The 41451-nt window shown below is 64.7% G+C and carries 43 protein-coding genes (2 of these 43 cut by a window edge); 17 read left to right on the forward strand and 26 right to left on the reverse strand.

All coding sequences use genetic code 11. From position 1 onward, the window contains the following. Positions 1–524, reverse strand: partial view of a permease gene (locus tag RPS27_RS16935; RefSeq protein ID WP_212065940.1) — the 5' portion only. The gene continues 88 nt to the left of window position 1, outside the view; the window shows 524 of its 612 coding nt (coding positions 1–524); it begins with the start codon at positions 522–524; the stop codon falls past the left edge of the window. Between the two features lie 187 nt (positions 525–711). Further along, positions 712–1308 (reverse strand): superoxide dismutase, encoded by a 597-nt coding sequence (locus tag RPS27_RS16940; protein WP_014491764.1) that lies wholly within the window; start codon positions 1306–1308, stop codon positions 712–714. A 243-nt stretch (positions 1309–1551) separates the two neighbouring features. Between RPS27_RS16940 and RPS27_RS16945 the strand changes: the two genes are divergently transcribed. The 3 genes from RPS27_RS16945 (at position 1552) to RPS27_RS16955 (ending at position 4088) form a co-directional block, all read left to right on the forward strand. Next, positions 1552–2079, forward strand: coding sequence for a GNAT family N-acetyltransferase (locus RPS27_RS16945; RefSeq protein ID WP_194405906.1), 528 nt, complete (start codon positions 1552–1554; stop codon positions 2077–2079). A gap of 80 nt (positions 2080–2159) precedes the next feature. After that, the gene (locus RPS27_RS16950) at positions 2160–3545 is read left to right on the forward strand and encodes an MATE family efflux transporter (RefSeq protein WP_212065939.1); all 1386 of its coding nucleotides are present in this window, start codon (positions 2160–2162) and stop codon (positions 3543–3545) included. A 108-nt stretch (positions 3546–3653) separates the two neighbouring features. After that, complete coding sequence (locus RPS27_RS16955; protein WP_212065938.1) at positions 3654–4088, forward strand: DUF2147 domain-containing protein; 435 nt, start codon at positions 3654–3656, stop codon at positions 4086–4088. Between the two features lie 137 nt (positions 4089–4225). On the opposite strand, the gene RPS27_RS16960 is transcribed toward RPS27_RS16955, so the two are convergent. After that, the gene (locus RPS27_RS16960) at positions 4226–5371 is read right to left on the reverse strand and encodes a DUF3095 domain-containing protein (RefSeq protein WP_212065937.1); all 1146 of its coding nucleotides are present in this window, start codon (positions 5369–5371) and stop codon (positions 4226–4228) included. Positions 5372–5581: 210 nt separating this feature from the next. Between RPS27_RS16960 and RPS27_RS16965 the strand changes: the two genes are divergently transcribed. Then, positions 5582–5980 carry a hypothetical protein gene (locus RPS27_RS16965; protein ID WP_212065995.1) on the forward strand — a complete coding sequence of 133 codons (399 nt, stop codon included), beginning with the start codon at positions 5582–5584 and terminating at the stop codon, positions 5978–5980. 3 nt (positions 5981–5983) lie between these two features. Here the strand turns inward: RPS27_RS16965 and RPS27_RS16970 are convergent, their stop codons facing one another. The 5 genes from RPS27_RS16970 to RPS27_RS16990 all read right to left on the reverse strand — a co-directional run bounded on the left by RPS27_RS16970 (position 5984) and on the right by RPS27_RS16990 (position 10611). After that, a complete protein-coding gene (locus RPS27_RS16970) occupies positions 5984–6199 on the reverse strand; it encodes a hypothetical protein (protein ID WP_212065936.1) in 216 nt (71 codons plus the stop codon). A gap of 126 nt (positions 6200–6325) precedes the next feature. Then, complete coding sequence (locus RPS27_RS16975) at positions 6326–7048, reverse strand: SDR family NAD(P)-dependent oxidoreductase (protein WP_212065935.1); 723 nt, start codon at positions 7046–7048, stop codon at positions 6326–6328. Beyond that, positions 7041–8423, reverse strand: coding sequence for a class I adenylate-forming enzyme family protein (locus RPS27_RS16980; RefSeq protein WP_212065934.1), 1383 nt, complete (start codon positions 8421–8423; stop codon positions 7041–7043). The genes RPS27_RS16975 and RPS27_RS16980 overlap by 8 nt, the downstream gene beginning before the upstream one ends. Then, positions 8410–8655 carry an acyl carrier protein gene (locus RPS27_RS16985; protein ID WP_194405899.1) on the reverse strand — a complete coding sequence of 82 codons (246 nt, stop codon included), beginning with the start codon at positions 8653–8655 and terminating at the stop codon, positions 8410–8412. The genes RPS27_RS16980 and RPS27_RS16985 overlap by 14 nt, the downstream gene beginning before the upstream one ends. Positions 8656–8796: 141 nt before the next feature. Further along, the gene (locus RPS27_RS16990; protein ID WP_212065933.1) at positions 8797–10611 is read right to left on the reverse strand and encodes a long-chain-acyl-CoA synthetase; all 1815 of its coding nucleotides are present in this window, start codon (positions 10609–10611) and stop codon (positions 8797–8799) included. Positions 10612–10837: 226 nt separating this feature from the next. Here RPS27_RS16990 and RPS27_RS16995 point away from each other — a divergent pair, with 226 nt between their 5' ends. Continuing rightward, entirely contained in the window at positions 10838–11818 is a 981-nt protein-coding gene (locus RPS27_RS16995) for a tripartite tricarboxylate transporter substrate binding protein (RefSeq protein WP_212065932.1), read from the forward strand. A gap of 48 nt (positions 11819–11866) precedes the next feature. Here the strand turns inward: RPS27_RS16995 and RPS27_RS17000 are convergent, their stop codons facing one another. The 7 genes from RPS27_RS17000 to RPS27_RS17030 form a co-directional block, all read right to left on the reverse strand. Next, the gene (locus RPS27_RS17000) at positions 11867–12355 is read right to left on the reverse strand and encodes a hypothetical protein (RefSeq protein WP_194405897.1); all 489 of its coding nucleotides are present in this window, start codon (positions 12353–12355) and stop codon (positions 11867–11869) included. Positions 12356–12499: 144 nt separating this feature from the next. Then, positions 12500–12772: a DUF3551 domain-containing protein gene (locus tag RPS27_RS17005; RefSeq protein ID WP_212065931.1), complete on the reverse strand. Its 273-nt coding sequence runs from the start codon at positions 12770–12772 to the stop codon at positions 12500–12502. 32 nt (positions 12773–12804) lie between these two features. Continuing rightward, positions 12805–13083 (reverse strand): DUF3551 domain-containing protein, encoded by a 279-nt coding sequence (locus RPS27_RS17010; RefSeq protein ID WP_194405895.1) that lies wholly within the window; start codon positions 13081–13083, stop codon positions 12805–12807. A gap of 128 nt (positions 13084–13211) precedes the next feature. Beyond that, a complete protein-coding gene (gene htpG, locus RPS27_RS17015; RefSeq protein WP_212065930.1) occupies positions 13212–15089 on the reverse strand; it encodes a molecular chaperone HtpG in 1878 nt (625 codons plus the stop codon). A 122-nt stretch (positions 15090–15211) separates the two neighbouring features. Then, a complete protein-coding gene (locus RPS27_RS17020; RefSeq protein ID WP_212065929.1) occupies positions 15212–15664 on the reverse strand; it encodes a hypothetical protein in 453 nt (150 codons plus the stop codon). 264 nt (positions 15665–15928) lie between these two features. Continuing rightward, positions 15929–16537 carry a nuclear transport factor 2 family protein gene (locus tag RPS27_RS17025; protein ID WP_212065928.1) on the reverse strand — a complete coding sequence of 203 codons (609 nt, stop codon included), beginning with the start codon at positions 16535–16537 and terminating at the stop codon, positions 15929–15931. A gap of 136 nt (positions 16538–16673) precedes the next feature. After that, complete coding sequence (locus RPS27_RS17030; RefSeq protein WP_211418652.1) at positions 16674–17480, reverse strand: response regulator; 807 nt, start codon at positions 17478–17480, stop codon at positions 16674–16676. 207 nt (positions 17481–17687) lie between these two features. On the opposite strand from RPS27_RS17030, the gene RPS27_RS17035 reads away from it, so the two are divergent. Further along, the gene (locus tag RPS27_RS17035; RefSeq protein WP_164718820.1) at positions 17688–17921 is read left to right on the forward strand and encodes a NepR family anti-sigma factor; all 234 of its coding nucleotides are present in this window, start codon (positions 17688–17690) and stop codon (positions 17919–17921) included. After that, positions 17921–18469 carry a sigma-70 family RNA polymerase sigma factor gene (locus RPS27_RS17040; protein WP_011090521.1) on the forward strand — a complete coding sequence of 183 codons (549 nt, stop codon included), beginning with the start codon at positions 17921–17923 and terminating at the stop codon, positions 18467–18469. The genes RPS27_RS17035 and RPS27_RS17040 overlap by 1 nt, the downstream gene beginning before the upstream one ends. 90 nt (positions 18470–18559) lie before the next feature. On the opposite strand, the gene RPS27_RS17045 is transcribed toward RPS27_RS17040, so the two are convergent. The 8 genes from RPS27_RS17045 to RPS27_RS17080 form a co-directional block, all read right to left on the reverse strand. Further along, a complete protein-coding gene (locus tag RPS27_RS17045) occupies positions 18560–19261 on the reverse strand; it encodes a nitroreductase (protein WP_212065927.1) in 702 nt (233 codons plus the stop codon). Positions 19262–19330: 69 nt separating this feature from the next. Continuing rightward, positions 19331–20575: an acyl-CoA dehydrogenase gene (locus tag RPS27_RS17050; protein WP_211418654.1), complete on the reverse strand. Its 1245-nt coding sequence runs from the start codon at positions 20573–20575 to the stop codon at positions 19331–19333. A gap of 136 nt (positions 20576–20711) precedes the next feature. Then, positions 20712–21956, reverse strand: a complete 1245-nt coding sequence (locus tag RPS27_RS17055; RefSeq protein ID WP_212065926.1) for an acyl-CoA dehydrogenase — start codon at positions 21954–21956, stop codon at positions 20712–20714. Positions 21957–22096: 140 nt separating this feature from the next. Continuing rightward, complete coding sequence (locus RPS27_RS17060) at positions 22097–23224, reverse strand: acyl-CoA dehydrogenase family protein (RefSeq protein WP_212065925.1); 1128 nt, start codon at positions 23222–23224, stop codon at positions 22097–22099. Positions 23225–23325: 101 nt separating this feature from the next. Continuing rightward, complete coding sequence (locus RPS27_RS17065; RefSeq protein WP_212065924.1) at positions 23326–25197, reverse strand: AMP-binding protein; 1872 nt, start codon at positions 25195–25197, stop codon at positions 23326–23328. Between the two features lie 43 nt (positions 25198–25240). Further along, positions 25241–26047, reverse strand: coding sequence for an enoyl-CoA hydratase/isomerase family protein (locus tag RPS27_RS17070; RefSeq protein WP_212065923.1), 807 nt, complete (start codon positions 26045–26047; stop codon positions 25241–25243). Positions 26048–26233: 186 nt separating this feature from the next. Continuing rightward, positions 26234–26992 carry an SDR family NAD(P)-dependent oxidoreductase gene (locus tag RPS27_RS17075; protein ID WP_128954145.1) on the reverse strand — a complete coding sequence of 253 codons (759 nt, stop codon included), beginning with the start codon at positions 26990–26992 and terminating at the stop codon, positions 26234–26236. A gap of 54 nt (positions 26993–27046) precedes the next feature. Continuing rightward, on the reverse strand, positions 27047–27649 hold the full coding sequence (locus RPS27_RS17080; protein WP_249131628.1) for a TetR family transcriptional regulator: 603 nt from the start codon (positions 27647–27649) through the stop codon (positions 27047–27049). Between the two features lie 210 nt (positions 27650–27859). Here RPS27_RS17080 and RPS27_RS17085 point away from each other — a divergent pair, with 210 nt between their 5' ends. After that, positions 27860–29032: an acetyl-CoA C-acetyltransferase gene (locus RPS27_RS17085; RefSeq protein ID WP_212065921.1), complete on the forward strand. Its 1173-nt coding sequence runs from the start codon at positions 27860–27862 to the stop codon at positions 29030–29032. Between the two features lie 116 nt (positions 29033–29148). Beyond that, positions 29149–30693 carry an acyl-CoA synthetase gene (locus tag RPS27_RS17090; RefSeq protein WP_212065920.1) on the forward strand — a complete coding sequence of 515 codons (1545 nt, stop codon included), beginning with the start codon at positions 29149–29151 and terminating at the stop codon, positions 30691–30693. Between the two features lie 141 nt (positions 30694–30834). On the opposite strand, the gene RPS27_RS17095 is transcribed toward RPS27_RS17090, so the two are convergent. Further along, positions 30835–31377: a methylated-DNA--[protein]-cysteine S-methyltransferase gene (locus RPS27_RS17095; RefSeq protein WP_194405882.1), complete on the reverse strand. Its 543-nt coding sequence runs from the start codon at positions 31375–31377 to the stop codon at positions 30835–30837. A gap of 137 nt (positions 31378–31514) precedes the next feature. Here RPS27_RS17095 and RPS27_RS17100 point away from each other — a divergent pair, with 137 nt between their 5' ends. Beyond that, positions 31515–32333, forward strand: coding sequence for an alpha/beta fold hydrolase (locus RPS27_RS17100; protein WP_212065919.1), 819 nt, complete (start codon positions 31515–31517; stop codon positions 32331–32333). Between the two features lie 2 nt (positions 32334–32335). Then, entirely contained in the window at positions 32336–33148 is an 813-nt protein-coding gene (locus RPS27_RS17105; RefSeq protein ID WP_212065918.1) for an alpha/beta fold hydrolase, read from the forward strand. A 67-nt stretch (positions 33149–33215) separates the two neighbouring features. Here the strand turns inward: RPS27_RS17105 and RPS27_RS17110 are convergent, their stop codons facing one another. Further along, positions 33216–33671 carry a carboxymuconolactone decarboxylase family protein gene (locus RPS27_RS17110; RefSeq protein WP_194405879.1) on the reverse strand — a complete coding sequence of 152 codons (456 nt, stop codon included), beginning with the start codon at positions 33669–33671 and terminating at the stop codon, positions 33216–33218. 99 nt (positions 33672–33770) lie between these two features. Between RPS27_RS17110 and RPS27_RS17115 the strand changes: the two genes are divergently transcribed. From RPS27_RS17115 to RPS27_RS17130, 4 genes are all read left to right on the forward strand, one after another. Then, positions 33771–34628: a sigma-70 family RNA polymerase sigma factor gene (locus RPS27_RS17115; protein ID WP_211418665.1), complete on the forward strand. Its 858-nt coding sequence runs from the start codon at positions 33771–33773 to the stop codon at positions 34626–34628. Between the two features lie 184 nt (positions 34629–34812). Then, complete coding sequence (locus RPS27_RS17120; protein WP_212065917.1) at positions 34813–35487, forward strand: GntR family transcriptional regulator; 675 nt, start codon at positions 34813–34815, stop codon at positions 35485–35487. A 135-nt stretch (positions 35488–35622) separates the two neighbouring features. Next, complete coding sequence (locus RPS27_RS17125; protein ID WP_063197681.1) at positions 35623–36423, forward strand: phytanoyl-CoA dioxygenase family protein; 801 nt, start codon at positions 35623–35625, stop codon at positions 36421–36423. Between the two features lie 163 nt (positions 36424–36586). Continuing rightward, positions 36587–37900 (forward strand): NAD(P)H-dependent oxidoreductase, encoded by a 1314-nt coding sequence (locus RPS27_RS17130; RefSeq protein WP_212065915.1) that lies wholly within the window; start codon positions 36587–36589, stop codon positions 37898–37900. Between the two features lie 126 nt (positions 37901–38026). Here the strand turns inward: RPS27_RS17130 and RPS27_RS17135 are convergent, their stop codons facing one another. Further along, on the reverse strand, positions 38027–39112 hold the full coding sequence (locus RPS27_RS17135; protein WP_212065914.1) for an SDR family oxidoreductase: 1086 nt from the start codon (positions 39110–39112) through the stop codon (positions 38027–38029). Positions 39113–39396: 284 nt separating this feature from the next. Between RPS27_RS17135 and RPS27_RS17140 the strand changes: the two genes are divergently transcribed. Beyond that, positions 39397–40488 carry a TRAP transporter substrate-binding protein gene (locus RPS27_RS17140; RefSeq protein WP_212065913.1) on the forward strand — a complete coding sequence of 364 codons (1092 nt, stop codon included), beginning with the start codon at positions 39397–39399 and terminating at the stop codon, positions 40486–40488. A gap of 313 nt (positions 40489–40801) precedes the next feature. Next, a protein-coding gene (locus tag RPS27_RS17145) for a TRAP transporter substrate-binding protein (protein WP_212065912.1) crosses the window boundary here: on the forward strand, positions 40802–41451 show its 5' portion. 442 nt of this gene lie beyond the right edge of the window; the window shows 650 of its 1092 coding nt (coding positions 1–650); it begins with the start codon at positions 40802–40804; its stop codon lies off the right edge, out of view.

Consider the following 41451-nt stretch of genomic DNA (forward strand, 5'->3'; position numbering starts at 1 on the left):
AGCGAGATCAGGATGCGCCACAGCGTGAAATCGGTGCCCATGATCGGGATTTCCCAGGCCACCGCGCGGCCATAGCCGATCAGGGTCCAGCTCACGACCATGGCGATGGTGGCGCCGAAATCCGCGCCGACCGCGAGCAGCGCGCTCGCCACGGGATAGGCGGTGAAGGGCCCGCCCGGCAGGATCGCACCGAAGGCGGTGCCGATCAGAAGCCCCATCAAGCCGGATTTCGGCCCGAGCGAGCGCGAGACTTTTTCGTGCGGCAGGATTTCCGAGATGAAGGCGCCGAGCAGGCAGCCGGCGAGCACGCGCGGCAGGATGCCCGAGAACAGCGACAGATCGTGGGTCAGGATGTCGAGAACGCCGTCGGTGCCGTCACGCCGCCAGACCAGCGCCGCGCTCACCGCGACCAGTGCCGCGATGATGATGGTCGACCAGCCGATCGGCTTGCGGACCCGCCCGGGCCGCGGCTCGGACTCCGCGTCCTCGGCCGGCGCAGGGGTTTTCGGGAAAGGTTCTGACAACGGGCTCGGTGGCTCGAGGGTGATGCCGGTCCTGATTAAGCGCGCCACCGAAGCGATGCAAACGGTGTGATGACAGACCCGTGCGCGCACCGCGCAGGGCAATTCCGCACAGCAAAAAGGCGGCCGCGCGAGCGACCGCCTCTTTCTGTCGTTCCGGGGCGCACGAAGTGCGAACCCGGAATGACGCTTACGCCTTGTCGAACAGGGACTCGACGTATTCCCAGTTCACGAGGTTCTCGACGAACGCCTTGAGATAATCCGGGCGGCGGTTGCGGTAGTCGATGTAGTAGGAGTGCTCCCAGACGTCGCAGCCGAGGATGGGCGTGGCGCCGTGCACCAGCGGATTCTCGCCGTTCGGGGTCTTGGAGATTTCGAGCTTGCCGTTCTTGACCTGGAGCCAGCACCAGCCGGAGCCGAACTGGCCGACGCCGGCCGCCTGGAAGTCGGTCTTGAACTTCTCGAAGCCGCCGAGGTCCTCGTTGATCTTCTTCTCGAGCTTGCCGGGCAGCTTGGTGCCGCCGCCATTGGGCTTCATCCAGCTCCAGAAGTGGATGTGATTGTAGTGCTGGCCGGCATTGTTGAACACCGCGGGGTTCTTGCCGAACGAGCCCTTGACGATCTCCTCAAGGGACTTGCCTTCCCATTCGGTCCCCTTGAGCGCGTTGTTGCCGTTGGTGACGTAGGCCTGATGATGCTTGTCGTGGTGGAATTCCAGCGTCTCCTTCGACATGAACTGGCCAAGGGCGTCATAGGCGTAAGGGAGTGGGGGCAGCGTAAAGGTCATGGTTCTTGTCCGCGACTGATGGGGAACTGGCTTAACGGGGAGTCTTATAGAAGGTTCCGCGGCCGTTAAATACCGCCAATTTGCGAAAACACGTGATGGGGCCATCCGGCCGGATTGCACCAAATCGACGCAAGCGCAGACGTTCTGCCGCAGGCGAGACGGACGGCGTAAAAATATCATTGCCTTTGAACCGCTTATGACAGAACGAATGCGCCACGAAGCGGAGCTCCGAAGAACCAGGCCATGAGCATCGAGATCGATATTTTGAACGGCGACGCCTCTTGGCCGATTGCGGAGCCGCTGCATCAGGCGGTCTGGGGACCAGAGCTCGTCGCTGAGAAGCCCTGGGCCCACGTCAAATGGGCCAATGCCGATCTGCGCGTGCTGATCGAGACGCCCGAGGACGGCCTCGTCTGCCATGTCGGCATCTACTTCCGCACCGTCACCTGGAATGGGCAGAAGGTCCATATCGGCGGTATCGGCGGGGTCTGCACGCGCCAGGACCAGCGCGGCCGCGGCTATGCGACCGTGGCGATCGACGCGGCGGTTCACACCATCAGAGCCAACGAGGCCGCGCGCTTCGCACTGCTGTTCTGCGAACCCCACAATTTCTCGTTCTACGAGACCCGGAGCTGGCTGCCCTTCAAGGGCGAGGTCTATTGCGAACAGCCGGAGGGGCGGATCCGCTTCGACCATATGGCGCCCTACGTGTTCCACATCGTCCGCGCGCCGACGCTGGGCACCATCGACCTATGCGGCCTGCCCTGGTGAGCCCTGCGTGAGCGAGGGCTGGCCGGGCGCCTTGCGCCCTATAATATGTCGATCATCATTTGATATTCCGCGCGGTGAACATGACGATCGACGCCCCCGTAGACGCCGTCCCGCCGCTCGCGCCGGTCGCCTACCCCATCGCCAGCCTGCTGACCGCGCCCATCCTGCCGACGCTGCTGCGGCTCGCGATTCCCAACATGATCGCGATGGTCGGCAGCACGCTGGTCGCGATCGCCGAGACCTCCTATATCGGCCGGCTCGGCACCATCCCGCTCGCCGCGATCGCGCTGGTGTTTCCATTCGCGATGCTGACGCAGATGATGAGCGCGGGTGCGATGGGCGGCGGCGTATCGTCCGCGGTCAGCCGCGCGCTCGGCGCCGGGGATCGGGACCGCGCCGCGACGCTGGCGCTGCATGCCGCCATCATCGGCCTCTGCGGCGGGCTGTTCTTCACGGTGATGATGCTGGTCTTCGGCCGCTCGTTCTTCACCCTGCTCGGCGGCCGTGACCGGGTGCTGGAGGAAGCCTGCGGCTATTCGCAAATGCTGTTCTCCGGCGCGGTCGCGATCTGGCTCGTCAATACGCTTGCCTCGGTGATCCGCGGCACCGGCGACATGCGCCTGCCCTCGATGACGCTGATCGGAGCGAGCGTGCTGCAGATCGCGCTCGGCGGCACGCTGGGGCTCGGCCTGTTCGGCGTGCCGCAATTCGGTATGCCGGGCGTCGCAAGCGGCCAGTTGATCGCGTTCAGCTGCGCCGCGATCTTCTTCCTCTGGTATCTCTTGTCCGGCCGCAGCCGGCTGCAGATCGACGTCCGCGCCTTCCATTTCGAACGCGCGATGTTCCTGGACATCCTCAAGGTCGGCGCGGTGGCCTGCCTGTCACCGCTCCAGACCGTGCTCACGATCTTGATCTTCACCAAGATCCTGGCGACCTTCGGCACCGAGATGCTGGCCGGCTATGGCATCGGCTCGCGGCTGGAATTCCTGCTGATCCCAATCACCTTCGCCTTCGGCATCGCCTCGGTGCCGATGGTCGGCATGGCGATGGGCGCCGGGCATGTGAAGCGGGCGCGGCGTGTCGCCTGGACCGCAGCTGCGGCCTCGGGACTCACGGTCGGCCTGATCGGGCTCGTCATCGCGCTCGATCCCGCGCTGTGGGTTGCGCTCTTCACCCGGGATCCCGGCGTCACCGCCGCGGCGCACAGCTATTTCCATTGGGCCGGCCCGGCCTTCGTGTTCTTCGGCATCGGCGTGTCGCTCTATTTCTCATCCCAAGGCGCGGCGCGCGTCGGCGGACCCGTGCTGGCGTCCACCGCGCGACTTTTGATCGTCGCGATCGGCGGCATCGGCCTCATGATGGCGCAGGCGCCGGCCTGGACCTTGTTCGCGCTGGTCGGCGGCGCCATGGTCGTGTTCGGTCTGGCGACTGCGGGCTCGGTCGCATTTGTGCGCTGGGGCAAATGAGCGCAGGTGTGTAAACGCACATCGATAAACGCAGGAATGTGATTCCGGCCAGCGTTGCACTATCGCGCCGGCCTGCTATGGAGGCGCTCCATTTTCGGGGCCTCTTCCATGACTTCCAGATTCGCCGCTCTCACCGTCCTCCTCGCCGCGCTGCTTGGCGCGTCCGCCGCTCATGCGCAGAACGTCGACGGGACATGGCTGACCCAGGCGGGCGATGCGCGCGTCAAGATCACCAAATGCGGCGGCGGCATCTGCGGCGTCGTCGCCTGGCTGCGCGAGCCCTACGACACCGCGACCGGCCAGCCCGCCACCGACAGCAAGAATCCCAATCCCGCGCTCGCCAAGCGCCCGATGATCGGTCTGCCGCTGTTCAGCAGCATGCCGCCCTCCGGTCCGAACAAATGGTCGGGCCGGATCTACAATGCCGACGACGGCAGCACCTATGCCAGCAGCGTCACCGTGACGGGAGCGGATTCGCTGCGGGTCGAAGGCTGCGTCGGCGCGCTCTGCGGCGGCGAGACCTGGACGCGCGCGGGGCGGTAGCGGGTCTACGAGCTCTCGTGCCCCGGAGGCAGCGCCGCACGTAGTGATGCGCTGCAGAGCCGGGGCCTATCGCGCTCTGGGTCCCGGCTCTGCGCAGCGTCACTGCGTGCCGCAGCGCGTCCGGGACACGAGATCCCTCACGCCGGCATCGCCTTTAGCGCCGTCGCGGCCGAGGCATAGCCGCCCCGCGCGCCGTCGATGAAGTGCACATGGTCGCTGCGCAGCGCGGACGGTGTGAAGCAGGTCATCATGGCGGCGTCCTGCTGATGGAGGCCGTAGCGCACGACGCCTTCGCGCGCGGCGGCCGCGAGGCGATCGCTCAGCGCGCGCTCGAGCTGCGGGGTGCAGTCGAGGATCATGCGCAGGCCGTCGTCATACTTCCTGAAGTCCGAGTTCTCGACGACCTGACGCCGGTAGAGGTTGGGCACGAAGCCGCCGACCTTAAGGTCGAAGCGCATGATCAGATAGACAAACAGCGTGTAGGCCAGCACGCTCGCCCTGCGCGCAAGCAGCGGGCCACCGCGCCTGGTGCGGGCTTCGTATTCCAGGCCCTGCGGCGGCCATTTCAGCGGCGGTCCCTGCGGCGGCACCGGACGGGCGCCGTCCGGGCTGCGCTCGACGAGATGGATGATGTCCTCGATCACCTTGCGGAAGGCATGCGGCTCGGCGCCGCGCGCCGGCATCACCAGGACCGACAGGATCAGCCCGCGCGAGGCCGGCATCATCTCGAAGCGGCAGGACAGGCCGGACAGGTCAGGCTGCGTGCCCGCCGGCGCCTCGGCGACCGCGAACTCGCCGCGCTTCATCGCGGCGTCGGCAAAGGCGAGCCCGCCGCCGGAGAACATCGCATAGGACAGGTTCGCCGACGGACCGAAGCGCGCGACGCGCACGTCGAGGCCGTGCGCGCGAATGGCGCTTACCGGCACCAGCGCGACGCGCATCCTCAGGTCGAGGTCTTCCCGCACCCAGGTGGCGGTCGCGGCGAGCGCGTCGCGTGCCGCATCGAGATCGCCGGGCGCGACCGCAAAGCTCGCGCCATCGCCGCCGAACACGAAGGGGAATTCGCGCCCCGCCAAGGCATTCGTCACGGCCGCGATCACGGCCGCACCGGCCATGTTGACCGCCTTGTAGCGCTGCGCCGCGATCGCCTTGGTGGAATCGACGATATCGGCAACGCCGATGCTCCATTCGTCCGGCAGGGGCGCATAGAGCGCAGGGTCCATCAGGCTGGTGAAGCCGCGGAAAACGGGAATGCCGCCGTAGAAGGATTCGCCTGAGGTCATCGGGGACGCCGGATGGTTGGAATGCAAAACAAGTACGGGGCAGGATCGATCCGGGTTCGCCGGCCGGCGGCCCCTTCAATCATTGGCCGAAACGGCTCCGGACAACAAGATGCCGCCGCGTTGCATTGCCGCAGCGGGTCGTTTGATCGGCATCAAACGGCAGTCCGGGAGTTGCGGCTATCGTCCCTCAGCTCCACGGCCTTACATGGGATGATCGAGGTGTCCGACTTCGGCAACAAGGACTCCACCTCTCCGGTCCGCCGGCGCACGGGTGTCGACCCGATCAGCGCGGTGAAAATGCCCGAACGATTGACGGAGGCCGTCGATGCCTGGGCTGAAGCCTATCGCCTGACCCGTGCGGAGGCGATCTGCAAGCTGATCGAGCTGGGCCTGAAGATCGCGCCGCCGGTGCCCGGTTCGGCGCATCCGATCGCCTCGGAGGCCACCAGGATCGAAGAGATCGCAGTCCACGAGATCGAGACGCTGCTCGATCCCGCATTGCCGGCGGACGAGCGCGAACGCCGCATCCGCCGCCTCACCGAAGGGCCGCCGGAATTTTCCCACGAACGGATTGACCTACCGAAGGACTCGCCGAAGCACCGGTCGTGACGGCTAGTGCAGCTTCTCGTTCTGACGCTTGCGCAAGGTATCGAGCGACGCGTCATGGCAGCCGACCAGGCGCACGAATTGCTGCGGGTACATTTCATAGCCGTGACTGCCGGAATTCTGATGCGTCATCGGCGGGCAGTGGGCTTCATCCAAATCCGGCTTCGCGCGGGATGGCTCCGTCCGGCCCTGATTTGAAGCGGTCATGTTGGGCATGGCCATGGACTGCTCCCTGTCGATTAGGGCAGATCGATTGACGTAACCCAATCGATTGCGGGGCATCTTACGACCAAATCCGGCTGAATGTCATTGTGCCGGATCAACACAATGATGCCGGCCGAGTTCCGCCTATGCCGTATTCCCCGCGTCGATGGTGAACACGGTGCCGGTGACATTGCGGCCGCCCTCCCCGAGCAGATATTCCACCATGCGCGCGACGTCGTCCGTCTCCGGCAGGCGGCGCAGCGCGCTGCGGCCGGCAATGCGCTTGCGCGCCTCATCGGACAGATTATGCGTCAGCTCGGTGTCGATGAAGCCCGGCGCGATCGCATTGACGGTGATGCCGACCTTGCCGACCTCGCGGGCCAGCGAGCGGGTGAAGCCGGTGGCAGCCGCCTTGGTCGCACCATAGACGGACAGGCCGTTATAGCCGGTCGTCGCAATGATCGAGGAGATGTTGATGATGCGCCCGGTGCCGTCCGCCATCATCTGCCGCGCCACATATTTGGTGAGGATGATCGGCGACAGCACGTTGAGCTGCACCAGCGCCTCGATCGCGGAATTATGCATGGTGGCGAGCAGGCCTTCGGTGCCGAGGCCGGCATTGTTGACGAGGCCGTAGACCGGGCCGAACTCGTCGCGCACGAGCTTTGCGAAAGCCGGGATCGCGTCGATCACCGCGAGGTCGCAGGCGCGGAAATGCAGCCGTCCGCCGGATTCGGCGATCGCCGCCTTGAGCTCGTCGCTTTCGCGCCGCGCCGCCGCGATCACGTTGTAGCCGGCATCAACGAGGCGCTTGCCGATCGCAAGACCGATGCCGCGGCTGCCGCCGGTGACGAGGACATTATGCATCGGTTCGCGCCAGTTTTCCGGCCGGAGTGACGTCGAGCGCCTCGACGAAGCGGATCACCGCCGGCACCTTGTGCGACGCGAGCTGTGTGCGGCACTGCGCCAGGATCTGGTCTCGGATCTCTTTCGCGCGCGCCGGATCAGTGCCCTCGGTGAGGATCACGTCGGCAACCACGATGCCGCCGGTGATCGGGCTCTTGCGCGACTTGGCGCGCGACATCCGCACGTCGGGATGGCGGTTGATCACCGCCTCGATCTCTTCGGGGTGGACTTTCAATCCGCCGATATTGATGATGCCGCCGCGGCGGCCGACGAAATAGTAGCGGGCACCGCGCAGCTCGACAATGTCGCCGCTGTCGACGAAACCGTCGTCATCGGTGAGCGCCGCGGCGCTGCGGCCGACATAGGCATGCGCGGTACGCGTCGAACGGATCCGGAGCGAGCCGTCGACCACCTTCATCTCGACGCCGTTGCGATTGCCGAGATAGTCGGCCGGAAAGCCCTCCAGCCCGTCATTGACGGCGAAACCGACGCCGGCTTCGGTCGAGGCATAGGCATGACCGACGGAGGAATTGGGGAATGCCGCCTTCAATCCGTCGAGCACCGCCTGGTCGGCGATTTCACCGGAGAGGCGGACGTAAGCCGGGGTAAATTGCGCGGCCGAACCGCTCATCAAGAGCTTGCGCCAGTGCGACGGCGTGCCGGAGATGTGCGAAACACCTCGCGCCTTCAGCCGCGCGACGTGATCGCCGAGCACCTCATGCGGGTCCGACAACACCATCGAGCCGCCGGAGAGGATTGCGCGAAGGAAGATCTGCAGGCCGCCATAGCGGCGGATGTCGTAGAACGTCGCCCAGACCGGCGCAGGTCCGCGCGCGGGGCCTTCGGCGACGATGGCACCGGTCAGCGCTTCCAGCGTATGGCCGACGATTTTCGGCACGCCCGAGGTGCCCGAGGTCAGCATCAGCCATTCCGTGGCGCGTTCGGTCTTGGCCGGCGCGGTGGTTTCGAGCGGCAATTGCGCGGTCACGACGAGCGCAACGCCCGAATTGGCCCAGCGATCGGGCCCGTCGGTGACGACGGCATCGATCCCGGCATCCGCGATCAGCGCGTCGAGATGATCAGGGTTGAGATCGGGCGGGCACAGCAGCATGCGGCGCGCGATGCCGTCGAGCTCGATCATGGCGAGGCCCGACCGGAGCTGGTCGGACAATTTGAGCAGCACGGAGCGGCCCGACAATTCATGCAGGCGGCCACCGAGGACCGTCTGCGACAGGATGTCGGTCAGCGACACGACATGATGCGCGTCGGAGATCGAGCGGCCTTTCAGCTCCGCGCCGAGATGGTCGCGGAGTGCAAATATCTCACGCGGGGACATTTTCGTAGGCCCGCACGAAATCGCCCACGGTGGCGGGGAATGCTGCGTCCTCGGAGATGGTGAAGGGGTCGACGCCGGTGTCGTCCTCGAGACGCGCGACCAGAATGGCGAAGGCGAGCGAGTCGAAGCCCGTCTCGTGCAGCGACAGATCGTCCGAAAGTGCGGGAAGCGTGACGTTCTGCTCCTTGGCGATCTGCTGGATCGCCTCGATGACCTTAGACCTTACCGACATGGCTGGCTCGCTTTGTTATTCGTTGGTGTTGCGGCGGCTCTTGCTGGCCGCCTCCCCATGACGGCTTGTTTACCCGAGAGAAGTAAATGGCTTCTTGGACAATTCAGATAAAATTGGACCTATCTGCGGATTTTGCCGGGTTTAGAGCCTGATGGAGCCGTCCAGGATTCGTGCATAAGCCTCGGCGTCCAGCGGGACGTAGGCTCCGGATCTCGGGTCGACCATGAACAGCGGATCGGAGATCGCGGCGGGATCGAAGGCTTCCCGCGACAGGTCGCCCTTCCTCTGCTTGAACGTCTCGGTCGCATCGAGCTCGCGCGAAATGCGGATGAAGACCGGATGTGCATAGGCCGGCAGGCGCTGCGCGAGATGCGCGGGCAATGCCGCAATGTCAAAACCCTCGTTGACGACGATCGCGCTCATGCCGGCACGGCCGTCGGCACCTGGGATGCCGACGCCATAGGTGGTGGCGTCGACCACGCCGGTGAAATCGCGCATCGCGTCGTTCACCTCGGAGGTCGCGACGTTCTCGCCCTTCCAGCGGAACGTGTCGCCGATACGATCGACGAAATGGAAGAACCCCTTGTCGTCGATCCGCATCAGATCGCCGGTGCGAAACCAGGCATCGCCCTTGGCAAAGACATTTCGAAGGATCTTCTTCTCGGTTTCGCCAGCATCGGTATAGCCCTCGAAGCGGCCGCCGCCTTCATCGGCGGTGCCGATGCGGCCTATGGCTTCGCCGGCCTCGCCGCGGGCGCAGGCGAGGCAAAATCCCTCGTCGTTGCGCAGCGGCACGCCGCTATCAGGATCGAGCTTGACGAGATTGGCCGGGAAGCGATGTGCGAGCAGCGGCGGAATGCGGCCAATCGCGCCCGGCTGTCCCTCGACGTTGAACAGCGAGAAATTGCCTTCCGTCGCCGCATAGAATTCGAGGATACGGGGGATGGCGAAACGATCCTGGAAGTCTTCCCAGATGTCGCCGCGCAGGCCGTTGCCGCAGACGAGCCGGAGACGATGGCGGTTCTCGTATTCCGACGGCGCAGCCTTCAGCAGGTAGCGGCAGAGCTCGCCGATATATTGAAACAGCGTGCAGTCGTGCCGGACGATGTCGGACCAGAAATGGGAGGCCGAGAATTTCTCGGCGATCGCCACCGAGCCGCCGGCCGCGAGCATGCTGCAGGGCGCGACGATGCCGCCGACCGAATGGAACAAGGGCAGGCAATCATAGAGCCGGTCCTGCGGTCCCGCGCCGGTGAGACCGGCGAACCAAAAGCCCCAATTGAGGATACGGCGGTGGCTGATGCTGGCGGCCTTCGGCAGGCCCGTGGTGCCGGAGGTGTAGATCAGCAGCGCACGGTCGTTGATGGTGACCTCGCCATGCTCCTCCGGCGAAAGGGGAGCATCGTCCAGCGCTGCCAGCGCGACATCGATGGCACGCTCGCCGCGGGCATCGCCATGCGTCCAGACCTTGGCCTGCGTTTTCAGATGCGGCGCTGCGCCATCCAACATCTCCGTCAGTTGATGGGCCACGATGATATGCGAAGGCTTGGCGACGTCGATGCAATGCGCGAGCGAGAGCCCGACCAGCCTGGTGTTGAGGAGCGCGACCACACCGCCGACCCGACTGATGCCGAGCCATGCGGCGACGTAGTCGATGCCGTTCGGCATGATCAGCGCGACGGTGTCGCCCTTGGCCACACCGGCCGAGCGCGCCCAGCGCGCATAGCGGTTGATGCGCTTCGACAGGCCTGAATAGTCGAGACTTGCGTCATCCATCAGCAGCGCGACGCGGTCGGGCTGGCGCTGCGCCCAATGGTCGACGACGTCGGCGAACAGACGGCCTGGCAGGGTCTCGATCCGCGCGGTGAGCTCGATGGCCTTCAACCAGATCTTTGAAGCCGACGGCGCGCGCGCGACTTTCGGCTGCTCGATGACACCGGTGGTCATATTGTTCACTCTTCGGGCCGTCCGCTGATGTCCGGCAATCTAACCCGCGCGCTTTGCCCAGGTGTTAAGGGACAAGGTAAAACTCCGTTAGCGCGCGATTAACTCTAGTGATCCTTTACCAAGCCATGGGATCGGCGTGCGCCGCAGCGCAATTCTTGCGATAGCAATTCCAATTGTCAGGCGCGCTGCGCGTGCCCCCGCCCCGCAAGCGGGACGAGGTGAAGCGGAGACCGCCATGATCACCCGACGACATTTCATTCGGGCCGCGGCCTGCGCCGCGGCTGCGCTCGCTGCGCCGCGCGCTTTTGCACTCGGCAATCCCTCCTATCCCTCGCGCAGCGTGAAATGGGTGGTGCCTTATGCGCCGGGCGGCGCAACCGACCTGCTGTCGCGGCTGCTCTGCCAGCGGCTGTCCGACCGGCTCGGCCAGACCTTCGTCGTCGAGAACAAGCCGGGCGCCGGCAGCAATATCGGGACGCAGGCGGTCATCACCTCCGCCCCCGACGGCTACACGCTGCTGCTGACCTCGACCGCGAATGCGATCAATGCCTCGTTCGATCCGGCTCTGCCATATGATTTCGCCAAGGGCATCGCACCGGTCGCCGGCGTCGCACGAATTCCGCTGGTTCTGGTCGTCAACAACGACCTGCCGGTGAAAACCGTCGCCGACTTCATCGCCTACGCCAAGGCCAATCCCGGCAAGATATCGGTCGCCTCCTCGGGCATCGGCACCTCGCTGCACCTCTCGGGCGAATTGTTCAAGTCGATGGCCGGCGTTGAGTTCACCCACGTCCCCTATCGTGGCTCGGCACCGGGCTTGACCGACGTGATGAGCGGGCAGATCCAGGGCATGTTCGACAACGTCACCTCGTCCTTCGAGCTGGTGCGCGCCGGCAAGCTGCGCGCGCTCGGCGTCACCACGCGCGAGCGCTCGGAGATCCTGCCCGACATTCCTTCGATCGCCGACACCCTGCCCGGCTTTGAGACGAGCTCGTTCTACGGCGTCGGCGCCCCGCGCGACACGCCGCGCGAGATCGTCGACCTGCTCAATCGCGAGATCGACGCTGCGCTGTCCGATCCCGGTATCAAGGCCCGCATCGCCGAGCTCGGCGCCATCCCGCTCCACGGCAACGCCAGTGAATTCGGCGGCATGCTGACGGCCGAAACCGACCGCTGGCGCAAGGTGGTGGAGTTGTCGGGGATCAGGAAGGAGTAGCCGTTCCCCGAGCACCGACCAGCTGCGATGGCAGAGTTTCGCGCCGCCTCAATCCGCCGTGAATTCGAGATCGAACCGGATCGGATTGATGGGCTTCGTGACGAACTGAACCGTCTTACCGTTCAGCCCGGCAAATGGACCGGATGCGAACTTGACGAGTCCCTTGCCCGAGGATGCGACCCCGACGGGCTTGCCGTCCTTCATCACGGCCTGGGCGGAACCTTCGGTGAGCTGCGTGATGAGGCGTCCGCCGGGAATGCGGTGGACCCCGCTACCGATCAGCATCGTTGCCTTGGGACCGTCCCACTCGACGACATTCGACGCGGAATAAACTGCGCCTTTGAAGATTCCCTCGACGCCGACGCAGACATAGTCCTGCGCCACCAGATTGTGATCGGCCCGGTCGCCAATCGGCTCCTGGGTGAAGAAGCCGGCTATGCTGCATTCGTAGCGCGCGAGCACGTCCGCGCGGGCCGGCTGGAAGGCGATCATGACAAGGGTCGAGCCGATGAGCGCCTTGAGGGTGCACCAGTTCATGGAAATCTCCTCGCTTCATGCGCCCGATCCGACAGGGCCGGCATGATGCCGGACTCCTGACGTCGGGCTACGCGATGAGGATGCCCAGAAACGCATTGCGCGCGTTGACTTGGTGCAACGTTGCAGGCGACGAGAGCGGGGAGGCTAGCGGCCGCGCGGCTTGCGGGAAAGATGTGATGCCGGCGCCTCGACCGGATAATACGGATTGAGATCGCAGATCGCGGAGCGGCCGAAAGCGGTGGCGCGGCACTGTGGAATTGAGGTGAAGGAGCAATCGTACCATTCCCCACCTCCTCCGTTCGCACCTGAATAGACGTGCATGCAAACGGGGTAACGTGGATCAAAGGTCTGCGCATGAGACGGCGCGGCCGCGAGCAGCGCGCCGGCGGTCACGATCAAGCCGAACGAGAGACGCATGAACGATATTCCTGGACGCTGCATCGGGATTGTTACTGGACCTTCTTGTGGCGCTTGCGCGGCGGCGGCTGGTCGAAGGCATAATAGGGGTTGAGGTCGCAGCTGGCCGAGCGGCCCGAGGCGGTCGCACGGCACTGCGGCAGCGAGGTGAAGGAGCAGTCGAAATAGTCGCCGCCGCCACCGCCGAAGCCGCCGCCCGGCGTGTAGACGTGCATGCACACGGGATAGCGCGGATCATAGGTCTGGGCGCTGGCATCGGCCGCGACGAACAGCGCGGCAATCGCAGTGAGCGTCAAGATCGACAGGCGCATGGACTTGATCCTCGAATCGACGGCGTCGGCGGGTCTGATGCCGACGGCCTGCTATGGCATAACACGAGGCCGGCGGCGACTGTTCCTAGGGGCAGATTACGGCAAGGTGAGCGCTGGCACCTGCGGTGCTATGCGCCGAGCCCCTGCAACACCAGCCGGTTCAGCCGCGCGGCAAACGCCGCCGGGTCTTCCGGCAATTCACCGTCGAGGATCTGCGCCTGTTCGAGCAGGAGCAGGCTGAGATCGTCGACCACATTCGAGCCGGCTTGCGCCTTGGTGAGCGCTGTCACCAGCGGATGGCGCAGATTGATCTCGAGGATCGGCTTGGTGCGCATGCCCCGGTTCTGCTGCGACAGGATGCGCTCGAGCTCGCGGCTCGGGCCCTGGCTGTCGGCGACGAGGCAGGAGGCCGAGCTGGTGAGGCGCGTCGAGGCCTTGACGTCGCCGACGCGCTCGCCGAGCGCGGCCTTGATCACGGCGATGGTGGCGGCCTCGTCCGCGGCCGGCTCCTCCTTCTTCGCCTCGTCCGCCTCATCGACGCGCGGGATCAGGTCGAGGTTGAGATCGCCCTGGCTCAGCGACTTCAGCGGCTTGCCCTCGAACTCCGACGGCATGGAGGTCCAGAAGGCGTCGACGGGATCGGACAGCAGCAGCACCTCGATGCCGCGCGCGGTTGCCGCCTCGAGCCGCGGATTGGACTTCAGCCGCTCGATGCTGTCGCCGACGAGATAGTAGATCTCGGTCTGGTTCGGCTTGAAATCGGCGATGACCTGCTTCAGCGACCGCTTCTCGCCCGACGTCGTGGTGAAGCGGGACAGCGCCAGCAGCTTTTCGCGCCGTTCGAAATCCTCGTAAATGCCTTCCTTGAGCACCGCGCCGAACGCGTCCCAGATCTTGGCAAAATTGTCCGGATCCTTCTCGGCGAGGCTTTCGAGCTCCGACACGACGCGGGTCGCCACCGCCTTGCGGATCTGCGCGAGCTGCGGATTGTTCTGGAGCATCTCCCGGGAGATGTTGAGCGGGAGATCCTCGCTGTCGACGACGCCGCGGATGAAGCGCAGATAGCCCGGCAGCAGATCCGCATCATCGGTGATAAAGACCCGGCGGACGTAAAGCTTCACCCGGCCCTTGCGGTTCGGCTCGAACAGGTCGAACGGCTTGGTCGAGGGCGCAAACAGCAGCACGGCGTAGGAGTAGCGGCCCTCGGCACGGTAATGCAGCGTCATCGCGGGATCGTCGAAGGCGGACGCGATCTGCTGATAGGCCTTCTTGTAGTCCTCCGCCGTCAGCTCGGATTTCGAGCGTTGCCACAACGCGCTCGCCGAATTGATCTGGCGCGGATCGCCTTCTTCCGGCACGAGTTCGATGGGAAACAGGATGTTGTCGGAATAGGCGTGGACGATGCGCTCGATCTCGTAGGGCTCAAGATATTTCTTGGCATCATCCTTCAGGTGCAGGACGATCTCGGTACCGCGGGTCACGCGTGCCGCCTCTTCATCACTGGCACGGGCGATCTCGAAGCCGGAGCCGCCGGAGGACGTCCAGGTCCAGACGTCGCTCTCGCCGGCGCGCCGGCTGACCACGACGATCTTCTCGGCGACCATGAAGGCCGAATAGAAGCCGACGCCGAACTGGCCGATCAGGCCGAGGCCGTCCTTGGCCTCCTTCAGCTTCGACACGAACGCCTTGGTGCCGGAGCGGGCGATGGTGCCGAGATGATCGATCAGCTCCTGCCGCTCCATGCCGATGCCATTGTCGGCGATCGTGAGCGTCACGGCTTGCTTGTTGGGAATGATGCGGATCTTGAGCGCGTCGCCCTCGCCCAGCAGCGCCGGGCCGGCGATTGCCTCGTAGCGCAGCTTGTCGCAGGCGTCGGAGGCGTTGGAGACGAGCTCGCGCAGGAAGATATCGGTCTCGGAATAGACGGAGTGCACCATGAGGTGCAGAAGCTCGGAAACCTCGGCCTGGAAGGGCTGCGTATGCACAGCCGTATCGGACGTCGTCATGCGTTTACCCGGTCAAATGAAAGGGAAGAAACCCGGGATATAACGCGAGGCGACAGGGGATCAAGTGGACGCGGAGAAACGCCCTGCCGGCGGAAGGGCGATCTGTCCGATGGCGCGGCGGATCAGGTTACACAGCGACCGGGCTGAAGCAGCTTTGCGACCTCGGTCAGCGAGCTGACCATCGGCTCGCAGGCGATCGTCGGCCTGCTGCGCGCCTTCTTTTGGTTCTGCAGCAGCGTCGGCGGCTTGGCGTTGCCGGTCTCGATCACCGCGGGGACCCGCAGCAGCACCGAGGTGTCGGCGAGATCGTTCAGCCGCATCGAGACGGTGCGGGTGGGAACCGCGGCCGCCTTGAGCCCGGCGAGGCGGTCGGCCTTGCCGGCGCGATTGACGTTATGGCTTGGGACGTTTTGACCTGAGACGTTTTGGCTCGGGGCGTATTTCGAGCCCTGGGTGGGCACATCGGCGACCGCCTGCCAGCGGTCGGCCAGATCGTGGCCGGAGGCCAGTTGCGCCGCGCAAAGGGTTGCGGCAACCGCGACGGCGCCCAAAAATACCTTGTGAATCTGTGACATGACTGTCTGTCCCTCGCCCCATGGCGATCGCGGGAACAACGCGAGCAACGGATCGGGAGTTCTCAGTGATTACGATCACTTAACCGTGTGCGAATAATGCAGCAGGGTGCGCAAAATATTTCGCAAGGCCTGGAACGACTCCCGCGGACAGGAGTCGTCTCTGCAGCCGGCTATTCCCCCCTGCCCCATAAGCCGGCGACGTAGGGCGCGACTGTGGTGATGCCAGTCGCGCCTTACTTTTGTCTGGGGTTCACTTGGGTCACGCTATTTGCCCGCCAGCCAGTCCCGCCCCTCGCCATAGAGCTTCTCGACCTCGGGCCCGGTCAGGCCCGGCATGTCGCGCTTGACCTTATAGCCGATCAGCTCCTGCATGTAGGCGAGGTGGCGATAGCCTTCGGGCAGCGCGGCGAGCGCCGTCTGGTCGAGACGAAGGGATGCTGCGGGATCGACCGGGTCGATCCGATCCTTCTCATAAATAGGCTGGCGGCGGACGATGCCCCATTTCCCAACTCCTGATGGGTCCTGCCGCTTCTCCAGGAAATCGTAGAACCGCCCGGTGCAGACGACGTCGCAGAGCACGTCGTGCACAGGAGCGCGCTGCGAGATCGTCATCTTGGTCTGTGCGATGGCCCGCTCGCCGGCAAGGTCGATGCTGGTGCCGCCAAGGAAATGCAGGATGCGCACCCCCTTGGCGAACCCCTCCTGGCTGACGCGCATGAAATCCCGCGCCGGTCCCTGAAACCAGGTGGCGGACATCCAGCCCTCCTCGTGCCAGACCGTGGCAAACCGCTCCCAGTCACCGGCATCGCGCCAGACCGCCCAGTTCTCGACGAGGTCGCGGATGGCGAGACGATCGAGCAGTCGCTGGTCCATGGCATGTCTCCGATGAGGATCATGCAGGAGGTATGAGCGGCGCAGCCGATGCGCGTCAAGCGCTGCAGACGGCACGAAAAAGTCCGGCGTGCCTTGCGGCACGCCGGACTAGATCATTCCACGAACGGCGCTTGCCTTACGCCGCCGGCGCCTTCGGCGTGCGGTTGCGCGAGTTGCGCTGGAAGAACAGCGCCTGGCTCGCCACCGCCGACACCATCGCGGGCTGGAACGGTTTCGAGATCAGGAACGCCGGCTCGGGGCGCTCGCCGGTGAGGAAGCGCTCCGGGTAGGCGGTGATGAACACCACCGGCACCTCGAACGTGCGCAGCAGCTCGTTGACGGCGTCCAGGCCCGAGGAGCCGTCGGCGAGCTGGATGTCGGCGAGGATCAGGCCGGGCCGCTTGTTCTTGGCCAGCGCCACAGCATCGGCATGGGTTCGCGCGACGCCGACGACGTTGTGGCCGAGATTCTTCACCAGGCTCTCGAGGTCCATGGCGATGAAGGTCTCGTCCTCGATGATCAGCACGTCGGTCGCGATCTCGGCCGCCATCTCGCGGCCCGCTGTATCTGCAAGCCGCCGGGTCTCGGCGACGTCGGTGCCGAGGATGTAGCCGACTTCCTCTTCCGAGAATCCCTCGAGCGAGAGCAGCAGGAAGGCCTGCCGCGGCAGCGGCGTGATGTTCGACAGCCGCCGCTCCGGCGGCATCGGCAGGGTCGTCACCTCCGAATCGTCGTTGACGGAGACCGAATTCCAGATCTGGGTGAATAGGCGGAACAGCCCGGCGCGCGGCCCATGGCTCTCGTCGAGCACCGACGGGTCCCCTAGCATGGCTTCCAACATGGCTGCGACATAGGCGTCACCGGAGGCCTGGCTGCCCGTCAGGGCGCGCGCATATCGGCGCAATAACGGCAAGTGTTCAGCAACGAGCTGTGAACGGGACATCCCCACTCCATTCATCTTCGGGCCATCCTGGCAACGCGGGGGGCCCGGTTCCCCTGCTGGGCTGTTTACGCCTCAGCCCAACAAAAGTTCCGCTGGAGGCGGAACTTTTTCTCGAACCTGGAATTGAGCCTATCCAGGGAACGGCTCCCGGTTGAGAAAACTTCTCGATTTTACAGTCACTTAACTCGGGGAAACGTGGAACAGGTCATGAAAGATCTCAAGTCACAAGCAACCAGAAGCACGACCCCCGGCAAGGGAGGGCTCACTCCGGAGATTCAATCCCGGATCGGGCATCAGCTGCGCGCCATGTATGATGACGTGGTGCGGCAGGGGGTTCCGGATCGGTTCGCGGAACTGATCAAGAAGCTTGATGCCCAGGGAGCGACACCCCAAGTGGAAAATGACGGGGGATCTAACGACAACAACAATGGGAGGGATTAATGCCTCTCACGGACTCCCTGCGTAACGACATCTTGGCGGCCGTACCCAGTCTGCGTGCGTTCGCCATTTCGCTCAGCGGCAATGCGGACCGCGCCGATGATCTGGTGCAGGAGACGCTGCTCCGCGCGCTTGCCAACATCGACTCCTTCCAGCCCGGCTCCAACCTGCCGGCGTGGCTGTTCACGATCCTGCGCAACCTGTTCCGCTCGGACTATCGCAAGCGGCGGCGCGAGGTCGAGGATGCCGAAGGCAACTACGCCAAGACGCTGAAGACACAGCCGTCGCAGAACGCGCATCTCGAGTTCGAGGAGTTTCGCACGGCGCTCGAGAAGCTTCCGCAGGACCAGCGTGAAGCGTTGATCCTGGTCGGCGCCTCCGGCTTTTCCTACGAGGACGCGGCTTCGATCTGCGGCTGCGCCGTCGGCACGATCAAGAGCCGCGTGAACCGTGCACGCTCGAAGCTCGCCGCGCTGCTCTATGTGGACGGCGCCGAGGATTTTGGCCCGGACGAGACCGTACGGGCCGTGATCGGCGGCAGCGGCGGCTGACAGGCCGGCGTCAATCGGGCTCAAATGAAGATGAAGGCGGCCGTTTCCGCGGCCGCCTTCATGCGTTTGCAAGATGGATGACGCGGCAGATCACTCGTCCACGAAGGTCACGGTCTCGGCCACGCTCGCCCGCGAGGTGCGGTAGCTGTTGACCTTGTGCGCGTGGTCGGCATAGCCGAACGAGATGCCGCAGACGACGCGGCGGTCGTCGGGCAGATTGAAGTGGCGGCGGATCAGGCCGGAATGCCGCGCCAGCGCGGCCTGCGGAATCGTGCCGAGCCCGAGCGCCTGCGCCGCCAGCATGAAATTGGAGACATAGGCGCCGCAATCGATCGCACCGTAGATGCCGAGCGGCTCGTTGGTGTGAATGATCGCGACATGCGGCGCGCCGAAGAAATTGTAGTTCTCCAGCGCCTGCTTGCCGTAGGCGGCTTTGTCGCCGCGCGCGATGCCGAGCGTGTTGTAGAGCTGGAAACCGCTTTCGCGGCGGCGCTCCAGATAAACGCCGACATATTCGCGCGGCGGCGTGAAATCATAGTCGTCGCCGAGGCCGCCCGACGCTTCCTTGTAGATCGCCTTGCGGAAGCGCTCCTTGGCTTCGCCGCTGGCGATGATGACCTGCCAGGGCTGGCTGTTGCACCAGGACGCAGTGCGCTGTGCCGTCGTCAGCACATGCTCGATGGTCGCGCGATCGACCGGCTTGGGGAGGAAGGCGCGGACGGAATAGCGCTCGTTGAGCAGCTCTTCGAGCACGCCGATGCGGTTTTGAGTCTGGCTCACTTTTGCGTCCATGGATCTGCTCGCTATTGGCCTCGCAGGGTGCGTTAGCCCGAAGGCGTAACCCACCCTGCAAAATGGCAATCACCGCCCCTTGGTCGGGATCTTGTTGTACGGCACGTCCTTGTCGACGCGGATGTCGCCGGGCAGGCCCAGCACGCGCTCGGCGATGATGTTGCGCAGGATCTCGTCGGTGCCGCCGGCGATGCGCATCGAGGGCGAGGACAGCAGCATCTGCTGGAACTGGCCCTGCACGGTCTCCTCGTCGTTGCCCGTGAGCACGCCGGCCGCGCCCTGCAGGTCCATGGCGTAGGTCGCGATGTCCTGCAGCATCATGCCCGAGACCAGCTTGCCGATCGAGTTCTCCGGACCCGGCCGCTCGCCCTTCGACAGTGCCGAGATGGTGCGATAGCTGGTGAATTTCAGTCCGTTCGACTTCGCCGCCCAGCTCGCCAGCCTGGAGCGCACGGCGGGATCGTCGATGGCGAGCCCGTCCTCCAGCATCAGCGTTGAGCAGAACTCGAACATTTCAGGGACGCCGGTGGCGAGCCGCGCACCGATCGACATGCGCTCGTTCATCAAAGTGGTCAGCGAGACGCTCCAGCCCTCGCCGACGGCCCCCAGCCGCTGGCTGTCGGGAATGACCACGTCAGTAAAATAGACCTCGTTGAACTCCTGCATGCCGTTGGCCTGCTTGATAGGCCGCACCTCGACGCCCGGGCTCTTCATGTCCAGGAAGAACATGGTGAGGCCCTTGTGCTTGGGCACGTTCGGATCGGTGCGCGCGATCAAAAGACCATAGTCGGAATAATGCGCGCCAGAGGTCCAGATCTTCTGGCCATTGACGACCCAATTGTCGCCCTTCTTCTCGGCACGGGTGCGCAGGCCCGCAACGTCCGAACCGGCGGACGGTTCGGAGAACAGCTGGCACCAGATCTCCTCGCCCGAGGCGAGCTTCGGCAGATACCTGCGCTTCGCATCCTCGCTGCCGAAGGCCATCACGGTCGGACCGCACATGCCCTCGCCGATCTGGAACGGCTGCGTTAGCTTGCCATAGACGCCCTCCTCCTGCTGCCAGATCACCTTCTCGATCGGCGTCGCGCCGCGCCCGCCATATTCCTTCGGCCAGTGCAGGCACGCCCAGCCGGCATCAGCCTTCTTCTTCTGCCAGGCCTTGCCGACATCGACGATGTCGTGGCTGGCAAGGCGGATGCGGCCGAGCGAGGATTTTGACAGCTCGGCATGCAGCTCCCTAGGCGCATTGGCGTCGATCCATTTGCGCGCGGTCTCGCGGAATGCGGCTTCCTGCGGGGTGTCGTCGAAATTCATCTTCGAACTCTCCTTTCTCGTGCCCCGGACGCTGCGCAGCGCGAAGCGGTGCGCAGCAAAGCCGGGGCCCATTTTGGCTTTCTGGGTCCCGGCTCTGCGGAGCGGTACTTCGTCCCGCACCGCGTCCGGGACACGGCTAGCCTCTTCCCTTCGTCGGGATCTTGTTGAACGGCACGTCCTTGTCGACACGGATATCGCCGGGCAGACCCAGCACCCGCTCGGCGATGATGTTGCGCATGATCTCGTCGGTGCCGCCTTCAACGCGGGTACCAGGCGCACGCAGCAGCATCGCCTGGAAACGGCCGGCCAGCTCGCCATCCTCACCGCTGACCACGCCGCCCGCGCCCTGCAGATCCAACGCGTAGGTCGCGACGTCCTGGATCATCGATCCCGCCACCAGCTTGCCGATGGAGTTTTCCGGCCCCGGCCGCTCGCCCTTCGACAGCGCCGAGATCGCGCGCATGCTGGTGTATTTCAGCCCGCTCGCCTTCACCGCCCAGTTCGCCAGCTTGGAGCGCACCGCGCGATCCTCGATCGCCGGGCCGTCGTCGAGCATCAGGCTGGAGCAGTACTCGAACAATTCAGGGAAACCGGTCGAGACGGCCGCGCCGATCGCGCTGCGCTCGTTCATCAGCGTGGTCAGCGAGACGTTCCAGCCGTCACCGACCTCGCCAAGGCGCTGATGGTCGGGAATGCGGACGTTGGTGAAATACACCTCGTTGAAGTCGGACGCCCCGCTCGCCTGCTTGATCGGCCGCACCTCGACGCCGGGGCTCTTCATGTCCAGGAAGAACATGGTGAGCCCCTTGTGCTTGGGCACGGTCGGATCCGTGCGCGTCAAGAGGATGCCGTAATCGGAATAATGCGCGCCCGAGGTCCAGATCTTCTGGCCGTTGATCACCCAGTCATCGCCGTCCTTCTCGGCGCGCGTTCGCAGCCCCGCGACGTCCGAGCCGCCGGCCGGCTCGGAGAACAGCTGACACCAGACTTTTTCGCCTGAGGCGAGCGGCGGCAGGTAGGTGCGCTTGTGCTCCTCGCGCGCGAACGCCATCATGGTCGGCCCGCACATGCCGTGACCGATGATGAACATGCGGGAGAGCTGGCCGAACGGCCCCTCTTCCTGCGACCAGATCACACGCTCGATCGGCGACGATCCGCGGCCGCCATACTCCTTCGGCCAGTGCAGACAGGCCCAGCCGGCATCGGCCTTCTTCTTCTGCCACGCCTTTGCGACTTCCAGGATATTGGCGTTCTTGAGCACGGTGCGGCCAAGCGAGGATTTGCGCAGCTCCTCCTCGTATTGCTTCGGAGCGTTGGCGCCGATCCAGGCCCGCGCGGTGGCGCGGAATTCGGCTTCCTGCGGGGTGTCGTCGAAATTCATCTGTTTTCTCTCGGTTCGTTCCCCGGACGCTGCGCAGCACGAAGTGATGCGCTGCAGATCCGGGGCCCATTGCGGCCCAGGGTCCCGGCTCTGCGAAGCGGCACTACGCGCCGCATCGCGTCCGGGACACGCACATCGGCTTACGCCGCGTTCTTCTTGCGCATCCGGTCGATCAGCTGGTCTTCCCAATAGCTGAGACTGCCGAGCCCCAGCGCCATCGCGTTGGCGCGGCGGTAGTACATGTGGCAGTCGAACTCCCAGGTGAAGCCCATGCCGCCGTGAACCTGGATGTTGTTCTTGGCGCAATGCTGGAACGCCTGCGTCGCGCTGATGCGGGCGGCAGCCGCTGCTTCCGGCAACTCGGCCGCGTTGGTCGAGAGCGCCCAGGCGCCGTAATAGCTGTTGGAGCGCGCCAGCGTCGCCGAGACATACATGTCGGCGAGCATGTGCTTGACGGCCTGGAACGAACCGATCTGGCGGCCGAAAGCGATGCGGTCGAGCGCGTAGTCGCGGCCCATCTCCAGCGCGCGGTCGGAACCGCCCACCTGTTCGAATGCGCAGAGCACCGCGGCGCGATCGAGCACTTGGGTCAAAATACCCCAGCCCTCACCCGCGGCGCCAAGCGGCTCGGCTTTGACGTCCTTGAACGTGACCTCGGCCTGCCCGCGGGTCGGATCGAGATTGGTGAGGCTCTTGACCTCGACACCCCCGGCCTTGAGGTCGACCAGGAACAGCGAGATGTCATTGTCGCGCCCACTCGATCCCGTGCGCGCGGCAACCACCGCGAAATCGGCAATGGCGCCGTCGGCAACCGGCTTCTTGACGCCGTCGAGCACGCCGTTCGCAGCGGTGAGCTTGACGTTCTTCGGCGACGGATTGCCCTTGCCCTCGAACAGTGCCAGCGTGCCGATCGCCTCGCCCGAGGCGATCGCAGGCAGCCATTTCTTCTTCTGCGTGTCGCTGCCGGCGATCAGCAGCGCCTCGGCGGCAAGGTACACGGTCGAGGAGAACGGCACCGGCGCATTGGCCCGGCCCATCTCCTCCGCGATCACGCAAAGCTCGAGATGGCCGGCGCCCGCGCCGCCGAACTCTTCGGGAATGGCGACGCCGAGAAAGCCCATCTCGGCAAGGCCCTTCCACAGCTCCTTGTCGTAAGGCGCCTTGCCGTCGAGCACGACTCGCACCGCCTTGGGTGAGCATTTCTCAGCGAGGAACTTGCGCGCCTGGTCGCGGAGCTGTTTCTGGTCGTCGGAGAAGTCGAAGTTCATGGCGGGCTACCTTTTATTGTTTGTCGCTTGTATTGATGCCGTCATTCCGGGGCGCCGCGTAGCGGCGAGCCCGGAATGACGAGGTGAGAGAATTGCGCAACTCATCTCAGCACGATCACATCCTGATCCGGCTTGTCCGCATAAAGCCGCTCCACCAATTCGGCGCGCCGTTCCAGACCGGCGCGCTGGTTGATGTAGCCCTTGTCGGTGAGCTCGTTACCGTCGATCGAGGGCGGCTCGGCCATCAGCATCGCGCGCGCGATGATCCGGCTGCTGGCGCCTTCGCACTCACGGTTGTGCGTCTCCAGCCCGCGCCTGAGACAGGCGATCACCTCGGGATGCCTCACCGCGTCCGCGAAGCTGAGATCGGGATTGCCGACGAGCTGGCGGCAGGCATGCAGGTTCGGCCACGCCAGGAGGCCGATGAAGGCGCGGTCCTGTCCCGCCACCAGCGCGTCATGCACGACGGGCGTTGCCGCCGCGATCGCATCGGTTCGGAGCGAGCCGACATGCACGAAGGTGCCGGTGGTGAGCTTGAAGTCTTCCACGACACGGCCGGCGAAGATGATGCCCTTCACCGGATCGGAATCGTCGACGAAAATGCCGGCATCACCGATGCAGTAGAACCCTTCCTCGTCGAACATCTTCTTCGTCAGCTCCGGCTGGCCGAAATAGCCGGGCGTGACGTTGACGCCGCGCAGCCGCAGCTCGTATTTCGAGCCGCACGGCACCATCTTCAATTCGACGCCGGGGAACGGCAGGCCGATGAGGCCGACGCGCTCGGTGTCCCAATAAGTGCCGGTCGAGGTCGGCGCGGTCTCTGTCGAGCCCCAGCCGGTATAGAACACGATGCGCTCGCCGGTGGTCTTCACGGCGAGGGCTTGCATGCGGTCATAGAGATCGTCCGGCAGCCGCGCGCCGCCATAGGCCATGATCGAGAGATTTTTGAAGAAGGAGCGACAGAGCGCGTCGTCCTTCTCCATGGCCGCAGCGAGCGCGGCATAGCCGGCCGGCACGTTGGCGTAATAGGTGGGTGAGATCTCGCGCAGATTCCGCAGCGTCTCCTCGAACTGACCCGGCATCGGCCGGCCGTCGTCGATATAGAGCGTGCCGCCATCGACCAGGATCGGGTGGAACGCCGCATTGCCGCCCATGGTGTGGTTCCACGGCATCCAGTCCAGCATGGTCGTAACAGGACCATTGGGATCCCTTGGGCGAACCTGCATCATCATCGCCGCATTGGCGCACATCATGCCTTGCGTGTTGATGACGGCCTTGGGCATGCCGGTCGAGCCTGACGTAAACAGCAGCTTGCCGACGGTGTCCGGCGTGATCTTCGCGATCGACGCCTCCACATCCTTCGTCACCGGCGTCGCCGCGAGCTCGGCGAAGCTGACGCTTGGGATGCCGTCGCAGGGCCGGGCGACGTGCACCACGGTGACGCCGGCGAGATCGAGCGCCTTCAGCGCCTTCTCGAAGGTCGGGCCGTCCTGCACCATCAATACGGCCGGCTTGATCAGGTCGAACAGGTATTTCAGCTTGACGTGATCGTGGCTCATCAGCGAGTAGGCCGGCGACACCGGCGCTGCCGCGGCGCGCGCCTGCATCGCCGCCTGCGTCATCAGTGCGTGCTCGATCGAATTGCCGGAAAGGATCGCAACGGGGCGGCCATCCAGCCCGAGATTGAGCAGACCTTGCGTCAGCGCATCCACGATACGCTTGGCTTCGGCATAGGAGACCTTGCGCCATTCGCGATTGGGACCGCCGCGCTGCGCCAGCCAGATGCGCTCGGGGGCTTGCTTCGCCCACTTCGCCAGCGATGCCGGAATGTGTTTCTCGTAAGGCTGCAGCGGAATGCGCGACTTCAGCACCACCGTGCCGTCGTTGCGGCGCTCGACGTCGATGTCGCGCGCAAGCCATTCGATCTTGCGAAAGGCGGGCTTCGTCATCACGGCCGCCGCGCTTCCACTCATTTTGCGTCTCCCGGAATTATCGTCCTTTGCGGATCGTTCTGGTTCAGCGCTTGATATAGACAGGCTTTCGCTTCTCAAGGAAGGCCCTGATGCCTTCCGAAAATTCCTCGGAACGGCTGCACAGCACCTGGTTGCGATCCTCCATCGCGATCACGGCTTCCAGCGACCCGGCATCCACGCTCATGTTGAGGCACTCCTTGGAGAGACGCAGGCCCACGGGCGAAGCCGTCATCATCGCCTCGACATAGGGCTCGGCCGCTTCATTGAGCTTGTCCTCGTCCACGACTTCGGAAACGAGGCCGACCGCGAGCGCGCGCTCGGCGCCGATGAACCGTCCGGTGAGGATCAGTTCCGACGCGACGGACACGCCGACCAGCCGCGGCAGGAAATAGCTGGTGCCGATGTCGCAGCCGCCGAGGCCGAGCTTGATGAAGGCGCAGTTCATCCGCGCCGATTTCGAGGCAATGCGGATGTCGGAGGCGAGCGCCAGCGCAAAGCCGCCGCCGGCCGCCGCGCCCTGCACCAGCGCCAGGATCGGCTGCGGGCAGCGCCGCATCAGCATCACGATGTCGGCAATGCGGCGCTGCGAATCCAGCGACTCCGTGACACCGGGCGGCTCCTGCTGCCCGGCCCGGCGCGCCATCGCGGCCTTGAGATCCAGGCCGGCGCAGAAATTCTTGCCGGCGCCCCGGAGGACGACGACGCGCGTGTCGCGATTGCGCTGCAGGCCCTGGAAATAAACGTTGAGCGCGTCGATCAGCGCCGGATCGAGCGCGTTGAGGTGTTCGGGACGATTGAGCGTTACCCTGTCAACGCCATCGTCATGCTCGATCAGCAGCGGTTGGGACATGCATGCCTCTTATATCCGCGCGGGAGATGGCTGTTACTGCGCCCTCTCCCCTTGTGGGAGAGGGCACGTATCTCGTTGCAACATGCTCGCTTGGGTGAGGGGTCTGTCTCCGCAGATCAGACCTCGGAGAGATCCCCTCATCCGGCGCTTCGCGCCACCTTCTCCCACAAGGGGGGAAGGAAGGAGCTACCTTGGCGCCATCCGGATCGCACCGTCGAGACGGATGGTTTCGCCGTTGAGCATCGCGTTCTCGACGATGTGCACGGCGAGCGCGCCGTATTCCTTGGCATCGCCGAGGCGCGAGGGATGCGGCACCTGGGCGCCCAGGCTCTTGCGGGCCTCCTCGTTCAAGCCCATCAGCAGCGGCGTGAAGAACAGGCCGGGCGCGATAGTGTTGACGCGGATCTTCTGGCTCGCGAGATCGCGCGCGGCCGGTAGGGTGAGGCCGACGACGCCGCCCTTCGAGGCGGAATAGGCGATTTGGCCGATCTGGCCTTCGTAAGCTGCGACCGACGCCGTGTTGATGATGACACCGCGCTCTTCGCCGACGGGCTCGATCGTGACGAGGCGCTCGGCGAACAGACGCAGGCAGTTGAACGTGCCGATCAGATTGACGTTGATGATGCGCGCGAACTTTTCCAGCGGATAGACGCCATCGCGGCCGACGATGCGCTGCGAGCCGCCGATGCCGGCGCAGTTCATCAGCACGCGCGCGACACCATGAGCGGCTTCTGCTTTCGCGATTGCCGCCTTGATCTGCTCCTCGCTGGTGACGTCGGCATGGAGCGCGACGCCCTTCACCTCGGCAGCGACCTTCTCGGCGTTCTCCTTGTTCTGATCGATCACGCCGATCTTGGCGCCTTTGGCCGCCATGGCGCGAGCGGTGGCTTCACCGAGGCCCGAACCACCGCCGGTGATGAGAACGGCTACGTCTTTCAATTCCATGACAGGCACCTTTCCTTGGGCGTTTCTTCTCTAGACTTGAGAGTATTGGCCGGATTATCCGGCCGCGGCAGCTTCCCCGGCTTGCGTGAGGATGCCGCCGCAGATGAGCGTTTCCATGTGCTTGATATATTGCCGGCACACGTCGTCGGTGACAGGGCCGACGCCGGTCGCGCGGGACATCGCGTGCCGTCCGAAGAACAAATGATCGCAGGCGCCGATCAGGCTGGTGTAGAACAGCACCGGATCGGTCTGGCGGAATTCGCCGCGGCTCACGCCTTCCGCGAGCAGGCGGCGGTGGAAATCCAAGAGCGGGGCGACGAAGAATTTCGAGACTTCATCGGCCGAGCTCGCGCTGGTCTCGTGCAGGAGATAGTGGATCAGCCGGTTCATATAAGGGAAGCGGTGATAGGCGCGGATGATGCCGGCGATGTGCAGCTTCAGCTTCGCCGTCGAATTGATCGGCTGCGCCAGCAAATATTCGAGATTGGACATTTCGGTCGCCGCATCGCGCGCGAGCAGCGCCAGCAGGAGGCCGTCCTTGTTGCCGAAATGATATTTGACCAGCGCGGCGTTGGCGCCCGACTTCTGCGCGATGTCTGACAGCGAGATCTCGATCGAGGAGCGTTCGATCATCAGCTCGCTCGCGGCCACGAGCAATTTCTCCGCCGTGGAATTCTTCCCGCTGGGGAGCCTGTTCGGTACGCTGGTCGCCACGGAAGATCCCTGTTTGCCGCTCGAAGCGGGGCGCAGATAAGCCCAAGCAGCGCCTCATCACAAGAGTTAATTGATCGATTGACTAAACGATCTCCCGTCCCTTAAATCCGTCCCCGACAACCAACCCAAGCAAGAATTCAGGGAGAAACCGACATGGCCGAGGCTTACATCGTCGCCGCCGCGCGTACCGCCGGCGGGCGCAAGGGGGGCCGCCTCGCCGGCTGGCATCCGGCTGACCTCGCCGCGAAGGTGCTGGACGAGCTGGTCGATCGCACCAAGGTCGATCCCGCCCAGGTCGAGGACGTGATCATGGGCTGCGTGATGCAGGTCGGCGAGCAGTCCAACAACGTCGCGCGCAACGCGATCATGGCCTCGAAGCTGCCGGAGAGCGTGCCGGGCACCTCGATCGACCGCCAGTGCGGCTCCTCGCAGCAGGCGCTGCACTTCGCAGCCCAAGCGGTGATGTCCGGCACGATGGATGTCGTGATCGCCGCCGGCGTGGAATCGATGACGCGCGTGCCCATGGGCCTGTCCTCGCAGCTTCCGGCCAAGAACGGCTTCGGCAATTACAAGAGCCCGGGCATCGAAGCGAAATATCCCAACATCGTGTTCAGCCAGTTCACCGGCGCCGAGATGATGGCGGAGCGATACGGCCTCTCCAAGGATGAGCTCGACCAATATTCCTACAACAGCCATCAGCGCGCGATCGCGGCGACGCAGGCCGGCCACTTCAAGAACGAGATCGTGCCGCTCGAAATCACCCGCGCCGACGGCTCCAAGGACACCCACCACATCGACGAAGGCATCCGCTTCGACGTCACGCTCGACGGCATCAAGGGCGTCAAGCTGATCGCAGAGAACGGCAAGCTCAGCGCCGCCAGTGCCAGCCAGATCTGCGACGGCGCTTCCGGCGTCATGGTGGTGAATGAAAAGGGCCTGAAGCAGCTCGGCGTCAAGCCGCTGGCGCGCATCCATCACATGACCATGATGGGCGGCGATCCCGTGATCATGCTGGACGCACCGCTGCACGCCACCAAGCGCGCGCTGGAGAAGGCCGGCATGAAGATCGGCGACATCGACCTGTTCGAGGTCAACGAGGCCTTTGCCTCGGTGCCGACCGCCTGGCTGAAGACCACCGGCGCCGATCCCGAGCGTCTCAACGTCAACGGCGGCGCCATCGCGCTCGGCCATCCGCTCGGCGGCTCCGGCACCAAGCTGATGACGACGCTGGTCCACGCCCTGCACCAACGCGGCAAGCGCTATGGCCTGCAGACCATGTGCGAAGGCGGCGGCATGGCCAACGTCACGATCGTCGAACGACTCTAAGAAGAACAAGAGCGAGCAGTGAGTGGCGAGTAGCGAATGGTGAGTAGGCGAAGAGCGATTGCCCTTCTCCCCTATTCGCCATTCGCTGCTCGCCATTCGCGTTTTGAGGAAACGCCATGACCCACCCCTCCGTCCACGCCCGCGCCACGCCGAACAAGATCGCCTACCAGATGGCCGGCACCGGCAAGGCGATCACCTATCGCGAGCTCGACGAGCTCTCGAACCAGGGCGCGCACCTGTTCCGTTCGCTGGGCCTCAAGGCCGGCGACCACATCGCGCTGTTGATGGAGAACCGGCTTGCCTTCATGGAGCTGTGCTGGGCCGCGCAGCGCAGCGGGCTCTATTATACCGCGATCAGCCGCTATCTGAAGCAGGACGAGATCGACTACATCATCGCCGATTGCGGCGCCAAGGTCGTGATCACCACGCCGAAATGCGCCGACCAGATCAAGGGCCTGATCAAGGGCGCCGCCGGCGAGCCGATCTTCTACATGATGGACGAGCCACTGCCAGGCTTCCGCTCCTATGACAAGGAAGCAGCGAGCCAGCCGGTGACGCCGATTGCCGATGAGGTCGCCGGCTACGACATGCTGTATTCGTCAGGCACCACCGGTCGGCCCAAGGGCGTCAAGAAGGCGTTCGAGGGCAAGGCGGTCGACGAGCCGAATCCGCTTCTGCGCGTGCTCTGTGCCGACATGTGCGGCATGAACGCGGAAAGCACCTATCTGTCGCCGGCGCCGCTCTATCACGCCGCTCCCTTGCGCTTCAACATGATGGCAATCGTGCTCGGCGGCACCTCCATCATCATGGAGCACTTCGACGCCGAAGAGTTCCTGAAGCTGGTCGAGAAGTACAAGGTCACGCAATCACAGCTGGTGCCGACCATGTTCGTGCGGATGCTGAAGCTGCCGGACGACGTTCGCACCAAATACGACGTCTCCACGCTCAAGGGCGCCATTCACGCCGCAGCTCCGTGTCCGGTCGACGTCAAGGCAAAGATGATCGAATGGTGGGGGCCGATCCTGATCGAGTATTACGCGGGCTCGGAGGGCAATGGCGTCACGGTCTGCAGCTCCAAGGAATGGCTGGCGCATCGCGGCAGCGTCGGCCGCGCCGTGGTCGGCAAGATCAAGATTCTCGACGAGAACGACGAGGAGCAACCGACGGGCGAGATCGGCGCGGTCTACTTCGCCGACGCACCGGCGTTCACCTATCACAACGACCCCGAGAAGACGAAGAAGGCCTACAACGCCAAGGGCTGGTCGACGCTCGGCGATGTCGGCTACCTCGACAAGGATGGCTTCCTCTATCTCACCGACCGCAAGTCCTACATGATCATTTCCGGCGGCGTGAACATCTACCCGCAGGAGACCGAGGACGTGCTGATCACCCACCCCGACGTCGCCGACGTCGCGGTGTTCGGCGTCCCGAACGAGGAAATGGGCGAAGAGGTCAAGGCGGTGGTGCAGCCGCACGACATGAGCCGCGCCGGCAAGGCGCTGGAGGCCGACCTGATCGCCTATTGCAAGGGCCGCCTCTCCGCCATCAAGTGCCCGCGTTCGATCGATTTCGAGCCCGAGCTGCCGCGCACGCCGACCGGCAAGCTGGTGAAGCGGCATCTGCGCGACAAATATTGGCCGAAGACGACGGCGAAGATCTAGGAGAGGATTCGTGTCCCGGACGCGGTGCACCGCGGAGCGGTGCACCGCAGGGCCGGGACCCATCTCGCCAAGATGCTGGGCCCTGGCTCAGCAGTGCAGCACTTCGTGCCGCACTGCGTCCGGGGCACGAGACCTTGAACCTCAATCAAACAGACTCGGCGTGTGATTCACCAGCGCGCCTTCGATCTCGAGCATCTTCAGCTTCGTCACCACGCCGCCATTCGCCGAGAAGCCGCCGGGCTTGTTGCCGGCTGCGAGCACGCGATGGCAGGGCACCACGATCGGGCATGGGTTGCGGCCGAGCGCCTGGCCGACATCGCGCGACAGCTGCACGCCGCCGAGCTGCTTGGCGATGTCGCCATAGGTGATGGTCTTGCCCGGCGGAATGGCGCGGGCGATCTCGTAGACGCCGCGATTGAACTCGGGCACACCATCGAGATCGAGCTCGATGTCGGTGAGGTCGTCCGGCTCGCCCGCGAGCAGCTTGACGATGCGGTCGATCGCCTCTCGCACCTCCGCGGTCGGCTCGGTCTCGACGGCGTCAGCGTGGCGCTGGCTGATGCGGGTGCGGATCTTCTGCTCGCCACCCATGGGCAATTGCGTGCCGTTGATGCCGCGCGGGCCCCAGGCGACGGCGCAGAGGCCGATCCTGGTGTCGAACAGGGCAAAATGCTGGTCGGTCATGGCTTGGTTCCTGAGCTAGCGTCCTTGTCGCATGCCCCCATTGTGTGCTGAGCCACAATCTAGGCTTGGAAATAGTTGCGATCCACCCGGTTTCCGGGAATCTTGCACAGCAGTTCCGCCTGCCCCGTGAGTCCCGAATGCAAAGCCTCCACGTCAACGGTTACGACATGCCCTATCTCGACGCGGGCGAAGACCGAGGCCGGCCGCCGCTGGTCTGCGTGCACGGCTCGCTCAACGACTTCCGGGTCTGGGGCTGCGTGCTCGGGCCGCTGACGCAGCAGCGTCGCGTGATTGCCGTCAGCCTGCGGCATTTCTTTCCGGAACGCTGGGACGGCATCGGCGACACCTATTCGATCGCCCAGCATGTCCAGGACGTCATCGCCTTCATCGAGACGCTCGACCTCGGGCCCGTCGACCTGATGGGCCATTCCCGCGGCGGACACATCTGCTTCCGCGTCGCGCAAGCCCGCCCTGATCTGTTGCGCCGGCTCGTCCTGGCGGAGCCCGGCGGCGAGCTCGATGCGAGCCTCGATCCGGATTACGTCGGCGGCCCCTCGCCGCTGCTGGCGCGCTTCACGGCGTCGGCCGAGAAGATCGCCGCCAGTGATGTCGACGGCGGCCTTGCCGTCTTCGTCGACACGCTAGAAGGCGCCGGCACCTGGCCGCGGCTGCCGGCCATGGTGAAGCAGAATTTGCGCGACAATGCTTACACCCTGATCGGCCAGGTCCGCGACAATCGCCCGCCTTTCTCGAAGGCGGACGCGGAGTCCATCAGGATGCCGACGCTGTTCATCCTGGGCGCGCGGACCAAGGGCCTCTTGCCAAAGGTGCTGCATGCGCTCGCAGCGCATGTGCCCTATTCCAAGACCGCGATCATCCCGAACGCGACGCATCCGATGTTTGAACAGGCGCCGCAGAAATACTCTGAAATCGTCCTCGATTTTCTGGCGAGCTGATCATGAAGTCATTCCGCGTCAACGACTACGACATGGCCTATCTCGAGGTTGGAAGCGGCCCGCCGCTGGTCTGCGTGCACGGCACGCTCGGCGACTTCCGCACCTGGTATTCGGTGCTCGGGCCATTGTCGAAGGCCCATCGGGTGATCTCGGTCAGCCTGCGGCATTTCTTCCCAGAGCATTGGGACGCCGTCGGCGACGACTACAAGATGGCGCAGCACGTCGCCGATGTGATCGCGTTCATCGAGCAGGTGAGGCCTACACCTGTGGATCTGATGGGCCATTCGCGCGGCGGCCACATCGCCTTCCGCGTGGCGCAGGCACGGCCTGACCTCTTGCGCAAATTGGTGCTGGCCGAGCCGGGCGGCGATCTCGACGACAGCCTGCAGCTGCCCGAAGGCACGCCCGCACATCCGCCGCTCGCGGCGCGCACCGCGCGCTCAGTCGAAATGATCCGCGCCGGCGACCTCGAGGGCGCGCTGCAGAATTTCTACGAGGGCATCGAGGGTGACGGTTCATGGCGCCGGGTGCCGGCCGCCGCCAAGCAGCAGCTGCGCGACAACGCCCTGACCTTCCTCGGCCAGATCAACGAGCAGCGCCGGCCCTACACGCTAAACGATGCGCAGGCGATCCGGACGCCGACGCTGCTGATCGGCGGCGGGGCCACCACCGGCAGCCTGTCGGTGATGTGGCGCGTGCTGGCCGAGCATATCGCGGGAGCTGAGACGGCGGTCATTCCCAACGCCGGCCACTGGATGTTCGAGCAGGACCCGCTGGGCTTCGGCGAGGTCGTGAGCAGGTTCTTGGCGGAGTAGCTTGTAAGGAGGTCGGCGCCAACGGCCGGCCTCTCCCCGCAAGCGGGGAGAGGCGAAGGAAGAAAACCTATACCTTCCACACGCCGACCGGCATCTTGATCGCTGCGTTCAGCCGGTTCCAGACATTGATGGTGGCGATCGAGAGGATCAGCGTTGCGAGTTCGCGTTCGTCGAAATGCTTGTCGGCCTCGCTCCAGACCGCATCCGGCACCGGATCCTCGCGATCGGCAAGACGCGTGACGGCCTCCGCCAGCGCCAGCGCGGCGCGCTCGGCATCGGTGAAATAGGGCGCATCGCGCCAGGCGGACACGGCGAACAGACGCTCGTCAGTCTCACCCAGCTTGCGGGCGATCCTGGGATGCATGTCGACACAGACGCTGCAACCGTTGATCTGGCTGGCGCGCAGGTGCACCAATTCCAGAAGCTTTTCCGGCAGGCCCTGCTTGGTGAGATTGCCGAGGGACTGCAAGACATTCATGGCTTCGGGAAGGACCATCACGGGGTGATTCATGCGGGCGTGCATCTTTTTCGTCTCCATCGCTCGAATTTCGAAGGTTCCGGTCACATCGGCCGGATTGGCTTCGTCATGTGGATGACGGATCGCGACGAGGGAATGTGACCGATGACTGAAGAAAATCTTCTCACTGAGCAATTCGAGGCCAGCAGAGACCATCTGCGCGCGGTGGCCTACCGGATGCTCGGCTCCCGCGCCGAGGTCGACGATGCCGTGCAGGAGGCCTGGCTGCGGGTCAGCCGCTACGACATGTCTGATATCGCGAACCTCCGCGGCTGGCTCACCACCGTGGTCGCGCGCATCTGCCTCGACATGCTGCGCGCGCGGAAATCGCGCAAGGAAGAGCCGATGGGCCCGGATGTGCCGGAGCCGGCCGACGAGGGGCCGCTGCGCGAGGCGGAGATGGCTGACTCCGTCGGTGCGGCGCTGCTCGTCGTGCTGGAGACGCTGCAGCCTGCGGAGCGGCTCGCCTTCGTGCTGCACGACATGTTCGCCGTGCCCTTCGAGGAGATCGCGCCGATTGTCGGCCGATCGGTCGACGCATCGCGGCAGCTCGCCAGCCGGGCGCGACGACGGGTGCAGGGCGCGCCGGTGCCCGAGACGGACCAGTCGCGCCAGCGCGCAATCGTCGATGCCTTCCTCAAGGCGTCGCGCGAGGGCAATTTCGAGGGGCTGCTGGCCGCGCTCGATCCCGACGTCGTCTTCCGCGCCGACCAGGCCGCGGTGCGGCTCGGCACGCTGGCCGAGATCCGCGGCGCGGACGCGGTGGCGCAGCTCTACAAGGGCCGTGCCCAGGCTGCACGAACGGCGTTGGTCGATGGCAAGATCGGAGTGGCCGTCATCCTCGGTGGACGGCTGCGCATCGCGCTGCGCGTGATGTTCAGGGACGACCGTATCGTTGGGATCGAGGCGTTGGCCGACCCGGAGCAGGTCGCCGCACTGGACGTGGAGGTGCTCGAGGGCTGAGGCTGGGCGCAATTCTGCGAAAACAACCCCATGCACAGTAGACTGGCCTAGTAATATCAATGGCTTACTCGAATAGGCGAGAGGTCATTCCGTCACCCTCCGATACCGCTTGACCGCCCCACCTCACAAAGCGTAGCTTCGAATACGGAATTCCGTATTCCCATTGGCTTTCGGAGCTACCGGCGTGATCCCCCTCGACCCGCTTCCGAACCTGATCGACCAGGTCTATTCGCGCATCCTCGAGGCGATCACCGACCGCACGCTGGAGCCCGGCCAGCGCATCCGGCAGAACGAGCTCGCCGACAGGCTCGGCGTGTCGCGCCAGCCGGTGTCGCACGCGCTGCATCTGCTGCATCGACAAGGCCTCGTCGCCGAAAGCGGCAAGCGCGGCTTCGAGGTCACCCAGCTCGATCCCTCACGGATCCGCCAGCTCTACGAGGTGCGCGGGGCAATCGATGCGCTCGCCGCGCGGCTTGCGACGACGCGCGCGGGATACGACGCGACAGGCCGCGCGCGCTTGGAAGCGGCGCTGGCCGCCGGCGGCCGCATCGACCGCGCGACACAGCTCGCCGAACTCATCACGCTCGACGTCGATTTTCACCGCGCGATCTATCAGCTCGCCGGCAATCCCGTGATCGAGGAGACGATCGCGCCGCAATGGCCGCATATGCGCCGCTCGATGGCGACGGTGCTGTCGGAGCTCGACTATCGCGGCAGCGCCTGGGCGGAGCACGCGGAGATCGCCGGGCACATTCTCGCAGGCGATGCGAGCGCGGCCGAGCGCGCGGCGCTGGCGCATGCGCAGACGGCGGGGCGAATGACTGAGGAGAGATTGAGGACGACGGAGGCGGCGGCGTAACAGCCGCCTCCGTCACGCCCGGGCTTGTCCCGGGCATCCACGTTCTTCGAGCGTGGAGCAAAGACGTGGATGGCCCGGTCAAGCCCGGCCATGACGAGAGATAAGATAGATAAACAAAATCAAGGAGGACGACCCATGAAACTGTCGCAGGAGCAATTGGAGTTCTTCCACCGCGAGGGCTGGCTGTTCCTGCCCGAGCTGTTCGCCCAGGAGGAGGTCGATCTGCTCGCGCGCGAGGCGGTCGGCATCTACGACACCAACCGGCCGGAAGTCTGGCGCGAGAAGAGCGGCGCGCCGCGCACGGCGTTTGCCGCGCATCTCTATAACGAGGCGTTCGGCATCCTCGGCGCCCATCCGCGCATGATCGACCCGGTCGAGCAATTGTTCGGCGAGCCTGTTTACATGCACCAGTTCAAGATCAACGCGAAATCGGCCTTCACCGGCGACGTCTGGCAATGGCACCAGGATTACGGCACCTGGAAGCGCGACGACGGCATGCCGGAGCCGCGGGCGATGAACATCGCGATCTTCCTCGACGAGGTGATGCCGATCAACGGACCCCTGATGCTGGTGCCGCGCAGCCAGAACGCCGGCGATCTCGAGGCCTCGCACGACCTCGCCACCACCTCCTATCCGCTATGGACGCTGGACGAAGCCACGGTGACGCGGCTCGTCGCGCAGGGCGGCATCGTCGCGCCGACCGGCAAGCCCGGCGGCATGCTGATGTTCCACGGCAATCTCGTGCATGGCTCGGCAGGCAACATCACGCCCTATCCGCGCAAGATCGTGTACCTGACGCTGAATGCGGTCTCGAACTACATTCGCACCCCGACGCGACCGGACTACATCGCCCATCGCGATTTTGCGCCGATCAAGACGGTGGATGACGATGCGCTGGTGCGGCTTGCCCGTGCGCCGCGGCAGGCGGCGGAGTAGACAGGTCTCGTGCCCCGACGCAGCGCAGCGCTTCTTCAGCGGTGCGCTGCAGAGCCGGGGCTCATACTGTATCGATGATTTTCTCTCTAGGTCCCGGCTCAGCGGAGCGGCACTTCGCGCCGCACCGCGTCCGGGGACACGATAGCTCCGCAGGACATCCCCCATGAATCTCTTCCGCCTCCTCCAGGCCCGCGCGTCCGCCGGCAAGCCTGTCCGTGTCGCATTGATCGGTGCGGGCAAATTCGGCTCGATGTTTCTGGCGCAGGTGCCGCATACGCCGGGGCTGGAGGTGCCGATCATCGTCGATCTCGACCGCGAGCGCGCGCGCGAGGCGTGCCGCACCGTCGGCTGGAGTGCCGAGCTCATCGCGAAGACGGTCTTCACCGACGACGGCGCGCGGGCCATTGCCGGCGGCGCGATGGACGTGGTGGTGGAAGCGACCGGAAATCCCGCCGTTGGGATCCGCCACGCGCGCGCCGCGATCGCCGCGGGCAAGCACATCGTGATGGTGAATGTCGAAGCCGACGTGCTGGCAGGTCCGCTGCTCGCCGAGGAAGCACGCAAGGCCGGCGTGGTCTATTCGCTCGCCTATGGCGACCAGCCGGCGCTGACGGCCGAGATGGTCGACTGGGCACGCGCGACCGGTTTTCGCGTGGTCGCCGCCGGCAAGGGCACGAAATATCTGCCGGCGTATCACGACGTGACGCCTGATGGCGTCTGGCATCATTACGGCCTGACCGCAGGCGAAGCGCAGTCGGCCGGCATGAATCCGCAGATGTTCAACTCGTTTCTCGACGGCACCAAATCGGCCATCGAGATGGCCGCCATCGCCAATGCCTGCGCGCTCGACGTGCCCGCCGACGGCCTGCTGTTTCCGCCCTGCGGCGTCGACGATCTGCCGCATATCATGCGGCCGCGTTCGCGCGGCGGCGTGCTGGACCGACCCGGCCTGGTCGAGGTCGTCTCCTCGCTCGAGCGAGACGGCCGGCCGGTATTCCGCGACCTGCGCTGGGGCGTCTATGTGGTGCTGGAGGCGCCGAACGATTATGCCGCCGACTGCTTCCGGCAATATGGCCTGAAGACCGATGCCAGCGGACGCTATGCGGCGATGTACAAACCCTATCATCTGATCGGGCTCGAGCTGAACATCTCGGTGTTGTCGGCGGCGCTGCGCGGCGAGCCGACCGGACAGGCGAGCGGCTTCCGCGGCGACGTCGCGGCGGTAGCCAAGCGCAATTTGCGTGCGGGCGAGATGCTGGACGGCGAAGGCGGCTACACGGTGTGGGGCAAGCTGGTACCTGCAGCCGCGAGCCTGAAGGCGGGCGCCCTGCCGATTGGCCTCGCCCACCGCGTGAAGCTGAAGCATGACGTCGCGCACGGCGCGGTGGTGCGCTGGAGCGATGTCGAGTTCGATCCCGGCAACGAGACGGTGAAGACGCGCAAGGCCATGGAGGCAGCGTTCGCGAAGGAGGAGTGAGACCTCCGCGGCGTCATGGCCCGGCCATCCACGCCTCCTTGCGGCGCAAAATACGGGAATGCCCGGGACAAGCCCGGGCATGACGGCTTTTGCGGAGAGACAGTTGCGCCGCCATCACAACAAGCGTTACGGCAACAACCTCTCTTCCTTCGCTTGCCGAAACCACTTCCTGAACATGTCTTCCGTGTCCATCATCTCGGTGAAGCCAGCGCGGTTGATCTTCACGGTGGAGACGATCGAGGGCGGGCCGGATTCCGTGTGGCCGTAGCGCATGCTGTAGTCGGCGTACTGGAATGAGAGGCCGACGAAGTCGGCGAGACCGGGCGAGACGAGGTTATGCCTGGCCCGCAGCTCGTCCCAAACGTCGATCCAGTTCGGATACTCCTTTGCAAGTGAAAGCGGCACCGGCTTGCCGGGCTTCATCTCCAGCGCGTCGGCCACGGCGGGCCAGATGTTTTCCCAGGTAAAGACATCGCCATTGGTGACGTTGAAGGCCTCGTTCCGCGCCGTCCCCGCTTCGCCCGACCAGGCGATCGCGCGGGCGAGGAGATCGACATCGACGGCCTGCCCCACACGCGGGGCGCCGCCGGGAAAATCCAGCGGCCGGCCCTGCTCGCGCAGCATCGCGGCGTAGACGCCGAGAGGCGGGATCAGATCCATCGCGCCGCCCATGGCGAGACCGACGATCAGGACGGGGCGCAAAATGCTCCAGTGCCAGGCCTTTCCCTTCTGGAGCTCGCGCAGGAAGTTTTCCTGGGCCCAATAGAAATTGGGCTGCTCATACATTTCGGAGCGGCCCTCACGCGCCGGCACGGTCAGGGGGCGGACATGGACGCCGTATGCCTTGGTCCCCTGCAACAGGGCGACATGTTTGAGCCCGGGCGCCGCCGGCTCGAGCTCGCCCATCAGGTTGCGCAGCATCTGGTCGTTGATCTTGATCTGTTGCTCATCGCGCCAGCCATCGACGAGCTGCGGCGCTTCGTAGAGCGCCGCGTAGACCAGATGGGTGGCGCCCGCGAACTCGGCCGCCGCGCGGCGGCAATCCGCGGCACTGGTGAGGTCAATCGGGACGTGGCGGGCGCCATAGAGGTTGCGCGGTCTTCGCCGCGACAGCGCCACGATCTCGCAAGGCTCCGACGCGCCGAAGTGCCGCAAGGCGGCGTTGCCAACGAGACCGGTCGCACCGGCGACCACCACCTTCTTGCCCGTCATTGCGCGCTTCCTCTTTGATCATTGCCTCATCGTCTAGCAGGCTGCTGACGGTCCCGACTTGTGTCTGGCACGCTTCGCAGTCGCGAGATGCAGATCGCTTGATTATCGGGTAACGAACGGTCATCCTTGCTGACGGAACCGCAACGCTCGGATTCCAGCAACAAGAGCCCCCTCAGGGCCATTCGGGAACGCCTAGACCATTTCAACAAAAGAACGTCGATCCTCGACGAAACGACATCAAGATCGCTTCTGCTCGACGCATCGACGCAATGGAAGGGATACGCATGAAACGTCGTGATTTTCTCAAGGTGACGGGCGCCAGCCTGGCCGCCAGCACCACCGTCGCCGCGCCCGCGATCGCGCAAAGCTCCCCCGAGATCAAGTGGCGCTATGCCACGAGCTGGCCGAAGTCGCTCGATACGCTCTACGGCGGCTGTGAATATTTCTGCAAGCAAGTAGCCGCCATCACCGACAACAAGTTTCAGATTCAGCCGTTTGCAGCCGGCGAGATCGTCCCCGGCCTGCAGGTCCTGGACGCCGTATCAAACGGCACCGTCGAGATCGGCAACACCGCGCTTTATTACTATTGGGGCAAGAACCCCGCCTTCACCTTCGCCACCGCGCTGCCGTTCGGCTTGAACACGCGCCAGCAGATCTCCTGGCTGCTCTGGGGCGGCGGGCAAGAACTCGTCAACGACCTCCTCAAGGAGTACAACGTCTACGGCATTCCGACCGGCTCGACCGGCGCGCAGATGGGCGGCTGGTTCAGAAAGGAGATCAAATCGATCGACGATCTCAAGGGCCTGAAGATGCGTATCGGCGGCTTTGCCGGCACCATTCTCGCCAAGCTCGGCTGCGTGCCGCAGCAACTGGCCGGCGGCGACATCTACCCGGCGCTCGAGAAGGGCACGATCGACGCGGCCGAATGGGTCGGTCCCTACGACGATGAAAAGCTCGGTTTCGCGAAAGTGGCTAAGTACTACTATTATCCCGGCTGGTGGGAAGGCACGAGCCAGGGCCACAACATCATGAATATCGAAAAGTGGAATTCGCTGCCCAAGCACTACCAGGCGGCGATCGACGCGGCGTCTCGCGACACCTTCACCTGGATCACCGGAAAGTATGACGCAGTGAACGCTCCGGCCCTGAAGCGGCTCATTGTGGGTGGCGCCATTCTCAAGGCCTTCCCCCAGGAGGTGCTCGAAGCCTGCTACAACGCGTCTAACGAGATCTATGCCGACCTCTCCAAGACCAACCCGCATTTCGGCAAGATGCTCGCCAGCATGAATGCTTTCAAGAACGACTCGCTGCCCTGGACCCAGGTCGCCGAGCTCAGCTTCGACGGCTTCATGGCGCGGATGCGGGCCAAGACGTAAGGTCACCGCCTCCTCGACTAAAGTCGGAGAAGCCCCGGGGATAGCTCCGGGGCTTCTTCCGTTGAGCGCAGCTCTCGCAGACATCGGCGGGATCGCTGCCTTCGCAACTGCGAGCGATCTGACAACGCTTGATTATCGGAAGACGACCCGCCATCCTCGCCACCGGAGCCGCAACGCACGGAATCCACGAAGAAGCCCTCAAGGGCCGCCGGGTAATTCCTATCGTCACAAAACAACGTCGGTTATCGGCGAAGCCAAAACGACAGCAAGATCGTTCCCTAAGTCGAGCAATCGGCACATTGGAGGGATACGCATGAAACGTCGTGATTTCCTGAAGGCAACGGGCGCCGGTCTCGCTGCGAGCACAGCGGTGGCCGCGCCGGCTATCGCACAATCGATGCCCGAAGTGAAATGGCGGTTGGCCGCAAGCTGGCCGAAATCGCTCGATACGCTCTATGGCGGCTGCGAATATTTCTGCAAGCGCGTTGCCGAGATCACCGACAATCGATTCCAGATCCAGCCCTTTGCGGCCGGTGAGCTCGTGCCGGGCCTGCAAGTGCTCGACGCCGTCTCGAACGGCACTGTCGAGATGGGCAATACGGCGCTCTATTATTATTGGGGCAAGAACCCGGCGTTCACCTTCGGCACGTCGCTGCCGTTCGGTCTCAACACGCGCCAACACATTTCCTGGCTGATATGGAACGGCGGCCAGGACATGCTCAACGATCTCCTGAAGGAGTACAATACGATCAGCGTGCCGACGGGCTCGACCGGTGCCCAGATGGGCGGCTGGTTTCGCAAGGAGATCAAGACCATCGACGATCTCAAAGGCCTGAAATTCCGGGTCGGCGGCTTCGCCGGCACCATCATCGCAAAACTCGGTGGCGTGCCGCAGCAGATCGCGGCCGGCGACATCTATCCCGCGCTGGAGAAGGGCACGATCGACGCGGCGGAGTGGGTCGG

Source organism: Bradyrhizobium sp. WYCCWR 12699 (assembly GCF_032144035.1).
GTDB lineage: Bacteria > Pseudomonadota > Alphaproteobacteria > Rhizobiales > Xanthobacteraceae > Bradyrhizobium.

What these genes read in the sequence shown, in the direction of transcription:
- RPS27_RS16960 (WP_212065937.1), bottom strand. Translation starts at nt 5,371, where the DNA reads ATGACCTCAGGCGAATCCTTCTACGGCGGCATTCCCGTTTTCCGCGGC.
- RPS27_RS17110 (WP_194405879.1), bottom strand. Translation starts at nt 33,671, where the DNA reads ATGCACGCCCGCATGAATCACCCCGTGATGGTCCTTCCCGAAGCCATG.
- RPS27_RS17070 (WP_212065923.1), bottom strand. Translation starts at nt 26,047, where the DNA reads ATGTCCCAACCGCTGCTGATCGAGCATGACGATGGCGTTGACAGGGTA.
- RPS27_RS17100 (WP_212065919.1), top strand. Translation starts at nt 31,515, where the DNA reads ATGCAAAGCCTCCACGTCAACGGTTACGACATGCCCTATCTCGACGCG.
- RPS27_RS17025 (WP_212065928.1), bottom strand. Translation starts at nt 16,537, where the DNA reads ATGGACCAGCGACTGCTCGATCGTCTCGCCATCCGCGACCTCGTCGAG.
- RPS27_RS17105 (WP_212065918.1), top strand. Translation starts at nt 32,336, where the DNA reads ATGAAGTCATTCCGCGTCAACGACTACGACATGGCCTATCTCGAGGTT.
- RPS27_RS17065 (WP_212065924.1), bottom strand. Translation starts at nt 25,197, where the DNA reads ATGAGTGGAAGCGCGGCGGCCGTGATGACGAAGCCCGCCTTTCGCAAG.
- RPS27_RS17140 (WP_212065913.1), top strand. Translation starts at nt 39,397, where the DNA reads ATGAAACGTCGTGATTTTCTCAAGGTGACGGGCGCCAGCCTGGCCGCC.
- RPS27_RS17060 (WP_212065925.1), bottom strand. Translation starts at nt 23,224, where the DNA reads ATGAACTTCGACTTCTCCGACGACCAGAAACAGCTCCGCGACCAGGCG.
- RPS27_RS17035 (WP_164718820.1), top strand. Translation starts at nt 17,688, where the DNA reads ATGAAAGATCTCAAGTCACAAGCAACCAGAAGCACGACCCCCGGCAAG.
- RPS27_RS16970 (WP_212065936.1), bottom strand. Translation starts at nt 6,199, where the DNA reads ATGGCCATGCCCAACATGACCGCTTCAAATCAGGGCCGGACGGAGCCA.
- RPS27_RS16955 (WP_212065938.1), top strand. Translation starts at nt 3,654, where the DNA reads ATGACTTCCAGATTCGCCGCTCTCACCGTCCTCCTCGCCGCGCTGCTT.
- RPS27_RS16945 (WP_194405906.1), top strand. Translation starts at nt 1,552, where the DNA reads ATGAGCATCGAGATCGATATTTTGAACGGCGACGCCTCTTGGCCGATT.
- RPS27_RS17090 (WP_212065920.1), top strand. Translation starts at nt 29,149, where the DNA reads ATGACCCACCCCTCCGTCCACGCCCGCGCCACGCCGAACAAGATCGCC.
- RPS27_RS17020 (WP_212065929.1), bottom strand. Translation starts at nt 15,664, where the DNA reads ATGTCACAGATTCACAAGGTATTTTTGGGCGCCGTCGCGGTTGCCGCA.
- RPS27_RS16965 (WP_212065995.1), top strand. Translation starts at nt 5,582, where the DNA reads ATGATCGAGGTGTCCGACTTCGGCAACAAGGACTCCACCTCTCCGGTC.
- RPS27_RS17095 (WP_194405882.1), bottom strand. Translation starts at nt 31,377, where the DNA reads ATGACCGACCAGCATTTTGCCCTGTTCGACACCAGGATCGGCCTCTGC.
- RPS27_RS16980 (WP_212065934.1), bottom strand. Translation starts at nt 8,423, where the DNA reads ATGTCCCCGCGTGAGATATTTGCACTCCGCGACCATCTCGGCGCGGAG.
- RPS27_RS16950 (WP_212065939.1), top strand. Translation starts at nt 2,160, where the DNA reads ATGACGATCGACGCCCCCGTAGACGCCGTCCCGCCGCTCGCGCCGGTC.
- RPS27_RS17030 (WP_211418652.1), bottom strand. Translation starts at nt 17,480, where the DNA reads ATGTCCCGTTCACAGCTCGTTGCTGAACACTTGCCGTTATTGCGCCGA.
- RPS27_RS17005 (WP_212065931.1), bottom strand. Translation starts at nt 12,772, where the DNA reads ATGCGTCTCTCGTTCGGCTTGATCGTGACCGCCGGCGCGCTGCTCGCG.
- RPS27_RS17050 (WP_211418654.1), bottom strand. Translation starts at nt 20,575, where the DNA reads ATGAATTTCGACGACACCCCGCAGGAAGCCGCATTCCGCGAGACCGCG.
- RPS27_RS17135 (WP_212065914.1), bottom strand. Translation starts at nt 39,112, where the DNA reads ATGACGGGCAAGAAGGTGGTGGTCGCCGGTGCGACCGGTCTCGTTGGC.
- RPS27_RS16975 (WP_212065935.1), bottom strand. Translation starts at nt 7,048, where the DNA reads ATGCATAATGTCCTCGTCACCGGCGGCAGCCGCGGCATCGGTCTTGCG.
- RPS27_RS17130 (WP_212065915.1), top strand. Translation starts at nt 36,587, where the DNA reads ATGAATCTCTTCCGCCTCCTCCAGGCCCGCGCGTCCGCCGGCAAGCCT.
- RPS27_RS16940 (WP_014491764.1), bottom strand. Translation starts at nt 1,308, where the DNA reads ATGACCTTTACGCTGCCCCCACTCCCTTACGCCTATGACGCCCTTGGC.
- RPS27_RS17085 (WP_212065921.1), top strand. Translation starts at nt 27,860, where the DNA reads ATGGCCGAGGCTTACATCGTCGCCGCCGCGCGTACCGCCGGCGGGCGC.
- RPS27_RS17045 (WP_212065927.1), bottom strand. Translation starts at nt 19,261, where the DNA reads ATGGACGCAAAAGTGAGCCAGACTCAAAACCGCATCGGCGTGCTCGAA.
- RPS27_RS17125 (WP_063197681.1), top strand. Translation starts at nt 35,623, where the DNA reads ATGAAACTGTCGCAGGAGCAATTGGAGTTCTTCCACCGCGAGGGCTGG.
- htpG (WP_212065930.1), bottom strand. Translation starts at nt 15,089, where the DNA reads ATGACGACGTCCGATACGGCTGTGCATACGCAGCCCTTCCAGGCCGAG.
- RPS27_RS17040 (WP_011090521.1), top strand. Translation starts at nt 17,921, where the DNA reads ATGCCTCTCACGGACTCCCTGCGTAACGACATCTTGGCGGCCGTACCC.
- RPS27_RS16985 (WP_194405899.1), bottom strand. Translation starts at nt 8,655, where the DNA reads ATGTCGGTAAGGTCTAAGGTCATCGAGGCGATCCAGCAGATCGCCAAG.
- RPS27_RS17055 (WP_212065926.1), bottom strand. Translation starts at nt 21,956, where the DNA reads ATGAATTTCGACGACACCCCGCAGGAAGCCGAATTCCGCGCCACCGCG.
- RPS27_RS17000 (WP_194405897.1), bottom strand. Translation starts at nt 12,355, where the DNA reads ATGAACTGGTGCACCCTCAAGGCGCTCATCGGCTCGACCCTTGTCATG.
- RPS27_RS17075 (WP_128954145.1), bottom strand. Translation starts at nt 26,992, where the DNA reads ATGGAATTGAAAGACGTAGCCGTTCTCATCACCGGCGGTGGTTCGGGC.
- RPS27_RS16995 (WP_212065932.1), top strand. Translation starts at nt 10,838, where the DNA reads ATGATCACCCGACGACATTTCATTCGGGCCGCGGCCTGCGCCGCGGCT.
- RPS27_RS17010 (WP_194405895.1), bottom strand. Translation starts at nt 13,083, where the DNA reads ATGCGCCTGTCGATCTTGACGCTCACTGCGATTGCCGCGCTGTTCGTC.
- RPS27_RS17115 (WP_211418665.1), top strand. Translation starts at nt 33,771, where the DNA reads ATGACTGAAGAAAATCTTCTCACTGAGCAATTCGAGGCCAGCAGAGAC.